The organism is Pseudomonas sp. GW821-FHT09E04 (assembly GCF_059416185.1).
Genome location: NZ_JBWKOR010000001.1, coordinates 1,317,395 through 1,366,842, shown reverse-complemented (window position 1 = coordinate 1,366,842; position 49,448 = coordinate 1,317,395). Strand labels below are relative to the sequence as shown.

At 57.3% G+C, this 49,448-nt stretch carries 46 protein-coding genes and 2 tRNA genes (1 of these 48 cut by a window edge); 30 read left to right on the top strand and 18 right to left on the bottom strand.

Annotated elements, in window-relative coordinates:
* The 10 genes from AC07N4_RS06230 to AC07N4_RS06185 all read left to right on the top strand — a co-directional run.
* On the top strand, nucleotides 1-771 hold a 771-nt coding region (locus tag AC07N4_RS06230), incomplete at its 5' end, for a DUF2345 domain-containing protein (RefSeq protein ID WP_493065186.1).
* Nucleotides 768-5,453 (top strand): RHS repeat-associated core domain-containing protein, encoded by a 4,686-nt coding sequence (locus tag AC07N4_RS06225; protein ID WP_493065185.1) that lies wholly within the window; start codon nucleotides 768-770, stop codon nucleotides 5,451-5,453. The genes AC07N4_RS06230 and AC07N4_RS06225, both read left to right, overlap by 4 nt.
* Nucleotides 5,450-6,187, top strand: coding sequence for a hypothetical protein (locus AC07N4_RS06220; RefSeq protein ID WP_493065184.1), 738 nt, complete (start codon nucleotides 5,450-5,452; stop codon nucleotides 6,185-6,187). The genes AC07N4_RS06225 and AC07N4_RS06220 overlap by 4 nt, the downstream gene beginning before the upstream one ends.
* A gap of 37 nt (nucleotides 6,188-6,224) precedes the next feature.
* A complete protein-coding gene (locus AC07N4_RS06215) occupies nucleotides 6,225-6,557 on the top strand; it encodes a hypothetical protein (RefSeq protein ID WP_493065183.1) in 333 nt (110 codons plus the stop codon).
* Nucleotides 6,558-6,624: 67 nt separating this feature from the next.
* The gene (locus tag AC07N4_RS06210) at nucleotides 6,625-6,888 is read left to right on the top strand and encodes a PAAR domain-containing protein (RefSeq protein WP_249487091.1); all 264 of its coding nucleotides are present in this window, start codon (nucleotides 6,625-6,627) and stop codon (nucleotides 6,886-6,888) included.
* Nucleotides 6,889-7,070: 182 nt separating this feature from the next.
* Nucleotides 7,071-7,457, top strand: coding sequence for a hypothetical protein (locus AC07N4_RS06205; protein WP_493065182.1), 387 nt, complete (start codon nucleotides 7,071-7,073; stop codon nucleotides 7,455-7,457).
* A 128-nt stretch (nucleotides 7,458-7,585) separates the two neighbouring features.
* Nucleotides 7,586-8,119, top strand: coding sequence for an Imm15 family immunity protein (locus AC07N4_RS06200; RefSeq protein WP_102621698.1), 534 nt, complete (start codon nucleotides 7,586-7,588; stop codon nucleotides 8,117-8,119).
* Between the two features lie 244 nt (nucleotides 8,120-8,363).
* Entirely contained in the window at nucleotides 8,364-8,828 is a 465-nt protein-coding gene (locus AC07N4_RS06195) for a hypothetical protein (protein ID WP_493065181.1), read from the top strand.
* A 73-nt stretch (nucleotides 8,829-8,901) separates the two neighbouring features.
* Entirely contained in the window at nucleotides 8,902-9,372 is a 471-nt protein-coding gene (locus AC07N4_RS06190) for a hypothetical protein (RefSeq protein WP_146013099.1), read from the top strand.
* Nucleotides 9,373-9,443: 71 nt separating this feature from the next.
* Nucleotides 9,444-9,881, top strand: coding sequence for an SUKH-3 domain-containing protein (locus tag AC07N4_RS06185; RefSeq protein ID WP_102621754.1), 438 nt, complete (start codon nucleotides 9,444-9,446; stop codon nucleotides 9,879-9,881).
* Between the two features lie 184 nt (nucleotides 9,882-10,065).
* On the opposite strand, the gene AC07N4_RS06180 is transcribed toward AC07N4_RS06185, so the two are convergent.
* On the bottom strand, nucleotides 10,066-11,214 hold the full coding sequence (locus AC07N4_RS06180; protein ID WP_493065180.1) for an aldose epimerase family protein: 1,149 nt from the start codon (nucleotides 11,212-11,214) through the stop codon (nucleotides 10,066-10,068).
* 246 nt (nucleotides 11,215-11,460) lie between these two features.
* On the opposite strand from AC07N4_RS06180, the gene AC07N4_RS06175 reads away from it, so the two are divergent.
* From AC07N4_RS06175 to AC07N4_RS06160, 4 genes are all read left to right on the top strand, one after another.
* The gene (locus AC07N4_RS06175) at nucleotides 11,461-12,210 is read left to right on the top strand and encodes a hypothetical protein (protein ID WP_102621755.1); all 750 of its coding nucleotides are present in this window, start codon (nucleotides 11,461-11,463) and stop codon (nucleotides 12,208-12,210) included.
* Nucleotides 12,211-12,291: 81 nt separating this feature from the next.
* Entirely contained in the window at nucleotides 12,292-13,506 is a 1,215-nt protein-coding gene (locus AC07N4_RS06170; RefSeq protein ID WP_493065179.1) for an MFS transporter, read from the top strand.
* Between the two features lie 104 nt (nucleotides 13,507-13,610).
* Nucleotides 13,611-14,396 (top strand): sulfite exporter TauE/SafE family protein, encoded by a 786-nt coding sequence (locus AC07N4_RS06165; protein WP_192558470.1) that lies wholly within the window; start codon nucleotides 13,611-13,613, stop codon nucleotides 14,394-14,396.
* Nucleotides 14,397-14,410: 14 nt separating this feature from the next.
* Nucleotides 14,411-14,740, top strand: a complete 330-nt coding sequence (locus AC07N4_RS06160; RefSeq protein WP_493065178.1) for a hypothetical protein — start codon at nucleotides 14,411-14,413, stop codon at nucleotides 14,738-14,740.
* Here the strand turns inward: AC07N4_RS06160 and AC07N4_RS06155 are convergent.
* Nucleotides 14,730-15,194, bottom strand: a complete 465-nt coding sequence (locus AC07N4_RS06155; RefSeq protein ID WP_102621704.1) for a GNAT family N-acetyltransferase — start codon at nucleotides 15,192-15,194, stop codon at nucleotides 14,730-14,732. The genes AC07N4_RS06160 and AC07N4_RS06155 overlap by 11 nt on opposite strands.
* Before the next feature lie 209 nt (nucleotides 15,195-15,403).
* Here AC07N4_RS06155 and AC07N4_RS06150 point away from each other — a divergent pair, with 209 nt between their 5' ends.
* A complete protein-coding gene (locus AC07N4_RS06150; RefSeq protein ID WP_493065177.1) occupies nucleotides 15,404-15,967 on the top strand; it encodes a DUF4174 domain-containing protein in 564 nt (187 codons plus the stop codon).
* A 71-nt stretch (nucleotides 15,968-16,038) separates the two neighbouring features.
* Here AC07N4_RS06150 and ampC read toward each other — a convergent pair whose 3' ends face one another.
* Entirely contained in the window at nucleotides 16,039-17,205 is a 1,167-nt protein-coding gene (gene ampC, locus AC07N4_RS06145; protein ID WP_493065176.1) for a class C beta-lactamase, read from the bottom strand.
* 160 nt (nucleotides 17,206-17,365) lie between these two features.
* Between ampC and AC07N4_RS06140 the strand changes: the two genes are divergently transcribed.
* On the top strand, nucleotides 17,366-18,241 hold the full coding sequence (locus tag AC07N4_RS06140; protein ID WP_493065175.1) for a LysR family transcriptional regulator: 876 nt from the start codon (nucleotides 17,366-17,368) through the stop codon (nucleotides 18,239-18,241).
* Here AC07N4_RS06140 and gudD read toward each other — a convergent pair.
* Both gudD and AC07N4_RS06130 read right to left on the bottom strand, forming a co-directional pair.
* Nucleotides 18,238-19,581, bottom strand: coding sequence for a glucarate dehydratase (gudD, locus tag AC07N4_RS06135; protein ID WP_493065174.1), 1,344 nt, complete (start codon nucleotides 19,579-19,581; stop codon nucleotides 18,238-18,240). The two genes, AC07N4_RS06140 and gudD, sit on opposite strands and share 4 nt — an antisense overlap.
* Nucleotides 19,582-19,595: 14 nt before the next feature.
* Nucleotides 19,596-20,942, bottom strand: coding sequence for an MFS transporter (locus tag AC07N4_RS06130; RefSeq protein ID WP_102621707.1), 1,347 nt, complete (start codon nucleotides 20,940-20,942; stop codon nucleotides 19,596-19,598).
* A 365-nt stretch (nucleotides 20,943-21,307) separates the two neighbouring features.
* Between AC07N4_RS06130 and AC07N4_RS06125 the strand changes: the two genes are divergently transcribed.
* Nucleotides 21,308-22,024: a FadR/GntR family transcriptional regulator gene (locus AC07N4_RS06125; RefSeq protein WP_493065173.1), complete on the top strand. Its 717-nt coding sequence runs from the start codon at nucleotides 21,308-21,310 to the stop codon at nucleotides 22,022-22,024.
* A 12-nt stretch (nucleotides 22,025-22,036) separates the two neighbouring features.
* Here the strand turns inward: AC07N4_RS06125 and AC07N4_RS06120 are convergent, their stop codons facing one another.
* Complete coding sequence (locus AC07N4_RS06120) at nucleotides 22,037-22,930, bottom strand: DMT family transporter (RefSeq protein ID WP_493065172.1); 894 nt, start codon at nucleotides 22,928-22,930, stop codon at nucleotides 22,037-22,039.
* 102 nt (nucleotides 22,931-23,032) lie between these two features.
* Between AC07N4_RS06120 and AC07N4_RS06115 the strand changes: the two genes are divergently transcribed.
* On the top strand, nucleotides 23,033-23,896 hold the full coding sequence (locus AC07N4_RS06115) for a LysR family transcriptional regulator (RefSeq protein ID WP_096822355.1): 864 nt from the start codon (nucleotides 23,033-23,035) through the stop codon (nucleotides 23,894-23,896).
* A gap of 6 nt (nucleotides 23,897-23,902) precedes the next feature.
* On the opposite strand, the gene trhP is transcribed toward AC07N4_RS06115, so the two are convergent.
* The 3 genes from trhP to AC07N4_RS06100 form a co-directional block, all read right to left on the bottom strand.
* Nucleotides 23,903-25,231 carry a prephenate-dependent tRNA uridine(34) hydroxylase TrhP gene (trhP, locus tag AC07N4_RS06110; protein ID WP_493065171.1) on the bottom strand — a complete coding sequence of 443 codons (1,329 nt, stop codon included), beginning with the start codon at nucleotides 25,229-25,231 and terminating at the stop codon, nucleotides 23,903-23,905.
* A gap of 391 nt (nucleotides 25,232-25,622) precedes the next feature.
* On the bottom strand, nucleotides 25,623-26,114 hold the full coding sequence (locus AC07N4_RS06105; RefSeq protein ID WP_493065170.1) for a hypothetical protein: 492 nt from the start codon (nucleotides 26,112-26,114) through the stop codon (nucleotides 25,623-25,625).
* Nucleotides 26,115-26,193: 79 nt separating this feature from the next.
* The gene (locus tag AC07N4_RS06100; RefSeq protein WP_493065169.1) at nucleotides 26,194-30,777 is read right to left on the bottom strand and encodes an RHS repeat-associated core domain-containing protein; all 4,584 of its coding nucleotides are present in this window, start codon (nucleotides 30,775-30,777) and stop codon (nucleotides 26,194-26,196) included.
* A 521-nt stretch (nucleotides 30,778-31,298) separates the two neighbouring features.
* On the opposite strand from AC07N4_RS06100, the gene AC07N4_RS06095 reads away from it, so the two are divergent.
* Complete coding sequence (locus tag AC07N4_RS06095) at nucleotides 31,299-32,360, top strand: AI-2E family transporter (RefSeq protein ID WP_273535513.1); 1,062 nt, start codon at nucleotides 31,299-31,301, stop codon at nucleotides 32,358-32,360.
* On the opposite strand, the gene AC07N4_RS06090 is transcribed toward AC07N4_RS06095, so the two are convergent.
* The 3 genes from AC07N4_RS06090 to AC07N4_RS06080 form a co-directional block, all read right to left on the bottom strand.
* Entirely contained in the window at nucleotides 32,357-32,539 is a 183-nt protein-coding gene (locus AC07N4_RS06090; RefSeq protein ID WP_096822349.1) for a hypothetical protein, read from the bottom strand. The genes AC07N4_RS06095 and AC07N4_RS06090 overlap by 4 nt on opposite strands.
* 102 nt (nucleotides 32,540-32,641) lie before the next feature.
* Nucleotides 32,642-32,836 (bottom strand): hypothetical protein, encoded by a 195-nt coding sequence (locus AC07N4_RS06085; protein ID WP_085712486.1) that lies wholly within the window; start codon nucleotides 32,834-32,836, stop codon nucleotides 32,642-32,644.
* 245 nt (nucleotides 32,837-33,081) lie between these two features.
* A complete protein-coding gene (locus AC07N4_RS06080; protein ID WP_096822348.1) occupies nucleotides 33,082-33,432 on the bottom strand; it encodes a hypothetical protein in 351 nt (116 codons plus the stop codon).
* 254 nt (nucleotides 33,433-33,686) lie between these two features.
* Between AC07N4_RS06080 and AC07N4_RS06075 the strand changes: the two genes are divergently transcribed.
* The 3 genes from AC07N4_RS06075 to AC07N4_RS06065 all read left to right on the top strand — a co-directional run bounded on the left by AC07N4_RS06075 (nucleotide 33,687) and on the right by AC07N4_RS06065 (nucleotide 38,997).
* Nucleotides 33,687-34,505 (top strand): shikimate 5-dehydrogenase, encoded by an 819-nt coding sequence (locus tag AC07N4_RS06075; RefSeq protein ID WP_493065168.1) that lies wholly within the window; start codon nucleotides 33,687-33,689, stop codon nucleotides 34,503-34,505.
* Between the two features lie 189 nt (nucleotides 34,506-34,694).
* Nucleotides 34,695-35,213 (top strand): cupin domain-containing protein, encoded by a 519-nt coding sequence (locus AC07N4_RS06070; RefSeq protein ID WP_493065167.1) that lies wholly within the window; start codon nucleotides 34,695-34,697, stop codon nucleotides 35,211-35,213.
* 220 nt (nucleotides 35,214-35,433) lie between these two features.
* Complete coding sequence (locus AC07N4_RS06065; RefSeq protein WP_493065166.1) at nucleotides 35,434-38,997, top strand: NACHT domain-containing protein; 3,564 nt, start codon at nucleotides 35,434-35,436, stop codon at nucleotides 38,995-38,997.
* A 379-nt stretch (nucleotides 38,998-39,376) separates the two neighbouring features.
* Here AC07N4_RS06065 and AC07N4_RS06060 read toward each other — a convergent pair whose 3' ends face one another.
* Complete coding sequence (locus AC07N4_RS06060) at nucleotides 39,377-40,024, bottom strand: YceH family protein (protein WP_493065165.1); 648 nt, start codon at nucleotides 40,022-40,024, stop codon at nucleotides 39,377-39,379.
* Between the two features lie 124 nt (nucleotides 40,025-40,148).
* On the opposite strand from AC07N4_RS06060, the gene AC07N4_RS06055 reads away from it, so the two are divergent.
* Nucleotides 40,149-40,658: a DUF1993 domain-containing protein gene (locus AC07N4_RS06055; RefSeq protein ID WP_096822344.1), complete on the top strand. Its 510-nt coding sequence runs from the start codon at nucleotides 40,149-40,151 to the stop codon at nucleotides 40,656-40,658.
* Nucleotides 40,659-40,724: 66 nt separating this feature from the next.
* On the opposite strand, the gene sstT is transcribed toward AC07N4_RS06055, so the two are convergent.
* Nucleotides 40,725-41,957, bottom strand: a complete 1,233-nt coding sequence (gene sstT / locus AC07N4_RS06050; RefSeq protein WP_493065164.1) for a serine/threonine transporter SstT — start codon at nucleotides 41,955-41,957, stop codon at nucleotides 40,725-40,727.
* Nucleotides 41,958-42,294: 337 nt separating this feature from the next.
* Between sstT and AC07N4_RS06045 the strand changes: the two genes are divergently transcribed.
* On the top strand, nucleotides 42,295-43,455 hold the full coding sequence (locus AC07N4_RS06045) for an MFS transporter (RefSeq protein ID WP_102621716.1): 1,161 nt from the start codon (nucleotides 42,295-42,297) through the stop codon (nucleotides 43,453-43,455).
* Here AC07N4_RS06045 and nhaR read toward each other — a convergent pair.
* Nucleotides 43,452-44,351: a transcriptional activator NhaR gene (nhaR, locus tag AC07N4_RS06040; protein WP_096822341.1), complete on the bottom strand. Its 900-nt coding sequence runs from the start codon at nucleotides 44,349-44,351 to the stop codon at nucleotides 43,452-43,454. The genes AC07N4_RS06045 and nhaR overlap by 4 nt on opposite strands.
* 144 nt (nucleotides 44,352-44,495) lie before the next feature.
* Between nhaR and AC07N4_RS06035 the strand changes: the two genes are divergently transcribed.
* Together AC07N4_RS06035 and AC07N4_RS06030 are read left to right on the top strand one after the other, a co-directional pair.
* Complete coding sequence (locus AC07N4_RS06035; protein WP_114884147.1) at nucleotides 44,496-44,738, top strand: hypothetical protein; 243 nt, start codon at nucleotides 44,496-44,498, stop codon at nucleotides 44,736-44,738.
* A 28-nt stretch (nucleotides 44,739-44,766) separates the two neighbouring features.
* The gene (locus tag AC07N4_RS06030) at nucleotides 44,767-45,516 is read left to right on the top strand and encodes a TerC family protein (RefSeq protein ID WP_096822339.1); all 750 of its coding nucleotides are present in this window, start codon (nucleotides 44,767-44,769) and stop codon (nucleotides 45,514-45,516) included.
* A 74-nt stretch (nucleotides 45,517-45,590) separates the two neighbouring features.
* Here the strand turns inward: AC07N4_RS06030 and AC07N4_RS06025 are convergent, their stop codons facing one another.
* Nucleotides 45,591-45,761 (bottom strand): hypothetical protein, encoded by a 171-nt coding sequence (locus AC07N4_RS06025; protein ID WP_176504897.1) that lies wholly within the window; start codon nucleotides 45,759-45,761, stop codon nucleotides 45,591-45,593.
* Nucleotides 45,762-45,992: 231 nt separating this feature from the next.
* Here AC07N4_RS06025 and AC07N4_RS06020 point away from each other — a divergent pair, with 231 nt between their 5' ends.
* The gene (locus tag AC07N4_RS06020) at nucleotides 45,993-46,664 is read left to right on the top strand and encodes a peptidase C39 family protein (RefSeq protein ID WP_102621717.1); all 672 of its coding nucleotides are present in this window, start codon (nucleotides 45,993-45,995) and stop codon (nucleotides 46,662-46,664) included.
* A 96-nt stretch (nucleotides 46,665-46,760) separates the two neighbouring features.
* Nucleotides 46,761-46,967: a hypothetical protein gene (locus AC07N4_RS06015; RefSeq protein ID WP_493065163.1), complete on the top strand. Its 207-nt coding sequence runs from the start codon at nucleotides 46,761-46,763 to the stop codon at nucleotides 46,965-46,967.
* Between the two features lie 54 nt (nucleotides 46,968-47,021).
* Here AC07N4_RS06015 and pbpG read toward each other — a convergent pair whose 3' ends face one another.
* Together pbpG and folD are read right to left on the bottom strand one after the other, a co-directional pair.
* Entirely contained in the window at nucleotides 47,022-47,960 is a 939-nt protein-coding gene (gene pbpG / locus AC07N4_RS06010) for a D-alanyl-D-alanine endopeptidase (protein ID WP_096822336.1), read from the bottom strand.
* A 228-nt stretch (nucleotides 47,961-48,188) separates the two neighbouring features.
* On the bottom strand, nucleotides 48,189-49,043 hold the full coding sequence (folD, locus tag AC07N4_RS06005; RefSeq protein WP_085712473.1) for a bifunctional methylenetetrahydrofolate dehydrogenase/methenyltetrahydrofolate cyclohydrolase FolD: 855 nt from the start codon (nucleotides 49,041-49,043) through the stop codon (nucleotides 48,189-48,191).
* Between the two features lie 274 nt (nucleotides 49,044-49,317).
* On the opposite strand from folD, the gene AC07N4_RS06000 reads away from it, so the two are divergent.
* Nucleotides 49,318-49,394: transfer RNA gene (locus AC07N4_RS06000), tRNA-Arg, on the top strand.
* 32 nt (nucleotides 49,395-49,426) lie between these two features.
* Nucleotides 49,427-49,448, top strand: a tRNA-His gene (locus AC07N4_RS05995) (it continues 154 nt past the right edge of the window).

Genomic DNA, 49,448 nt, shown 5'->3' with positions numbered 1-49,448 from the left:
CTGCTGGCCAAACTCAACATCACCGCCAACGCCGACCGCATCACCATCACCGCCAAGACCGAACTGGTGATCCAGGGTGGTGGCAGCGCCACAACCTACAACGCCGGCGGCATCACCCACGCCACCAGCGGCCCGTACACCGCGCATGCGGCGAACTTCGCCTACACCGGGGCGAAATCCTTGGCGGGCGTGTTCCCGGAACCGCCGAAACCGGGCAAGGGCAATCTGGAGCTGTTCAACCAGTACGCCGGGCGTCAGGGCATCAAGGAAGGCGATTACGAAGTCATCGATGCGCTGGGCAAAAGCATCAAGGGCAAGCTCGACGGCAAGGGCTTCGCCAGCGTCGCCGGCGCCGCACCGGGGCCGGCGCGGGTGCTGTTCGGCAAGGATCCGGCGGACACCTGGAGTGAAGGCAGCTACATCGGCAAACCGGAATGGCCGTTGAATCCACCGGGCGCTGAGGACGTGCCGAGTCAGGTGCAGGCGATGGTCGCGCAGGCGCTGCCGAGCAAGAACTGGGATCTGTTGGAGAAGGGCAAGGAATTGGCACAGACCGGGATGGGCGCGGTGCAAACGGCGCAGCAGGTGAAGGGCGTGATGCAGGGCGGAGCGGCCGGGCTGCCGAAACTGGCGAGTGCGGCAATGCCGAGTGCTTCCGGACTTCTCGGGGCGGCGAGCAAGGCGGGCAAGTTGCCAACGCTTCCGGCTCCAGCCCTGCCAAAAACTTCTATTAAAACCCCGGGCCTGCTGGCGGGTGAGATGCTGTCATGACCACTGAAACTGCTGTAGTAAAACGGGAACCTCAGGTTGCCATTGTTCCCCTGAATGCCATCGATATTCAGGATGTCGCCAGCGGTGCGGCGACTTTCGACGCTTGGCTTCAATCCGCCAGCGGCGGGGTGGTCACCCTCGACCGGATCAAGAACGTTGCCGGTGCTTTACCCGTGGTGGGCAACATCATGGCGCTGGTCGATGCGCTGGGTGACATCGTCACGCTGTCGAACGCGCAGAAACGCGACCTGCTGGCCTGGGCGAGTCTGGGCATCAACCTGATCGGTGTTTTGCCGCTACCACCGGCGATGGCGGCAGCCCGAATGACCCTGCGTCCGACACTGTTCCTGGTGCGTCAGGAAATGAAGGCCAGCAGCAAGATGCTGCTCAGTTCGTCGGTTATCGAAATCCTGATCGGGCATTTGAACGAGTCCATCATCGGCACGCTCGACGATTTCGTTGAGCAGGCCAAAGGCAAGCTGCCGGGTATTCTGGCGGACGCTGGCAAGCTGGGCGAGGACGTCATCAACGAGATTGCCAAAGGCATTGAAGCGGTCGCCTTCGGAAATCTTGATGCCAAAGGCGATTTGAATGCTGCCAGCGCTAAAGTGAGCGCTGCAAGTGGTCAGTTGCTCAATGATCCTCTGGCGACAATCGACAATATCTTCGGGGCCGCCAACAGTGCCATGAAAGCGGCTGGCAAAGGTCTGGCTAACAGCGTGGCCCAGAATTTATTGCCGGATGACATCAAAAGCACCGTCGCCACCGAAACCAGGAAGCTGCGTGCGATGGGCCCGGAGCTGCGCACCCAGTTGAGTAAGCTGGACGATGAGTCCGTCCAGAACTCCATCGGTTGGTTACTGCTGATACTGTCCAGTGCCGTGACCCTGTGGCGCAAGCGCAATGCCCATGGCCAGAGCGCCGCGGTCCATACGGAGAAGACCAGTCAGGCCAAGCACATGGCTTCAGAGGGCCAGTTGGGTGTTAACCAAAAGCAAGCTCCAGCGAAAGGCGCGCCCAATCCAAAGAAAGGCCCCTGTGAATGTGCCACGAACTTCAGCATCAATTTCGCCTTGGGTTCGGAAAGCCTCAGCCATACCGATTTCAGCTTGCCCGGCCCCTTCCCGATCGAGTGGACCCGAACTTACAACTCACGCCTCGACGCCTACGATCAGAGCGAACTCGGTGCCCGTTGGATCAGCGAGTTCACCACGCGTTTCGACTGCGTGGACGATGGCCTGACGTTCTACGACGCCGATGGCCGCGACCATAGCTATCCGTTGCCCAAAGTCGGTCTGTTTCATTACGACGCCATCGAAAACATCACCTTGGTTCGTGCCAGCGAAGATCAGCTATTGCTGTGCCGTGGTTTCGAACGCAAGGAAACCTACGTCCGCCGTGGCCAGCGTTTTGTGCTGACCAACATTTCGCTGCGCAACGGCGCCGGGATCATGTTGCATTACGAGCATCGGCACGGCGAACACTCGGTGCTCTCCGACCTGATCACCTATCAGGAAAACGACACCAGCAAGGTCCACCTTCACCTCGGCACAATGATCGACGACCACGGCCGGTTCATCGGCCTCTGGCAGATCGTTGACGGCGAACCGTTGCGACAACTTTGCGCCTACCAATACGACGCTTATGGCGACCTGATTCAAGCGCAGGACGAGAACGGCGCAGTCTGGTCGTATCAGTTCCAGCATCACCTGATCACCCGTTACACCGACCGCACCGGGCGCGGCATGAACCTGCAGTGGGACGGCCCCGGCGCCAAGGCCAAAGCCATCCGCGAATGGGCGGACGACGGCAGCTTCGACTCGCGCCTGGAGTGGGACGAAAACATCCGTCTGACCTATGTCACCGATGCGCTCGGCAACGAGACCTGGCACTACTACGACATCCTTGGCTACACCTACCGCATCCGTTATGCGGATGAGCGTTCGGAATGGTTCTTCCGCGACGAGGCCAAGAACATCGTGCGCCGCGTCAATGCCGACGGCAGCACCGATCGCTACAGCTACGATGAACGCAGCAACTTGCTCGAACACATCCGAGCCGATCACACGGTGATGCATTACGCCTACGACGACCAAGACATGCTGATCAAAATCAGTGATGCCGAGGGTGGTCAGTGGCAACGCGCCTATGACGACCAAGGCAACCTGGTCGAAGCGCTCGATCCGCTGGGCAACAAAACCGAATACGCCTACAACAAATCCGGTCAGCCCACCGCGATCAAGGACGCCAACGGCAACGAAAAGACGTTGGATTACAACGATGCCGGGCAACTGGTCGAGTACGTCGACTGCTCAGGCAAGACCAGCGCCTGGGAATACAACGAACTGGGGCAGATGATCTGCTTCACTGACGCCGCCGGTAACGCCACCGAATACGAATACAAGGCTGGCCAACTGGTACTGATCAAGCACCCGGATAAAACCGAAGAGCGCTTTGATCGTGACGCAGAGGGCCGGTTGTTGACGCATGTCGACGGTCTCGATCGCTGTACCACCTGGAGCTACAGCGCGGCCGGTTTTATCGCCGAACGTGTCGATGCCGCCGAGCAAACCCTGCGCTATCGCTGGGACCGCCTCGGACGGTTAACCGCCCTGGAAAACGAAAACGAACAACGCGCACACTTCCACTACGACCCGGTCGGACGCCTGTTGGAGGAACGCGGCTTCGACGGCCGCAGCACACGCTATCAGTACGACCCTCTCACCGGTCGCCTCGCCCAATCGGTCACCGGTAAACGCGTCATCTCGCTGAGCTTCGACCCGATGGGCCGCTTGACCGAGCGTCGCGCCACCCAGGGCGAGCAGTCGCAAAGCGAAACCTTTGCCTATGACGGTAACGGCAACATGGTGCTGGCCGACAACGCCGACAGCCGCCTGCAATGGTTCCACGACCCGGCCGGCAATCTGCTGCGCGAACACCAACATTACCTCGGACTGGAAAAGCCCACCGTCGCGATCTGGCAGCACGAGTACGACGTACTTAACCAACGAGTTGCCACCGTTCGCCCCGACGGCCACCGCGTCAGTTGGCTCACTTACGGCAGCGGCCACCTGCTGGGTATGCGTCTGGATGAGCATGAACTGATCGGCTACGAGCGCGACGACCTGCACCGCGAAGTTGCCCGTCATCAAGGCAATCACCTGCTGCAAACCCAAAGCTGGGACCCGGCCGGTCGTTTGCAGGAGCAACTGCTGGGGCGCGGCGATGACAAAAGCATCCTGCTCAAGCGCGAATACAAATACGACGCTGCCGGCCAACTGACTGATATCAACGACAGTCGTCGCGGCCCGCTCGCCTATCGTTACGATCCCGTCGGCCGACTGCTCAGCGCCGTGACGCGTCAAAGCGTTGAAACGTTCGCCTTCGACCCGGCCGGTAACCTGCTGGATGACAAGACTGCCGAAATCCGCCGTCCACTGGATCTGACGCCACCGCGCAGCAAACTGGTCGACAACCTGCTGCGCGAATACGCCGGCACCCACTACGACTACGACGAACGCGGTAATCAGATCCAGCGCTGGCACAACGGTCAGCGTAGCGATATGCGTTGGGACCTGTTTGATCGACTGGTGCATTTCGAAGATCCGCGCCTGAGCGTAGATTTCGCTTACGACGCACTGGGACGCCGCCTGCACAAAAACTCCCGCGCGCACTATAAACAGCGTCCGGAAGCCGGTTCCCTCTGGAATAGAAGCGAGCACGCCCGCAAACAGCGTGAACTGGGCTGCGGTTTTACGCTTTACGGATGGGATGGCGACAATCTTGCGTGGGAAAGCAGTCTGACGCAGGGCGATGGCGAACCGGGTCGCACGGTGCACTACGTCTTCGAGCCGGGGACTTTTGTACCTGTTGCACAGGCTGTACGGCATGCGCCGATCAAACTGATGGGGCTGCCGGATTACAGTGGTGAATACAGCCTCGATGAAGACCCGGTGTGGAATCACAAGGCAACGGCATTGCCGTTTGATGCGCTGTCTTGGTACCAGTGCGATCACCTGGGAACACCGCAGGAACTGACGGATTCACAAGGCAAAATGGCCTGGACCGCGCAGTACAAGGCGTGGGGGCAGGTGACGGAACAGCGTTCAGAATGGGCGCGGCAGCATGGTGTGACGAACCCGATCAGGTTCCAGGGGCAGTATCACGATCATGAGACGGGGCTACATTACAACCGGTATCGGTACTATGATCCGGGGGTTGGGCGGTTTATTAGTAAGGACCCGATTAGCTACGCGGGGGGACTCAATCTTTATGCTTATGCTCCTAACCCGACAGGCTGGATCGATCCGTTCGGGTTAACTCCATCGTGCTCTCGACGTACTCAGTTACCAGGAGACCAAACATTTCCTTCAAAGAGAGCGGCACGAAGGGCTGCGATGCGTTCGAAAAATATTCCTACGTCTCAAAGTTATAACTCTAGAACTATCAAGGATCCAGAGGACACACGTAAAGGCATTCACCCTAGTGAGAGATATAAAGTTGAAACCCTCACCACTGGCGGTCAGAAAGCGGGGGGTGAAACACCAATAGGTTCCGTAAAAATACACGACGCCGGGCACGAGTTTAAGGATAATGACACCTATGAACTCCCCCACTACCACGGTGTCAACGGAGAGCATTATTCATATGAGAATCAAAAGTCTAAAGGATGCCCACAATGAAAGCTGTAGTTGATGCCGGGTCCGTTCTTGCTTCGAAATCTGCAGGATTTCGCTTTGATAATTCATGCGACTCGATATGGTATCTGGCTACAGGCTATGATTATGGATTGATTTTTGATTGCTTGGCTCCCATTTTTTTTCGGCATAATATATATGCGGTACTTGCTGCCGAGCTCGATTCCAGTAGCAGTATCGCGAAGAAGTTAGGCCAGCATAAAAGAGCATTTGGGAAGCTTGGCTTGGCCGCAGCGAACAAAAGAAGACACTTGGAATTAGACTTAGACATTGAGGGGAAACATCATTTCTGTGACCTCTCTGCCCTCTCTAGCGGCGAAGAAATAAAAACACTTTTGACTGCCATATACAAAGGATGGAATGCATTAATATTTTTATCAGAGATAGAGCTGAATGAAAGTGATAAAAAAGAAATCCTCGGTGTAATCTCTGAGATGTATAGAGCCTCAGGAACAGATTTCTCTGAGGTCTCCTCATTAAAGTTATTTCATAAAATAATGGCAATGCTATTTTCAAAAAAGTGTACTGTCGTCATGCTAGGTGAAGATCTCTCTGATACTCGAGCAATACTAATCTCAGGCCATCCGGAACAGATAATCGATTTTTCAGAGCTCGCAAACACTTTGGCTCGAACCGACTCCAATCGGACTCCAACACCGTTAACACGGAATTTCACAATAAAAACCCCTTTCGCGAGAAGGCGTATGTTTGAGATGTAAATAACAATCGAATAAAGGGGGCGGATTTATTTTTGCAATGAGTTATGAATGCAAGCTGGTGTTCGACGACACCACATCAGCCAGCAACGTAATGAAGAAAGTAGAGGGCAGCGGCGCATGCGTTCGCGTGCAACAGCCTGGTGACCTCTACCTGAAAGATCAGTCGCTCAACAGCAGCGCTGATTATGACGCTCGATTAATCTATGAAAGTGAGAGCGTTCTGTGGCTTCAGGTCAATTTCAAGTCATTGAGCGTTTACCAAACCATGCTCTCGGCGTTGGGCGGCAGCGACTATAGATGTCTTGAGGATGGTGATGACGATAAAAAGGTGCCGCTCAAGGAAGCATTTTGCATCAAGGGCAATGTTTGAAGAGCGGTTGAAGGTCTGCATCGTGCGTCAGTGCAAATAGACAGGCCATGGTCAAAGGAGTGACAACATGAAAGACGCCATTCGCTTGGGCGACTCCACCACTCACGGTGGCAAGGTCCTCGAAGCGTTCTCCCGGACCGACCTCAACGGCAAGCCGATTGCCGGAGTCGGTCACAAGGTCAGTTGCCCGTTGTGCAAAGGGGTTTTCCCGATTGTCGAGGGCAGCAGCACCTACACCGTCGATGGCGTGCCCATCGCGCTCGACGGTATGAAAACCGCCTGCGGAGCGGCGCTGATTGCCAGTGGCCCGAAAGGCGCCGTAATCAGCTGAGTCTTTGAATTTCGTTTAGGTTCACTTCAACGTCGCGTGTTTTACGTTTGAGATTTTTAACCAGGCTCACACCAACGAACAGGCTTTCTGAGTACGAGTCCCTGCCCAATGATTAAAAGTAGTCTGTCCCCTTTGAAATCAATGAAAAACATGACGTGCCGAAAGGCTTGAGGTTTTAGCTGATGATTAGCAGTGCTGATGATTTTAAGTGTTATGCGGAAAGTAAAGATGAGGTAGAAAATGCAAAGATAAATGAGACTGCGGCAGAGGAAGTTTGGCTAGAGGTTATCTCAAAGTATCCTGATCTTTCACGGTTGGTTGTTGCGAATGGGTCGGTATCTATTGATGTGCTCGAGAGGCTGTCACTAAGCGACGACGTTGATGTTCGTTGGGATGTTGCAATGAAGAGACGTATCAATAGAAGCACTTTCGAGAGACTGGCTACTGACAAGTCTGTAATGGTTAGACATAGAATTGCATGCAATCCGAAGGTGCCGAGAGATCTATTGGTTCTACTTGCTGAAGATGAAGATGAAATGGTCGCCGAGGCAGCAAGAAAAAGACTATAAGTCGAGTTTTTTTGTTGTGTTTCCAACTGGCGAAGATGAGTATTTCAAGAGAGCTTCTCTGTGGAATAGTTGGAGTGTTTTGCATGGTTTTGTATTTCATAAGGCTGTAATCGTTAGCGGCGTTAAGAATGAAATTTAGAGATCTTTATAATAAAATAATTAGCAAAGAGCCGTATGATGATATGGGTGTTTTCTTTGCGAACTATGAGAGCTTTGAAGAGATTCCGCTTGTATCAAGATATAGCCGCTTAAAATGCTTGAAAGAGGAGATGGGCTGCAACGAGGTTTCTGATTTTCTGACTGGGTTTGCTGCGTTTCTTTTGAGTGCTTTGAGATTGTTAGATGCGTCGAGAGGCAGTGACATTTTTTTTGCAGTTACTTTTACAGATTTTGAAGGGTACGGGGAGCAGGGTGTTCTCGTGCCTAATATATTTATTTATCCAAAACCAGCCGCAGTAGGTTTTTTGGAAAAGATAAGAAAAAACCATAGCGGACTTGCTTCGCAGGAGATTAAAGAAGTTAAAAGACATTTTTCTAACTGCGGATTGGAAGCTGCTTTTGATTTTTATGAGAGTAGGTTTCATGACGCGGCTTGCGGTGAGGCTGTTGTAAGGGTCTTTGCTGTTTTTAAAGACTCGTTGATAGTTAAAGAGTCATTTTAATGCTTTGCTGGTGGCGCGTGTTTTTTAATGCATTGCCTCATAAGTGTATAAGTGTGTTAGCTTTGATGCGTGGTATTGGTGTGTTGTTGTTGTTGTTGTTGTTGTTGTTGTTGTTGTTGTTGTTGTTGTTGTTGTTGGGTGGAAGAATAAAAACCTCCCCTTTGAAATCAAGAATGAGTAAGCGTAGTCGCCCCCAGTTGTGCAACGGTAAAGGAAAGGACTTTTACACAAAAGGGTGCTGTAAATGAATATAGATCATTATAAAAGAGAAATTCTTTATAGAAAGTCTCAAGGAAAAAGAAAGCTGAGCCAATATCAAATAAAGATTGAGTCTCTTTTAAGGCGGTCTTTTGATGAGTTGTTGCTTTTAAGTTTGGCGGAAACAGATAATATAATTGCAGGGCTGATGGCGATGCATGAAGTCTCTTGCGTGCGCAAAGAGTATTCGTTGTCTGCTGATGCATTTAATTTTGTCCTGTCGGTAGTCGAAGATAAAAAATACTACTTACTGATAGATGAAGATTGGAAATGCTGCGGGGCATATATGGCCGAAAGCGCTGCTTCTCTATGCGCGAGTTTCGATTTTGACGAAACCACAAGCGACGAGATTAGATTGATTAGTACTGATCTTTCCACGCAAATCTCTATTGATTACAGTGAGACTTGCGGCGAGAAAGTTTTTGAATGCTGTGTAAAAGTATATCAGTAATTTTAAAGAGCTAGTCGGCTGGCGAATCAAGAGGGTCGTGGAATTAATGATTTCGAAACACTTGGAGTCCACCATGATTAGTCATGAGCAAATGATTAATTTTTCAGATCTGTTGAGTAAAGGTAAAGCTGAGGCCGATGCAACTCGGAACATAATGAAGTTTATGTGCGCGGGCGTCGGTATGGTTCTTCAGGACGAAGAAGTGTCCCCTGTTGTCAATGGCGCGTTTACAGCTGCGCACATATACTGGTTTGAGGGGGGAGAAAATGAAAAAGAGTTGAATGCTGCCAGGGTCAAATGTTGGGATTTTCTGGAGGCGAAAGGGCGCGATGTCGACATTGAAGATAACGAAGATGCTGCCATAAGAGCCTTATTTTGTGTCATGTATCCTGACAGAGTTTCCGATGAAGATTTCGTGCAGGAGTCTTTTCAATGGTTTTTCGAGATGATCAACAGGATTGGCCATTTCAGTCGGGCGTTCGAACAGCTAGCCACAAAAGCAGCTCTTGATGGAGAGTCGAACTCAAGAGGGCCGAAGCGCTGAAATAGCCAAACGGGCGTCTTTTTAAAACGCACGTTGTTGTTACCAACACTGATTGTGACCGGATGCTGAACATGCCCCCGCTGATCGAACTCCCCGAAAGCCTGCGTCCACTGTTTCTCGCCGCAGGCTGGCCCACTACCAGCACCGAACCGCTGCCGGTTTTCGTCCCACCTGAACACCCGGCCGCGGCCTTGCTCGGGCAACTTGCCGGACTGCGGGTGGGCACCTGCGGCGCAGGTGAGGAATGCGCTACCAGTGATGTCGAATTCGGCACCTTTGAACATCTGCATGGGAGCGAAGAGTTCCTTGAGTGGCAGCAACGCCTGGGCAGTACCTTGGTGAGCATCGCCGAAGTCCAGCACGGCCACGGCGCGCTGTTGATGGACGAGCGGGGTCGCTGCTACGTCTTGAGCCTTATCCATGACGAACTTTGGATGCAGGGACGTGACTTCATTCAGGCCTTGGAAACCCTGATTTTCGGGCGCAAGGCCGGTGAGTGGAGCGAGTGATTCCTGACCCCCCCGGACTTGTTGAGTGTAAAGAGTTCGTCTGTCTGTTCGTGCTGATACGATTTTGAGTGGGCAGCAGGCTAGCCCAGGGGTTCAAAAAGCAAAAAGATCGCAGCCTGCAACAGCTCTACATCCGGATTAATTTTCCCCTGTAGACGCTGCTGCAGCCTGCGATCTTTTGCTTTTACTTCGCAGAAAACTTCAACACCACGCTCTGCGTGTAGGTCCGTCCCGGATCCAGACGGGTGCTCGGAAAGTTCGGCTGGTTCGGCGAGTCCGGATAGTGCTGGGTCTCCAGAGTGAACGCGCCCCAGTGCGGATAGACCTTGCCACTCTTGCCCTTAACCGTGCCGTCGAGGAAGTTGCTGGTGTAGAACTGCACGCCCGGTTCGTTGGTGAACAGCTGCAAGTGGCGACCGGATTGCGGGTCGCTGACTTCGGCGGCGAGTTTGCTTGCGTCCCCTTTGGTGTCCAGCGCCCAGTTGAAGTCGAAGCCGCCGTGTTTTGGTTCGGCGAATTTCAGTTGCGGGTGATCGGCCTTGATGTGCTGGCCGATGGCGGTGGGTTTGGTGAAGTCCATCGGCGTGCCGGCCACGGGCGCCACTTCGCCGGTCGGGATCAGTTTGGCGGTGACCGGGGTGTAATGGCTGGCGTGCAGGGTGGCGACTTGCTTGAGGATGTCGCCATTGCCGGCGCCGGCGAGGTTGAAATAGCTGTGGTTGGTCAGGTTGAGCACTGTCGGTTTGTCGGTGCTGGCCTTGTAGTCGATGCGCAGTTCGTTGGTGTCGGTGAGGCGGTAGGTGACTTCGGTGGTGAGGTTGCCGGGGAAGCCCATTTCTCCGTCCTCCGACAGGTAGGTCAGGGTCACGCCGACCGAATCCTGGTCCTTGGTTTCCTTCGCCTTCCAGACTTTTTTGTCGAAGCCCTGAGTGCCGCCGTGCAAGGCATTGGTCTTGTCGTTCTGCGGCACCTGGTAGCGTTTGCCATCGAGCTCGAACGCGCCATCGGCCAGACGATTGCCGAAGCGGCCGATGGTCGCGCCGAAGTACGCGGTGCCTTTCTGGTAACCCTGCACATCGTCGAAGCCTAAGACGATGTCGTCGAGCTTGCCGTGTTTGTCCGGCACCAGCAGCGCCTGCAAGGTTGCGCCGTAGGTGATGACCGTGGCTTGCATGCCGTGGCTGTTGCGCAGGATGTATTGCTCGACGGGCGTGCCGTCATTGGTTTTGCCGAAGGCTTTGTGTTCGCTGGACAGGCCGGCGGCCTGGGCGGAGAGGGTGGCGATCATCAGGGACAGTCCGAGGCCGCAGAGTTGATGTCGGGATTGAAGCATGGTTGACCTTCCATTTTGTTGTTGTTTTGAAAATCGCTAAATAGTCATGCTAATTATCGTGTGAATGAAAATTTATAGCGGATTAAACGTTTAATGCAAAAATAAAGTCGGACTAAATTGAGTGGGCGTCCTGCGCCGAAGGTCGGGAAATCGCTGCGGCACTGCACTTTTGCGAAATCCCCGGCTCTATCCATGGCCAGGTTGCGGTGACTCCCGCCGCACAGGAATGTGTCCTTCAAAGAATTCATGCCGAGAGTTTTTCGCCCAATCGCTGCATTCATTCATCGCCCGTGCCTGTTACTGGCCTGCCTGTCGACGCTGTTGCTCGGCGGTTGCAGCCATCAGGACGGCAACAATTTCATCAACCAGATGCGCGAGGGCAGGCCTCAGGAATTTCTCCAGACCAGCGTCGACCGCATGGCCACGCTGGCGATGCGTGACAACCTCGACAGCCTTTATCGTTTGATGGGCAAGTTGTACCTGCGCAACCCGGACGAGCTGCGCAAATCCGGCTTCCTCGACATTCGCACCGCGGTCAAGCAGGTGCGGCTGGCGATCGAACAGCAGCAACCGTTGCCGACGCTGGGCGGCAAGAAGGATCTGGCAGCGCTGAGCTACGCCATGAGCCCGGAGTTTCTCGGTGACCGGGTTGGTGCGTTTATCTATGCGATCGGCAGCATGCTGGTCACCGCCCACGGCAACCGCACCGAGTTCTACATGACCGATGAGATCAACCCGACCTTCGTCAACAACGCCGCGCGCAACATCGAGAAAGCCACGTGGATCCTCGCCCAGCGGCAGAACAAGGAAGGTCAGCCGCTGCTGTTCTCCAACGAGATTTCCGAGGAGGGCAGCAATCTGAGCTTCGCCACGGAGTTCGGCAAAGTCGTGGCGCGTCTGGACTTGCTGACCCAGATGCTCGACGAGCGCTACCGGCGCATCGGGCTGAATTACGCCCAGAGCCTGCTGTTTTTGAATTTTTTGCCGGTGCAGTGAGCCAAGTCGGTTAGAGTGACGGACGATCGTGTTTGTATACAATCTGTCGTTCGATTTGACTCAAAGGGAGCTGCACCCGTCATGACCGACCCCGCAAGCGCCGAATTCACGACCCTGGAACGTGCCACCCGCACGGACAAACTGCCTTACGCCGCGCTGCTGGCGTTTGCCATGACCGGCTTCATCGCGATCCTCACCGAAACCCTGCCGGCCGGTCTGTTGCCGCAGATCGGCGCCGGCCTCAACGTCAGCGAAGTGCTGGCCGGTCAACTGGTGACGCTGTATGCGCTGGGCTCGATTGTCGCGGCAATACCGCTGACGGTCGCCACCCGTGGCTGGGGGCGCAAGCGGGTGCTGTTGATGACGGTCGGTGGATTTCTGCTGTTCAACACCGTCACCACGTTTTCCACTCATTACGGCGTGACCCTGGCGTCGCGGTTCCTGGCCGGGATGGCGGCAGGGCTGTCGTGGGGGATCATGGCCGGTTACGCGCGGGGGATCGTGCCGGTGCATCAGCAGGGCCGGGCGCTGGCGATTGCCATGCTCGGCACTCCGGTGGCGTTGTCGCTGGGTACACCGGCCGGCACCTGGCTGGGCAATGTGATCGGCTGGCGCGCCTCGTTCGGGATCATGTCGGCGCTGGCTTTGGTGTTAGCGGCGTGGATCGTCATCGCGGTGCCGGATCGGCCGGGCCAGGCCCGCGCCGAACGTTTGCCGTTGATGCAGTCGCTGCGCTTGCCCGGCGTGCGCCCGGTGCTGTTCGTGGTGCTGACCTGGATGCTCGGCCACAACATTCTCTACACCTACATCGCGCCGTTCCTGATGCAGGCCGGTCTTGGCGAGCGGGTCGACCTAGTGCTGCTGGTCTTCGGTCTGTGCTCGCTGCTGGGGATCTGGATCATCGGCCTGTTGGTGGATCGCTGGTTGCGCGGGTTGGCGCTGATCAGCCTCGCGGTGTTTGCCGTGACTGCGTTGGTGCTGGCACTGGTCGCGCCGTCGCCCTGGCTGATTTATGCCTGCATGGCGGTGTGGGGCCTGTCGTTCGGCGGCTCGGCGACGTTACTGCTTACCGCCGCAGCGGACTCCGCCGGGGAGCACGTCGATGTGGTGCAGGCGATGCTCACCACTTCATGGAACGTGGCAATTGCCGGCGGCGGATTGCTTGGCGGATTGCTACTGGACCGTGCAGGGGCGATGTCGTTTCCGTGGGCGTTGCTGATTCTTTCGCTGATCGCGTTGGCCACGGTCTGGATCAACAGCACCCACAGTTTTAAACCGGGACGGCGGCAGCACTGATGTTCAAGAAATGGCATAACGATAGATCCTATCGATATAGGGCGTTATAAGAAAACTGGTTATGCTGCGGGCCGGATTTTCCTGTGGTTCGTCTGGACGTCTTAATGGAATTGGCAAATTTCGGCCTGGTGATTGCCGGGCTGGTCGTGGGGTTCATCGTCGGCATGACCGGTGTCGGCGGCGGTTCGTTGATGACGCCGATCCTGCTGTGGTTCGGCATCAATCCGGCCACGGCGGTGGGCACGGATCTGCTGTACGCCGCCATCACCAAATCCAGCGGCGTGCTGGTCCACAGGAAGAACAAGAACATCGACTGGGCCATCACCGGCTGGCTGACCCTGGGCAGTGTCCCGGCGGTGGCGATGACCTTGTGGTTCCTCAGCACATTGCACACCGCGCCGGACGCGATGAACGCAATCATCAAGCAGGCGCTGGGCTTCGTGCTGTTCGCCACGGCGCTGGCAATTCTGTTCAAGAAACGCCTGCTGGAGTTCGCCCACAAACGTGCCGGCGGCAACTACAACCCGAGCGGTGCGCGCCTGAATCTCATGACCGTGATCACCGGTCTGATCCTCGGCACCATGGTCGCCCTGACTTCCATCGGCGCCGGCGCCCTCGGCACCGTCGCACTGTTCATCCTCTATCCGCTGCTGCCGACCCGCCGTCTGGTCGGCACCGAAATCGCCCACGCTGTACCGCTGACACTGGTCGCGGGCCTCGGCCACGCGAGCATGGGCAACATGGATTGGGGCGTGCTGGGCTTTCTGCTGGTGGGGTCGCTGCCGGGCATCTGGCTCGGCAGCCACCTGACCGGTCGCGTCTCCGATGAACTGCTGCGCCCGTGCCTGGCGACCATGCTGGTGCTGATCGGCTACAAACTGGCGTTCTGATCGGCAGGCAAGCCATGAGCGAAACCACATTCCATTGCAATGGCCGCCTCGCCATCACGGTCGAGCCCCGGGAAATGCGCATGAGCCACTGGCTCTACGCGCCGCTCGTTGTCGATCAGCAGCGCCAACAGACGCTGCTGGACTTGAGCGACAGCCAGTGGGATCTGATCTCCACCAGCGAGGAAAGCGACAACGGCATCAAACTGTTGCTGCGCAGGTATCCGGGTGACAAACCTGCGGTGTCCCTGAGCGTCAACCTCGATGACGGAATGCTTCGGCTTGACGGCCGATGTGTCGATTCATCCGGGCTGGAAGTGGCGCTGAGCCAAGCGATCACTGGCTGATAGAACGTTTCATCACCGTCACCGGCAAGCCGTCATACTCCATCTCTTCCACCACCTCCCAACCCAGTCGCGCATACAGCGACTGCGCCGCATCGGTGTACAGGTACAACTGCGGCAGGCCCAGCGCGGCGGCTTCCTCGACGATGCGGTTGACCAGCTGCGAAGCGATGCCACGTCCGCGTTGTTCGGCCTTCACGTAGACCCCGGCCAGCCACGGCGTCAGTTGCGGACGGGCGTCCATGTCACTGTCGATCAGCAGCGCACCGCCGAGCAACCGGCCGTCTTCGAGCGCCACCACCACGCTGGGAATCGCGCCTTTGCCGCAGGCGGCGCGCATGCGTTCGGTGCGGGCGGCGAGGGTGTCTTCGGGGTTGTACTGGCCCCATTCCTTGAAGTTGAGCTCGGCCAGTTCTTCAATCAGTTCGGGGTGATCGCACAGGTAGTCGATGTGCATGGGGCTTGAACTCCGTTTCATCAGCAGAACAACCACCCTAATGCGGTCATGAAAGGTAATCAAATGCGCGACATGATCGAGCGCATCCGGTTGCGCAAAATCGTTGCTGACCTACGCTTTGAACAAGGCGAAACATATTTGCCGGGTAACCCCGGAACAATCGCCACGATGCGCAATCATTAGAGCGTGGATATCAAAAGGAGATGCGCATGCTCATCAGGTCACTGACCCTGACACTCTTGCTGGCGATTGCCGGCCCCCTGTTCGCCGGCGACAACGATTCCCCGCTGGACGTCGACAAAGGCAACTACCGTCCCTTGATCGTGATCGCCAGCAGCACGGTCGACCCCGTCTGGGTCGGCCTGAAAAAGTCGCTGGAAGATCCGGCCAACAAGCAAGGCATCGCCGACCGCAAGCTCAAGGTCTACACCATCCTCAACATGTTCGGCCAACTCGACGGCAAGGACCTCGGCCAGCAGGACACCATGGGGCTGTTGCGCTCGTTGAAGCTGGGTGCCGGGGCTTATCCGAAAATTTTTCTGGTGGGCAAGGACGGCGAGACCAAACTTTCCGTTTCGGGTGATGAGGCCAAGACGGTCGACCTGAAGAAAGTCTTCGACACGATCGATGCACTGCCAGCCGCCGAGAAAGAACTCGTCGCGCCGCCTCCACCACCGGTGGCCGCTGAAGCGGCACCGACCAAAGGGACGAAGGGCGGCAAGCCAGCGAAACCCGCGAAGCCGGCCAAACCTGCGGAAATGCCGGATGACTGATGGCGTGATCGTGGAATGAGCTGAAACAAAAACGGGCGACCTTCACAGGTCGCCCATTTTTTATGGCGTGATTACCGGGTCAACTCACCCAGAATCTTGTGCGCAATCTTCACCCGCTCTCCATTCGGATAATTACGGTTCGCCAGAATCACGATCCCGACTTTCTTCGACGGCACGAACGCGACATACGCACCGAAGCCACCCGTGGCGCCGGTCTTGTTGAGCAGCACGTTCGCCGGTTCCGGCTGTGGCGGGTTGAGCCATTTGACCTTGTGCGCTTCCATCGCCATCGGCGTGGAGTTGCCGTCCAGCAGGCGCTCGAGGCTGATCGGGTAGGCGTAGCGTTCCCAGCCCAGGCCCTGGGTCATGTCGCCGACGGTGTAGTAGCCGGTGTGGGTGAGGGCGATGGCTTTTTGCAGCGGTGTTTCGAGTTTGGCGGTGTCGAGGTTGGCTTCGACGAATTGCAGCAGGTCCGCAGCGCTGGTTTTCACGCCGTAGGCTTCGGAATCCAGTGCGCCGGGGCTGACTCGCACCGGTTGGTTGTTCTTGTCATAGCCCTGGGCGTAGAGCTTCTCTTCAGACGCGGGCACCGACAGGAAGGTGTGCTTGAGCCCGAGTTTCGGCAGCAGGGTTTCGGTCATGATCTGATCGAACGGCTGGCCGAGGCTTTTTGCGGTCAGATAACCGAACAGGCCGATGCTCGGGTTGGAATACAGGCGATGGCTGCCAGCAGGATACGTCGGTTTCCACTGTTGGTAATAGCCGAGCATCTTGTCGGAAGAGTCCGCGGCGTCCGGGAATTGCAGTGGCAGGCCACCGGCGCTGTAGGTGCCCAGTTGCAGCAGGCTGATACGGTCGAACGCGCTGCCTTTCAGCTCGGGCCAGTGCTGGCTGGCCTTGTCGGAAAACGCCAGTTTGCCGCTGGCCTGGGCGTAGGCGCCGAGGGTCGCGGTGAAGGTTTTGCTGACCGAGCCGATTTCGAACAGGGTGTTTTCACTTACCGCTTGCCCGGTGCTTTTGTCGGCAACACCGTAGTTAAAGTAATGCGCCTTGCCATCGACGGTCACGGCTACAGCCAGACCCGCAATGTCCTGTTGCTGCATGACCGGTGTCACGGTGGCCTTGACCAGCGCCTGCAACTGATCGTCGGTTTGCGGGGCGGCCAGGCAGGTGGCGGCGCTGAAGAAAAGTCCGAAAGCGCACAGGGGCTTGAGTTTGTTCAGGTTGATCGAAAACATGCTTGAACCACTCTCCATGAGTGTTGATGGTGTTATCCCGCTACACTGCGAGCGTTTTCCGTCGGGCCGGCTGATCGGCGCCGCCAAATCTAGGCAGTCCGGCGTCTTTCGACAAACGATGAAAACTCGGATGAGCCATTAGAAAAATTTGGGACTTGGCATGATTCGACCTCAATTGCCCTTGAATGCATTACGCGCCTTTGAAGCTTCTGCACGTCATTTGAGCTTCACTCGCGCTGCCGTTGAGCTGTGCGTGACTCAAGCCGCGGTCAGCCATCAGGTCAAAAGCCTGGAGGCGCAACTCGGCGTGATCCTGTTCAAACGCCTGCCCCGTGGGCTGATGCTGACCGGCGAGGGTGAAACTTTGCTGCCGGTGCTGACCACGTCGTTCGATCATATCGCGCAGATGCTCGAGCGTCTGGCAGGCGGGCAATATCGGGAAATGCTGACGGTCGGCGCGGTGGGCACTTTCGCCGTGGGCTGGTTGTTGCCGAGGCTGGCGGACTTCCAGGCGAAACATCCGCTCATAGATTTGCGACTGTCGACCAACAACAATCGGGTGGACGTTGCCGCCGAGGGGCTGGATTACGCGATCCGGTTTGGCGCCGGGGCGTGGCACGGTATCGAGGCGACCCGTTTACTGGAGGCGCCCTTGTCGGTGCTTTGCGTGCCGGAAATCGCCCGGCAACTGCACACGCCGGGGGATCTTCTGCAGCAGCGTTTGCTGCGTTCCTATCGCACCGATGAGTGGCCGGAATGGTTCCATGCGGCCGGTCTGGCGACCCATGCCGCGCCGCCCCAGAGCATCGTGTTCGACTCGTCGCTGGCGATGATGGAAGCGGCGTTGCAGGGTGGCGGAGTGGCGTTGGCGCCGCCGTTGATGTTTGCCCGGCAACTGGCTGCGGACCTGATCCGCCAACCCTTTGCCATCGAAATCACCACCGGCAGCTATTGGCTGACGCGGTTGCAGTCACGGCCGGAGACGTCGGCGATGGCGGCGTTCAAGCACTGGCTGCTGGAGGCTGCGCAGGCTTAACGCACCAGACACGGCTTCTTGTTATCGAACGTCCAGCCCGGAATCAGAAACTGCATCGCCACGCTGTCATCCCGCGCACCCAGCCCCATGCCTTTATAGCGTTCGTGGGCCTTGGCCACCTGATCCATGTCCAGTTCCACGCCCAGCCCCGGTTTCTTCGGCACCTGCACGCAACCGTCGACGATTTGCAGCGGCGCCTTGGTCAGGCGCTGGCCGTCCTGCCAGATCCAGTGGGTGTCGATGGCGGTGATGTCGCCCGGCGCGGCGGCCGCGACGTGGGTGAACATCGCCAGGGAAATGTCGAAGTGGTTGTTGGAGTGCGAGCCCCAGGTCAGGCCCCATTCATTACACATCTGCGCCACCCGCACCGAACCCTGCATGGTCCAGAAATGCGGGTCGGCCAGCGGGATATCGACTGACTGCAACTGAATCGCGTGACCCATTTCGCGCCAGTCGGTGGCGATCATGTTGGTGGCGGTTTTCAGGCCGGTGGCGCGGCGGAATTCGGCCATCACTTCACGGCCCGAATAACCGTTTTCCGCACCGCACGGATCTTCGGCATAGGCCAGCACATGATGCTGGTCGCGGCACAAACGGATGGCTTCTTTCAATGACCACGCGCCGTTCGGATCGAGGGTGATGCGGGCGTCCGGGAAGCGCTCGGCCAGTGCCGTCACCGCTTCGATTTCGGCGTCGCCGCTGAGCACACCACCCTTGAGCTTGAAGTCCTTGAAGCCGTAACGCGCGTGGGCAGCCTCGGCCAGACGCACTACGGCGTCGGCAGTCATGGCTTTCTCGTGACGCACGCGGAACCAGTCGTTGTCGGCGTCCGGTTCGCTGCGGTAGGCGAGGTCGGTTTCCCGGCGATCCCCCACGTAGAACAGATAACCAAGCATCTTCACTTCATCACGCTGCTGGCCTTCGCCGAGCAATGCCGCCACCGGCACGTCGAGGTGCTGGCCGAGCAGGTCGAGCAGCGCCGCTTCCAGCCCGGTGACCGCGTGAATGGTGATGCGCAGGTCGAAGGTTTGCAGGCCACGGCCGCCGGCGTCGCGGTCGGCGAAGGTCTGGCGCACCTGGTTGAGGATCTTCTGATAAGTACCGATCGGGCTGCCGACCACCAGGCTGCGGGCGTCTTCGAGGGTCTGGCGAATGCGTTCGCCGCCGGGTACTTCACCGACGCCGGTGTGGCCGGCGTTGTCCTTGAGGATGACGATGTTGCGGGTGAAAAACGGCCCGTGGGCGCCGCTCAGGTTGAGCAGCATGCCGTCGTGGCCGGCCACCGGGATGACTTGCATCTCGGTGATGATCGGGGCTTTGGCGATGTCGTGTGCGGTCATTTGGCGTTGTCCTTTCAAGCGTGTTTCGGCGCGGCATCGGCCACGGCGACGTCAGGTGCGGATTTGGGTGTCATGCGGGCGGCGAACACGATGATCGCGGCGATGATCGAGGTCGCGGCCAGGCCATAGAGGCCGCCCTGGATCGAACCGGTGTGTTGTTCCAGCAGGCCGAAAGTGGTCGGGGCGACGAAGCCGCCGAGGTTGCCCACCGAGTTGATCAGCGCGATCACGGCAGCGGCGATCCGCGCATCGAGATAGGCCTGCGGGATCGGCCAGAACAGCGACGACGCGGATTTGAAACCCAGTGCGGCAAAGCAGATCGCGACGAAAGCGAAGATCGGTCCGCCGGTGGTGGACATGAACATCCCCGCTGCGGCGATTAACAGCGCCGTGGCTACCCACGCCTGCTGGTGTTTCCACTTCGCCGAGAACGAGGCGAACGCATACATGCCGATGATCGACAGCAACCACGGAATCGAGTTGAACAGGCCGACCTGGAAGTCGCTCATCTCGCCCATCTTCTTGATGATGCTCGGCAGCCAGAACGTTGCAGCGTAGATCGTCAGTTGAATGAAGAAGTAGATCAGGCAGAACAGGATGATCTGGCGATCCTTGAGCAGTTTGCCCAGCGAAGGCTTGATCGGGGTCGCGGCTTCGCGGGCCTTCTGTTCATCGTCGATGGCCTTGACCAGTGCATCCTGCTCGGCGCGGGTCAGCCACTTGGCATCGTGGGGTTTGGCGTCGAGCCAGAACCAGACGAATACGCACAGGCCGACCGAGAACATCCCTTCGATGAAATACATCCATTGCCAGCCGTGCAGGCCGAATCCTTCGATCTGCAACAGCAGGCCGGACAACGGGCCGGAAATCAGCGAGGCTACGGCCGAACCGCTGAGGAAAATCGCAATCGCCTTGCCGCGCTCGGCCCCCGGCAGCCAACGAGTGAAGTAGTAGATCACCCCGGGAAAGAATCCGGCCTCGGCCACGCCGAGCAGAAATCGCAGAATGTAGAAGTGGGTTTCGTTCTGGATGAACGCCATGCCGGCGGCCACCAGACCCCAGGTGAACATGATGCGGGTCAACCAGATTCGCGCGCCGACCTTTTGCAGCAGCATGTTTGAGGGGACTTCGAACAGCGCGTAACCGATGAAGAACAGGCCCGCACCGAAGCCATAGGCAGCGGCGCCGATACCGAGGTCATGTTCCATGTGAGTGCGGACGAAGCCGATGTTCACCCGGTCAATGTAATTGACGATGAACATGATCACGAACAGAGGCAGGACGTGGCGTTTGACTTTGGCAATGGCGGAGGACAGCACCGAATCGGCGCCCTCGTTCATCCCGGCAATGGATGATTTCACTTGGTTTTCTCCCACTCGTTATTTTTATGCGGGGTGTGGCTGGGTGCTGCGTTGTTGATAGACATCATACAACTAGATTTTTTTGTCCTACAAGCGGGAGTGCTCAATCAAATTTGTCTACGGGGAGAGGTTTTTATGCTTTTTCAGATTTAAAGTGCCGTATTTGTTGGGATTTTGAGAGATTTCATCAAGCGTGATACAGCGTTCTGTGCCAGTGATCGTTGGCTGATTGCCCGGCGAAATGGAAGATTTTTTAGCTAAAATCGATTGTTGTCATACAAGTTGAGGGCCTGAAATCATAGGAGCTCATACAAGTCATCCCCCGCAGTGCTACGATCGGTGTGCCCCGATCACCGGAACCGACCATGCAAGAAGACCTCGACGCTCCCGCCCGTAAACGCGCGCACAACCTGGCCCATGACCTGGTGGAAAAACTCACCCAGAGCATCCTGCTCGGCCAGATGTTGCCCGGTGACAAGCTGCCCTCGGAGAATTCGATCGTTCAGGAGCACGGCGTCAGCCGCACCGTGGTGCGCGAGGCGATTTCCAAGTTGCAGGCGTCGGGGCTGGTGGAGACGCGGCACGGTATCGGCACGTTCGTGATCGAGCGCGCACCGGAGCAGGGGCTGCGGCTGAATGTCGACACCGCGCTGGGGGTGCGCAGCATTCTCGAATTGCGCATGGGACTGGAGACGCAAGCGGCGGCACTGGCCGCGCAGCGCCGCACCGACCAACAACTGGTGCAGATGCGTCAGGCGCTGGACGACTATCAGCGTCTACTGGCCAACAACGACAGTTGCGTCGAGGCCGACCGGCGCTTTCACCTGTTGATTGCCGAAGCCACCGGCAATGTCTGCTTCACCGAGATCATGCAGCACCTGGGCAGTGCGATGATCCCGCGTACCCGGGTCAATGCGGCCGAGCGCGGGGCAGTGGATTTGAGCAAGCTCGGGCAACTGGCGAATCTTGAGCATGAGGCGATCCTCAACGCGATCAAACGTCAGGATCCGGACGCGGCGCGTGCTGCAATGTGGCTGCACCTGACCAACAGTCGTGACCGGTTTTCGGCGGGCGGCGCATAACGGTGTCGCAACTCAAGTCTCAATGGCCCGCACCGCCGCAGGCCGCTCCAGATTCAACGCCAGCACGCTGATCAACACCACCGCCGAACCCACCAGCACCAACAGCGTCGGTCGCTCACCCAATCCCACCGAGGCAATACCCATCGCGGTCGGCGGAATCAGATACAGCGTCATCGTCGCCCGGCTCAGATCGACATGCTTGAGCACGAACGCCCACGCCAGATAGGCGAGGGCGCTGGGAAACACACCCAGACCGAGCACCGCCCATTGCACCCGCAACGGTGCACGGGCCACGCTGTCGGCCAGCCCCGGCAAGTAGATCAACAGCAACAGCGTGCCGGACCACACCGTGTAGCAAACCAGCGTGAGCCCGTCGTAGCGCCGGGCGTGGTGTTTTTGCAGGGCGAAGTAAACGCTCCACGACACCGCCGCCAGCAGGATCAGCAAACCGTGGGCGTCGATGCTGCCAAGGCCGCGATCGCCGCTGACCACAATCACCACGCCGACGAATCCCAGCAACACACAACCCCAGCGCCAGACGCTGACCCGATCCTTGAACAGAAACCGCGCCAGCAGCGTGCTGAACAGCGGCGTCGATTGCGCCAGCACACTCGACGCGCCGGCGCTGACGCTTTGCTGGCCGATGTTCAGCACGACGTGATGCAGGCTGACGGCAAAAAAGCCCAGGGCAAACAACAGCGGCAAATCCTGCAGGCGCGGCAGGTGAATACCCTTGAAACCCGCAATCACCGCCATGAACAACGACGCCAGCAGAAACCGCAGCAACGCCAGATGACCGGGCTCGTAGGCTTGCAGGCCAATGTGGATACCGGTTGGCGAATAGGCCCAGCAGCCGACGACGAAGGCCATGGCCAGCAGGATTTTCAAAGGCGAAGTGGAAGGCATGAGCGAGGCACCAAGAGGGTTGATGCGCCGAGTATTCGGGCGGCCGACTATTCGCCACAACTGACTTATACTGCGTCAACCATTCACTATGAGTGACGAGTTATGGAGCTGGCGCAGATCCGCATGTTCAAGACCGTGGCCGAGGTCGGCAGCATCGCCAAAGCGGCTGAAAAGCTGTTTTGCGTGCCGTCGAATATCACGGCGCGGATCAAATCCCTGGAAGCGGAACTGGGGGTGGCGTTGTTTCTGCGCGAAGGGCGCGGGCTGCGGATCAGTCCTGCCGGGCAGACCTTTCTCGCTTATGCAGAGAAGATTCTGGCGCTGACAGCTGAAGCCAAAAGGGCGGTCGATCCTGCCGCCGAGCCTTCGGGGCCGCTGCGCATCGGTGCCATTGAATCTTCGGCGACCGGGCGTTTGCCGCGCTTGCTGGCGAAATTTCACAAGCGCTATCCGAACGTGGCGCTGGAGTTGACCACCGGCACCTGGGGGCAGCTGCTCGACGATACCGCCAGCCATCGTCTGGACGGCGCCATCGTCGCGGTGGATGTCGAGCGCTCCCAGCTCAAACGCACCCCGATGTATCGCGAAGAATTGCTGCTGATCGCGTCGACCTCGTTCGGGCCGGTGCGCGACCTTGATGATTTGCAGGACAAGACCGTGTTCATGTGGCCGCAAGGCTGTCCGTATCGCGCCGCGCTGGAGCACTGGCTGTTGCGTCAGGGCCTGGCGTTGCCGATTGTCAGCCTGGCCAGTTACGGGGCGATTGTCGGTTGCGTGAGTGCCGGCGCTGGCGTGGCGCTGGTGCCCAAGGGTGTGTTCGAGCAATACGCCAAAGGCGCGGGGTGTGCGGGTTACGAATTCCCCGAGCTGACGGCCATCGACAACTTGTTCTACTGGCATGAAAACGCCGGGGTGCACCCGGCGCGTGAGGCGTTTGTGGCGATGTTGCGCGAGGAGTTTGTCTGAGTTGGATCAGGCTCCGGTCACGTCGCGCATCAACAAGCCGAAGCGCAAATCCACGGCATCCGGAATCGGCAGGTACACCGTGTGCCCATCCCCCGGCGCCACGTCGATGGCGTCGCCCTTGAGGCTCTGCAATTCATGCAGATCAAAATGGAAGTTGCCCTTGGGTGTCATCAGTTCCAGATGATCGCCCAGTGCAAAGCGGTTCTTCACTTTCACCTCGGCCAGCCGGCCCCGGCGTTCGCCGGTCAGTTCACCTACAAACTGCTGACGTTCCGACACCGAGCTGCCGTTCTGGTAGTTCTGATATTCGTCATGCACGTGACGGCGCAGGAAACCTTCGGTGTACCCGCGCTGGGCGAGGGATTCCAGGTCGGTCATCAGGCTGCGGTCGAATTCGCGGCCGGCGACTGCATCGTCGATGGCGCGGCGATAGACCTGGGTGGTGCGTGCGCAATAGAAGTGCGATTTGGTCCGGCCTTCGATCTTCAGCGAGTGCACGCCCATGCGGGTCAGGCGCTCGACGTGCTGCACGGCGCGCAGATCCTTGGCGTTCATGATGTAGGTGCCGTGCTCGTCTTCGAATGCCGGCATCAGTTCGCCGGGACGATTGGCTTCCTGCAACAGAAACACCTGATCGGTGGGGGCACCGAGGCCGAGAGTCGGTTGCGGTTCGAAGGTCTGCACGATCTCGCCGAGCTGGTTTTCGGTGGCTTCCTGCGCCGAATATTTCCAGCGGCAGGCGTTGGTGCAGGTGCCCTGATTGGCGTCACGCTTGTTCATGTAACCCGAGAGCAGGCAGCGGCCGGAATAGGCCATGCACAGCGCGCCGTGAACGAACACTTCCAGTTCCATGCCCGGTACCTGTTCGCGGATTTCGCCGATTTCTTCCAGCGATAATTCACGGGACAGGATGATCCGGCTCAGACCCTGTTGCTGCCAGAACTCGACACTCGCCCAGTTCACCGTGTTGGCCTGCACCGACAAGTGAATCGGCATCTGCGGAAAGTGCCGGCGCACCAGCATGATCAGGCCGGGGTCGGACATGATCAGCGCGTCCGGTGCCATGTCAATCACTGGCGCCAGATCCTTGAGGAAGGTCTTGAGTTTGGCGTTGTGCGGCGCGATGTTGACCACCACATAGAAACGCTTGCCCTGGGCCTGGGCTTCGCGAATCCCGAGGGCGAGGTTGGCGTGGTCGAACTCGTTGTTGCGCACCCGCAGGCTGTAGCGCGGCTGGCCGGCGTAGACCGCATCGGCGCCGTAAGCGAAGGCGTAGCGCATGTTTTTCAGGGTGCCGGCGGGGGCGAGCAATTCCGGGGTGAAGGAGGGCGTCATGGCGGTGTCGGTCGCAAAAGCGCGGGAGGGTAAACGAGGTGCGGCGAGGGTTTGTTGATCTGGGTCTATGTTTTATGAACGGGGAGGAAGTTGCGTCAGTTGCCGGGGAATCAGCGATATTTTGCTCAGCGCTGATCTTGTGCGCTTCGGTTCTCAAACCGCTTTAATCGCGATGGCATATGATTCGGTCATTGCTTTCATGATCTCCAGCCCGAGTGCTACGCCTTTTTTTCTTTTTCTTGAGTATGAATTCTGGCCAGCGATGTAGTTGTAAGCCTCAATGATAACGTCTTCTGTTGTGCTTGGACTTTCAGTCGGTTTGTCGTCAAGGAAAACAATAAGATCAGAAATTTATCGAGTGCCTTGGTCCAGATAAACATCAGCGCTTTTTTCAGTTTTCACCTTTTAAGATGGTTTCTATTTTTTTCATGATTTTTGGATCGCGCTTTGAGTGTCTTGCGAGAATGTCAAGTCCAAGTGCAATGCCTTCTTTTCCCTGAGGTGTTGCAGAAACGAAATTATGCTGAAAGAAGTTCATGGCCAGGTTTGAATCGTAGCATCGGGCTATTAGGTCACCCAAATGCCAACACAGATCGGTTTGATTATACCGTTGATAATTTAGAGATACTGTATCCAGAAGCTTCTGTTTCTGATTGTCTGAAAGGATATCCATGTCGGTGTGTATTTTTACTATGAATACATGCATTCCAGGCTTGTTGAACAGGTCTTCCGTAGAGAGTATGTAGGTTATGAGCTCCAGGCATTCATCCGAAAAATATTCGTTGGCCAGAGTGGCATTCTCATAAATATCGGCTTGCGCTGCAATGACCTTGCGTGCACCTTTACCGGTCGCTGCATGAAGTGCGTCTTTTATTTCTTTCATAGATACCTGGTCATTGAACTCTTGTTGGTTGCTTTTTAATTGTAGGTAGTTTCATGTTTGTATTTGATTTTTCTGGGGTTCATGTTTTCTTTTTTGTACACGGGCAAGTGCCGGGCTTGTTTTCGCTTTTACATTCTTCATCATGTTGACGCTCTAGCTTTCGCAAGTTTCCGTCCGTGTGGTTAATGATGGTTCGGTGCCCACGACGGGTCTGATACAGACTTTCCCCAGGACCGATGTATTCTGGCAAGCCCTGCTCATCAGATTCGAGTTCATGCCAGCGTTTGTCCAGCGCCTCCTTGATGTTGGAGATTTTCTTCTCCAGACGCTGGCAGTGCACGCTATCCGGGCTGTGTTTTGCCAGACCTAGTGGATCCACCCATCCGACTGGGTTGGGAGCATATTGGTAAAGATTGATCCCACCGGCATAGCTGATCGGGTCCTTGGTTATAAATCGGCCAACAGCCGGATCATAGTAACGGTAGCGATTGTAATGCAGCCTCGTCTCATGGTCGTGGTACTGCCCTTGGAACCGAATCGGGTTCGTCAGCCCTTGCTGTTGCGCCCATTCCGAGCGCTGTTCGCGTATTTCCCCCCACGCCTTGTATTGCGCGCTCCACGCGGTATTACCTTGCTGGTCGGTCAGTTCCTGCGGAGTGCCAAGGTGATCACATTGATACCAGGCCAGCATCTCGAAGGGTAGAGCGGCCGGTTTGTGATTCCACAAAGGGTCGTCATCGAGGCTGTAGCTGTCGCTGTAGTCGGGTTGATCACTCAGGTGAATCGGTTGATGCCGCAGTGCCTGTGCCACCGGTACGAAACTGCCCGGTTCGAAAATGTAGTGCACGGTGCGACCGGTGCCACTTTCGTGTTGGGCCGGGCTGCTTTCCCACGCCAGTTGGTCACCGTCCCAGCCGTACAACGTGAAACCGCAACCCAGCTCGCGTTGTTTGCGCGCATGCTCATTGCGATTCCATTGGGAACCGGCTTCGGGACGATGTTTGTAGTGCGCCGTAGAGTTTTTGTGTAGGCGTCGTCCAAGTGCGTCGTAGGCAAAATCGACGGATAGTCGTGAGTCTTCGTATTGCACCAGCCGATCAAACAAGTCCCAGCGCAGGTCGCAGCGTTGGCCGTTGTGCCAGCGCTGAATCTGGTTGCCGCGTTCGTCGTAGTCATAGTGGGTGCCGGCGTATTCGCGCAGCAGGTTGTCGACCAGCTTGCTGCGTGGCGGGTCTTGATCCAGTGGTCTGCGAATCTGCCGGACGCTTTCGTCAAGCAAGTTACCGGCCGGGTCGAAGGCGAAGGTTTCCACGCCCTGGCGAGTGGTGGCGCTGAGCAGTCGGCCTACCGGGTCATATTGATAGGCGAGGGGGCCGCGGCGGCTGTCATTGATGTCAGTCAGTTGGCCGACGGCGTCGTACTGGTATTCGCGTTTCAACAGGGTGGATTTGTCGTCGGCACGGGTCAGCAACTGCTCTTGCAGACGCCCGGTGGGGCTCCATGTTTGCGTTTGCAGAAGGCGATTGCCTTGATGGCGGGCGACTTCCCGGTGCAGGTCGTCCCGTTCGTAGCCGATCAGATCATGCTCATCCAGGCGCATGCCGAGCAAGTGCCCGCTGCCATAGGTCAGCCAACTGACGCGATGGCCGTCCGGACGCACGGTGGCGATACGCTGGTTGAGCACGTCGTATTCGTGCTGCCAGACCGCAACCTGAGGTTTGTCAAGGCCCAGATAGTGCTGATGTTCGCGCACCAGGTTGCCGGCAGGATCATGGAACCACTGCAAACGGCTCTGCTCGTTGCAGGCCATGACCAGGTTGCCGTTGTTGTCGTAAGCGAAAGTTTCCTGTTGTGTTTGCTCGCCTAGACTGGCGTGGCGTTCGGTGAGACGGCCCAACGGGTCGAATTTGACCGAGATCACGCGTGCGCCATTGACCGTGCTCTGCAAGCGACCGGTGTTCGGATCATATTGGTAGCACGTGGTATGACCGTTGAAACCGCTTTCTTCCAGCAGTCGACCCATCGGGTCATAGTGGAAATGGGCGCGCCGCTCGTTTTCGTTTTCCAGGCTCTGCAAGCGCCCAAGGCGATCCCAGCGGTAGCGCAGGGTCTGTTCGGCGGCATCGACGCGCTCGGCGATCTGCCCGGCGACGGTATAACTCCAGGTGGTGCGGCGATCCATTGCATCGACATGCACCAACAAACGCCCCTCGGCATCACGCTCGAAGCGGTCTTCGGTGTTGTCCGGGTACTTGATCAGTACCATTTGACCAGCCAGGTACTGGTACTCGGTAGTCAAGCCGGCCGCGTCGGTGAAACCGACCATTTGGCCGCGATCATCGTACTCCCATGCGCTGGTCTTGCCCGAGCAGTCGACGTACTCAACCAACTGCCCGGCATCGTTGTAAGCCAGGGTTTTTTCATTGCCGTGGGCGTCTTTGATCGCGGTAGGCTGGCCCGCCGCGTTGTAGGTGTACTCGGTAATGTTGCCGAGAGGGTCGATGGATTCGATCGGATTGCCGCGGTCGTCATAAGTCCGTTGCCACTGGCCGCCTTCGCCATCGCTGATCTTGATCAGTTGGCTGTGATCATCGTAGGCGTAGTGCACGACACTGTGGTCGGCGCGAATGTGTTCCAAGAGATTGCCACGGTTATCGTAGCTGAAACGGTCGGTAGTGCCGTCGGCGTGAACGTGGCGCACCACGTTCTTGGCCTGATCGCGGAACAACCACTCGGAACTGCCATCGGCATGGCGAATGCGATAGGTGTAACCAAGAAGATCGTAGTAGTGCCAGGTTTCGTAGCCATGGGCATCGGTGACGTAGGTCAGGCGGATATTTTTGTCCCACTCCAGGCGAGTATCGAAACTGCCATCGTCGGCCCACTCGCGCACGGCTCTGGCGTCGGCGCCCAGCCCTTCCCATTGCAGATTCATCCCACGTCCGGTGCGATCGGTGTAGCGGGTAAGCAAGTGATGCTGATACTGATAATTCCACGTTGCACCGTGCTCATCCTGTGCCAGGACCAGATCGCCGCTGCTGTCGTAGTGATACCCGCAGAGCTGGCGCAGGGGAGTACCGTCACTGATTTCCCACAGGCCGCTCAAGCGACCCTGCTCGTCGAGCATCGTGCCCAGGTGCAGGTGTACCTGAGTTAAATCGTCCTGATAGGTCATCAGGTCGGACAGTATTGGCAGATCGTCATGCCGATGCTCGTGATGCAGCATCACCCCTGCACCGTTGCGCAGGACCACACCGCTCAGCAGGTAGCGGTGGCCATGGCGGACGTAGGTTTCCTTGCGGTCGTACCCGCGGCACAGCACCAGTTGCTGCTCGCTGGCACGTATCAGCGTGAAGTCTTCGATCGGGTCGTAATGGAAGAGGCCTACCTTGGGCAATGCATAGTCATGGCTGCGCCCATCGGCATCATGAAACACCAGACTGTCGTCGATGCAATCGAAGCGTGTGGTGAACTCGCTGACCCAGCGCGCGCCCAAGACATCCTGGTCGTAGGCGCTCAGCGCGGAGCTGTAAGTGCGTGTCCATGCCACCGGGAACGGTCCTGGCAAGCTGAAGTCGGTGTGCTCCATGGATTCTGAACCCATGGCAAAACTGATGCTTTTACATGTACCGGGGCAAACGCCGTTTTTCTGTTCTTTCGGCCGCTTTTTTCCACGCTTCTGGCGTCGGATTACTTCCAGCGCATTGGCACTCGCCAGGAACATTGCCTGGCTGACGGCATCGGGTTTGACGCTGGCACCCTGGCCATTTTCGTTGCGCAGCGTCCATTCTTTCACGCTGTCGGCCAGGGTTTGGCGCAGGCGTTCGAGGGAGTCCGGGTTCTGTGGGTCAGACAGCTTGTTGAGTTCGCGACGTAGCTTGGGTGCAAGAGCACGTAACTTGGGTGTGTTTTGCTGTATGAGCGCGCTGATCTCTGACGGAATAACCCACTGCGCTGCGGCGTTGGCAGCACTCTTGTAAGTGAGCTTGAGGATGCTTGCGGCAGCTCCGTAGGAGTTTTCGATTATCTCCCGAGGATTGTGCAGTAACGCGTCCGTATGTTTGGCGAGGGCGTCGATGTCCGCCCGGGTTTTGAAGGTGCCGGTTGCCAGTTCGTCCAGACCCCGGGCGAGATCGTTGACCATTTCTTCGCCGTACAAGCCGACGGCGTCCAGCAAATCCTTGAGTTTTGTCTTGGCCTTGTCGCCGACAAAGTCTTCGAGTGTACCGACGATATCGGTGTTCAAGTGCCCGATCAGGATATTGATCAGGGCATCGCCAAGCGCTTTTTTGCCCTCCTGACGCACCAGAAACAGCATCGGCCGCAGACTCATGCGTGCTGCAGCCATTGTCGGCGGAATCGGAATGACACCGATCAGGTTGATGCCCAGGCTGACCCAGACGAACGGATCAGGCTCGTCACTGGTGGCCAGTGTGACGATGTCTCCCAGGGCATCCATCAAGGCAATGACGTTGCCCACTGCCGGCAGGGCGCCCGCCACGGTTTTGATTCGCTCCAGGTTGATCCAGTCATCACTGATGTCTCGCAGCCAGGCATCGAAATGCTCGGCACCCAGCCCCACGTCTTCGAGATACACCTCGCTCAGCGGTGTTAGCGCAACTTGCGGTTCGCGTTGTGGCTTAACGGCTTTTTGCGCGCTCATGAAAGCACCCCGGCGGCCACTTGACCTGGAGACAGATGGGCTTTCACGGACAGGTATTCGAAGTCCGGTGAGCTTTCGTTGCTCCACTTGAGTGGTAACGAAACAGACGCGGCCAGCGCTTGAGGGCTATTAGCGGTCAGAGCCTGAAAGGCAGGCAGGCATGAGTGAATCGCCGGGCTATGGAAGGCCTGGATGGCTGGGGCAAACATTCCGTGTTATCCATCTATAAAATCCTTTTTTTATGATGAAAGGGAATTGAACAGACTGTCAATCTGAGTGGTGGCTATTTGATTCTCCGTTGCCAGAATCATCGGTACAGCTTCTGGGGACCCTGTTTGAAAACAGTCATGGATAAACGAGCCAAACTGACCGGCAACCCTATTCCAAATGGGCAATGTTTGCCCCCCATCGAGACCTGATCGATCTGGATCTATGCTCCATGAACAAAGATGGCACTCGCGCGGGCGTGGGCTGACTAAGTTGGGCGAGTGCGCGTGGCGCCTGACTGACATGGACCGGACATGAACCAAAAGAGTCTGCAATTCAAATCCCTCACCGTGCTGCTGTTTCTGGTGACCATCGCCTTCATCTGGATCCTGCTGCCGTTCTACGGCGCGGTGTTCTGGGCGGTGATCCTCGGCATTCTGTTTGCGCCGATGCAGCGCCGGATGCAGCAGAAATTCGGCTGGCAACGCAACCTGACGTCACTGTGCACCCTGAGTGTCTGCCTGGTGATCGCGATCCTGCCGGTGATCGTCATCAGCGTGTTGCTGGTGCAGGAAGGGGCGGTGCTCTACGACAACATCGAAAGCGGCAAGCTCGACATCGGCGCGTATCTGGCGCAGTTCAAGCACAGCCTGCCGCCGTACTTTCAGCACCTGCTCGACCGTTTTGGCGTGGGTGAACTCAATGCCTTGCGCGAGAAAATCGTCAAGGCTGCGATGCAGGGCAGTCAGGTGCTGGCGACCCAGGCGTTCAGTTTCGGCCAGGGCACGTTCGATTTCGTGGTGAGTTTTTTCATCATGTTGTACTTGCTGTTTTTCTTTCTGCGCGATGGCGCCGAACTGGCGCGCAAGGTGCGCACGGCGGTGCCGCTGGAGGAGCATCACAAGCGTCGGCTGCAACTGAAGTTCAACCGGGTGGTGCGCGCCACGGTCAAAGGCAACCTGCTGGTGGCCATTACTCAGGGCGCATTGGGCGGGGCGATTTTCTGGTTTCTCGACATTCCCAGCGCGTTGCTCTGGGCGGTGTTGATGGCGTTTCTATCGCTGTTGCCGGCGGTGGGTGCGGGGATTGTCTGGGCGCCGGTGGCGGTTTATTTCCTGCTCAGCGGGATGATCTGGCAGGGCGTGGTGCTGGGGTTGTTCGGGATATTCGTGATCGGCCTGGTGGACAACGTGCTGCGTCCGGTGCTGGTCGGCAAGGACACCCGCATGCCCGACTATATGATTTTGATTTCGACGCTGGGCGGGATGGCCGTGTTCGGCCTCAATGGTTTCGTGATCGGGCCTTTGATCGCTGCATTGTTCATGTCGAGTTGGGCGCTGTTCATCGAAACCAGGCCGAAGGTGCAGCTGCCTTAAGCCTTGAACGGGCCGTTGATCAGCCGTTGCGACAATGCCTGGGCGGCTGGCAGTGAAGTGAGCGGGCCGCTGACCGGCTCGCCGTCGCGCACCAGATACCAGCAGGCGAGCAGTCCCATTTCTCTGAGCGATGCGGGAACCGCGCTGCCGATAACGGACATGATTTGAACCTGAGCCATGAGAAGTACCTCCATCAATCTATGGAGCTACCTTAAGGACTCGTCCGTTTCAGGGACAATCAACGCTTTCGATAGTGGACATTGATGCCAGTGAGGACTGGCTCAATCCACCACTTGATCGAGCATGTGCACGATCTCGTGCTCATTGAGCAAGCCCTTGCGCACCAGGTTTTCCGCCAGCAGCGACACAAACTTCGCCGTGCGATGGCCTTCCAGGTGCTTGAGCTCGGTCAGTGCGTTGTACACCTTGCTCGAGGTGCATAAACCGACGATGCGGTGCGGATTCTGTGTAGGCATTCAAGTCGTCCTTGTTGTTATCAACCTGTTGTATGCGGACGGATTCAGATTGCGGTTCCGTCATGACAAATAGATGACCGTTTTGTGTTTTGCCCCCGACGGTCGAGTCCATCATGCCGACTTTAACGGTTCAAACTGTCCCCACAGCGACCTTGGCGAGATTTTTTCAGACTTTGTCCGACAGACGGCGTCCTTAATCCAGGGCAAGAAAAAGCCCCGCTAAACAGCGGGGCTTTGTGTTTTGGCTACCAGCGCGGGCCGCCGTAGTAGTGCGGACGACCGTAATAGCCGTGCGGAGGGCCGTAATACACCGGGGCCGGTTGCACGTAGACCGGTTGCTGTACGTAAACCGGGGCCGGCTGGTAGTAGACCGGTGGTGGCGGTTGTTGCACGTACACCGGTGCCGGTTGAGCGTAAACAGGCTGTTGAACATACACCGGACGATCCTGGTTGATGAGCGCCGAGCCGATGATGGCCGAGCCGACGATCGCACCAAATACCGCCGGGCCCTGCCAGCCACCGCCATGGGCTTCTGCCTGACCTGTGATAGCGCATGCACCGATCAACAAGGCCACGATGGGGAGTTTACGAATCATGATAAATCCTCGGTTCTTCGACCCGGCGTCGAGGCCTGCAACAGGCTCGGGATGGCGCGGGGATACTTCTAAGACAGCAACATTTGGAAAAACAGCACGGCGGCTGGGTAAATTTTGTGTAAGGTCTGTACCGGCTTGCTTACCGGGTTTCATGTAATGGCTGTGATGCCCGGAACAGACCGCCTTATGATCGTTCAGAAGCCGATGGTCTGGCTAATCCCGTCCATCCGAAAGTGCATTAGAAGGAGACTCCCATGCAGATGAACCCCAACAAAGACACCCAACTGTGCATGTCCCTGTCTGGGCGTCCCGGGAATTTCGGTCTGCGTTTTCATAACCATCTGTACGAGCAACTGGGCCTGAATTTCTACTACAAGGCCTTCAGCAGCCAGGATCTGCCGGGTGCCGTCGGCGGGATTCGTGCGCTGGGCATTCGTGGATGCGGAGTGTCGATGCCGTTCAAGGAGGCCAGCATTGCCCTGGTCGATGAGCTGGATGCCTCGGCAGCGGCGATCCAGTCGATCAACACCATCGTCAACACCCACGGCCATCTCAAGGCCTACAACACCGATTACATCGCCATCGCCCAATTGCTGGAAACCCACGCGGTGCCGAAGGACTCGACCTTCGCCCTGCGCGGCAGCGGCGGCATGGCCAAGGCGGTGGCCAGTGCCTTGCGCGATGGCGGTTACAAGAATGGTTTGATCGTGGCCCGTAACGAGCGCGCTGGCCGTGCGCTGGCGGACTCCCTGGGCTATCGCTGGCAGGCGGATTTGGGCGATGAACGCCCGCAGATGCTGATCAACGTCACCCCGGTGGGGATGGACGGCGGCCCGGAAGCGGGTCAGCTTTCTTTTGATGTGGATGTGATCAAGTCTGCCGAGACTGTGTTCGATGTGGTGGCGATCCCCTCGGAAACCCCGCTGATCGTGCGTGGCCGCGCCGAAGGTAAAAAAGTGATCACCGGGCTGGAAGTGATCGCGATCCAGGCGCTGGAGCAGTTCGTGCTGTACACCGGAGTGCGGCCGACGGTCGAGCAGTTCAAGGCAGCGGTAGCGTTTGCCCGTAGCTAAAGAGCTTGGGGAGTGCGGTGCCTGACCGGGCCTTTTCGCGAGCAAGCCCGCTCCCACATTGAAATGTATTTCCCCTGTGGGAGCGGGCTTGCTCGCGAAGGCCGCGACATGTTTTTTGATCAGAAGGGTTTGCCTATACTGCCGGATCAGCAGGCACAGACTTGCCCCACGACAAAAACCGAGGTTTGCATGCACCCGCCCATTCTCAACCTGAATGACGTCGAACTCGAACCGTTGCCCGAAGCCCTGGCCCCCGAAGGCGAAACCGCCGGGCGTTATCAGCAACGATTTGCCCGGGTCGGCCAGCAATTGGGCGCGCAAAAGCTCGGTTATCGGTTGTATGCGCTGCCACCGGGTATGCGCGGCAGCCCGTTTCACAGTCATCGGGTCAATGAGGAAATGTTTTATGTGGTGGCCGGGGAAGGGGAGGTGCGCCTTGGTGCCGAGCGTTTCCCGATCCGCGCCGGCGACGTGATCGCCTGCCCGCCGGGCGGCCCGGAAAAGGCGCATCAAATCATCAACACCAGCGCCGAAGAACTGCGTTATCTGGCGGTCAGCACTCAGCAGCAACCGGAAATCTGCGAGTACCCGGACTCGAACAAATACTCGGTGATGGATAACTTCAGCATCGATGCCGAGGGCAATGCCTCGGGGTTCGTCGCAGTGGCGCGGCAGTCGGATGGGGTGGATTACTGGGACGGCGAGTAGCCTGGGCCTCCTATTAGTAGAACCGCTGTGGGAATATCCATTTCATTATGAGTTTATCAGCGACGTAAAAACGCCTTTTTACCACTGTAAGTAATCCGGTGACATTTTTTTGGGGAGTTATCAACTTAGAAAGGCACCCTCGTAGGCACTCCATGAATACTTTAAGTTGCTCCGCCGCTGATGGCGCCGTGCGTCGGACACTTTAGGCAGAAGGTCAGCGATGACAATCAAAAACAGAAAAGCAACTAACTCGAAGACTCCTCGCGCTCCTCGTCCCAAAAAAAACGGCGGAGGCACTGCTGTTGGTGGTGGTGTTCATTTTCAGGCCTTGGTAACCGCCATCGTGGGCGCGCATATCCTTCGGGGTACTGCATTGGGTTGGCTCGACGGTGTATGCCACGATAGACCGATTGCAGTGTGGGCCGAAAGCGAGGGGCCCGGAGATGATCTTCGTATTGAGCTAGAAAGTGATCAAGCAGTTGAAGTTCAAGTGAAAAAAGGTCTTGTGCGTGGAAATAATCTATGGATAGCACTGTTGGCAATCGCAGAGGCGATAAATAACGGCGCCTTTCCCTACGGTCTCTTGGTCGTGGCATCTGATACAAGCAAGACTATTACTGAGGACCTCGCAGTTGATATCGAGCGATTGGGGCAGGGGCGGACAGATTCTCTTACATCTATAGGTAAAGACTGGAACAAACGATTGAGGGCGGCAAATATACCTGTACAGAAGGTATGCCAGGCGATGCGGATCAGAGTTGTTCATGGCCTAAGTTTTGAAGACACGAGCGTTATTGCTGCGAAGGAGGTTCTTCGTCATGTGTGCGCCAAAAAGGACGCAGCCGAAGCTGCGTGGAATACGCTTTACCATCGTGCAGTACAGTCCATCGCAAAACGAGGTCGATGGACTTTGCAGGATCTTGTGTACTTGCTGAGAAGTGAAGTGATCGCCATACGTGACGATGATTTCCCTGCATCGTTACTCAATCGCCATACCGAATGGGTTGCCAAGACCAGTGACCATTTCTCGATTACTGGCATACGACGCCGCATTCCAATAGCACATCTCCTTCCGATGCATCTTGGGGAAATTACCTTTGAGCGCCAGGAGGCTGCTGATGTTTCGACGGCTTTAGAACTCTATCACTCAAGTACAAAGCGCGAGCACAGCGGTGGCGGATACGACTCTGTGTGGGCTGGTCGCTTCAGGAATAGAGTTGTCGTTGTAGCAGGCCCAGGGATGGGAAAATCAACGATGATCAAGGATTTAGCTCATCAGTATGCGCTGGATGGCTTCATTGTTCTCAGTACTTCACTCAAGCCCATCGCTGCGGCTATGGTAGGGGGAGGAGCCTTTTTTGATGTTCTATTGAGTCATTCTCTGAGTGGATCTGGAATTTCGCCAGAGCAAATCATTGGTCCGAAGGGATTGAATTGGGTTGTACTTTTGGATGGGCTTGACGAGTGTGGCGCGGAGCATCATGAAGTAGCGAAACAAATCTATCGTTTTGCAGAAGGGCATCCCAACGCGCGGGTCATAGTAACCACTCGGCCGATTGGCTACGCAACTGCGGCGTTATCGGACTGGACTCATTACCGTCTTCTACCTCCCGTCACGTCTGAGGGCTCAGCTAATCTTGCAGTGCTGATGAGGGCTGTCGAGGAACCTGTGAGCGAGTTTCCTCAGCCATGCGATGCTAATGTTTTGCCCGAAAAACCAGAGAAAATTTCACCAAGTGAAGCTGTCGCAATCAGCCCTCAGCTGTTAGGAATGTCTGCCGCTCTGATTTACCGTCACCGGGCACTGCCCCGTACACGGTTTGGGCTCTACTCCGAGCTCATCAAACTTTTTACCGAACATGCATTTGATGGCGCACCAGAGCAGGCCGATATTGCTATCTATGTTCTCGATATCATTGGATGGCACCTGATGTGTGATCCGTTGATGAATTTCAACGCGTTGATTGAGCGATCAGCGGACACGCTGGCTCCACTGGTCGCTAAGCCAGCGTTGATTTGCCGTAGTGAAGTTCGAAAGGCAGTGGCTCACTGGGAGCGGGTGGGGCTAGTTGAAAAAGTCTTTCACAGCGGTACGGAGCTGCTGACCTTTATCCATAAGACATTCTGCGAGTTCGTAGCTGCACGCTACACGGTCCGCCACTCCCCTCAGGTAGTGACGTATATCGTTGAGCAGCCGAATATGCGAGAGGTTGTTGAGTTTGCGGTAGCAATGGGTTTGGCTGGTGACCTAGTGCAGTTGTACCTAGACCGCCATGCTGCGGGGACTTCTGGACAACTGCAAGAAGCTCTGACGTTGCTCCAAAATGAAGATATTTTGATTTCTGATAGCTGTGTAAAGAAGTTGATCCAAGAGTCCTTCGCCGCGGTGGAAAGGGGAACTGCAGATCGATTCAGAATAGGAATGTCGCTTTCTACTGTCGGAGCGAGAGCCTTCCGACTGATGGCGAACGAAGCTGAGTTGAGGCTAAGGGCTGCTGATACTGATGTCAAACTTGTGGCATGGGGAGCGATCGTCACTTGTGGGCCATCCTATTACGACGCTAGCTCAGTGCTCAACGCGCTGGTAGAGCTGTTGCCAACTTTCAAACCCTTCAGCCTCAGTGATCTTTTGGATAAAAAAGACGGTAGCAATCGTGATCTTCTGCAACATTTAGTGTTGGGGGCTCTTAATGCTCAGTCGAATGATCGCATTGAATCTTTCGTGAAAAGTGATCTGGGCGATAAAGGCCTCTTAAACGTAGGGTTCATAATTCAACTTAATGAAATTTTGCGATCTCGCGGGATTGAGCCTATTTCGATCGGCATTGCGAATACTAAGGCGTACGAGGCGTCAGCAACCTTAATAGGTAATGAAGCTCAATGGGTTCAGGCATCCCACGAACTGTGTCGCTCAATTGCATTGGCATTCGTTAACGACGGAGTTATCGAGAATCGAACTCAAAAAATATGGCGGGGATTTCCCCAGTTTTCTGCGTTCGTGAGGGCATCAGGGTTCATGAGAACACCCGTTAGTGATGTCTTTAGCTGGGTGCAACCACATGATGCAGTCGCCGCTCATTCTACAATGAGAGTCTTAGCGCAGTCATTGCCGCTCAATCTGTTCGCGCTGGGCGAAGAGGCTCGCGAGCTACTCTGTCGACTCGACGATGGTTCACCACCTTCGATATTCAAGATGCTGGCTGATGTTGATGTCCCGCCGCCGGACTGGGATAAGGTTGCGAACCTGCAGTTCAAGCATGAGGAGATAAAGCGAGCGCTTCTGCATGCCTCTGACTGGATCAGTAAAGCGGCTGTAGAAATTTGCAAACAGCTCCCTATGAGTCGCGATGAGCTCGAATTGCTTTTGAATGAGTCGACTGGCGTTCCCATGCGAAACATAATAATGCTAGCTAAGCATCATATCTCTGAAGGAATCGCCCAGGTGTTAGTGAGGCGGCTTGAGCAATACTCAACAGGTGATATCAGCGGTCTTCTTGAGGCTATTCGTAATTTAGAAATACCGGCATCGATGGAGCTCATCAGTTCGAGCTTGGCCTGTCTTCGCTCTGATAGTGAAATGACGGTGGAGTCAGCAATAAAGATTCTCCGTCACTGGCTTAGTCAAGGTGCGCGAATAGACAAAACGGTAGTTGCTGAGGCCTTGGATTGCTGGCGTGGGCGGGAGGAGCCTACATGCCGAATGATCAGGAACTCACCTGTCGACTCGCTGAAAGAGTTATTGTTATCGATGGATCTCGAAGACGGTGCAGTGCCCATAGCCTAACGACATACAGTCAAGGTGTCGTGGAATAGGGAAGAGGTTACAGCTATCTGTAGGTGCGTGATGAGCTCATCTTTCGCATATCAATCCATCGATTGATGCAGTTACTCTGTTCCTAGTTGAGGATGGCATGAGCGAGGCTGGAAGCGCTGCCCCATTTTCGCGGCATCAATTGGCGGCCATCGCGATGATACAAGTACGGCTTGTCAAAAAAGAAAGTCGTTTTCAATTGGTATATCGCTATACGCCATACGCGCTATCCGTATGGATGAGATTGATATAGACGGTGGGGTGCTCGCGAACGGATTTATCAGTCCCCGCATGCGTTGGATGACAACTTACTTTCGCGAGCAATCACGTTCCCACACTTCATTAGTGGTGGTTATTCGAGGCGGGCCAGACGCTCTTCCAGCGCCGCAATCCGCGCTTCCAGCTCTTCGATGCGCTCCACTGACACACCGCTGGAAGCGCCGCGATCACTCGGATTCTGTCGCGCCGCGATAATCGCCTCGATGTCTGCCGGATCACCCAGTGCGTGGGTGTAACGATCTTCGCGCTGGCCGGCCTGACGTGGAATCAGCACGGCCAGATCCCGAGCGATCAGGCGTTCCAGCTGATGCACCACTTGTTCGGCGTCTTCGAATTCATGCATGCGACCGCTGCGGGTCAGTAGTTCGTTGACGGTCTGCGGGCCTCGCAGGAACATCAGCCCGGTCAGAATCATCTGTGCCGGCACCAGTTCCAGCGCCTTGTCGACCTTGTGCTCCCAGCGGTCGGCGCGACTGCCCATGACCAGTTTGGCGAAACCGCGACCTTCGAGGGCGCGCAGGCTCTGGCCGACCTGGCCCTGGGTCAGGTTCATCACCGGTTCCCGGCTGGTTTTCTGATTGCAGGCCAGTACGAGGGCGTTGAGGGTCAGCGGATAGGTTTCCGGGCTGGTGGCCTGTTTCTCGATCAGCGAACCCAGAATACGGATTTCCGTGGCGTTGAGCCGTGGTTCGTTGGCGTTGGTATCAAGTTCTGTGGTCATCGCGCGTTCCCTCTGCAGTCGAAGGCGCCTAGCCTAATCCTTGCTGGATAAAAGACAAGCCGCGCGGCGCGCGAGCATGGCTATAATCGCCCCACGATTCACCCAGCCACCACGTGAGACTGCCATGACCATTTCCCTGTACGCTGCATCCGTCCCGGTTTTCCAACAAATGCTCAACGCCCTGAGCGATGTGTTGAAAAAGGCTGAAGCCCACGCCACCGAGAAAAACATCGACCCGAACGCCTTCCTGCAGGCGCGTCTGTACCCGGACATGTTCCCGCTGGTGCGTCAGGTACAGATCGCCGTGGACTTCGCCAAAGGCGTTTCTTCGCGTCTGGCTGAAGTCGAGATTCCGAAATACGACGACACAGAAACCACCTTCGCCGACCTGCAAGCGTTGATCGCCAAGGTTCTGGCCTTCATCGGCGAGATCAAGCCTGAGCAGATCAATGGCAAGGAAGGCATTGAAATCGTTACCCGTCCGGGCACGCCGAAAGAGAAGCGCTTCTCCGGCCAGGCTTACCTGCTGAGCTACGGTCTACCGCAGTTCTTCTTCCACGTCACCACCACCTACGCACTGCTGCGTCACAACGGTGTGGAAGTGGGCAAGCGCGATTACATGGGCGCGTTCTAAACCGCCCTGCAACGAAAAAGCCCGCCAAGGTGCAAGCCTTGGCGGGCTTTTTATTGCGCTCGGTTTTTACGCCGGACGCTGGGTTTTCTGCTCTTCGCCCAGGCACGCGGCGGCGGTGAACAGCACGTCGGTGGAGGAGTTGAGCGCCGTCTCGGCCGAATCCTGCAACACGCCGATGATGAAACCGACTGCGACCACTTGCATGGCAATCTCGCTCGGGATGCCGAACAGGCTGCACGCCAGCGGAATCAGCAGCAGCGAACCACCGGCCACACCCGATGCTCCGCACGCGCAGATCGCCGCGACGACGCTGAGCAGGATGGCGGTCGGGATGTCCACGGCGATACCCAAGGTGTGCACGGCCGCGAGGGTCAGCACGGTGATGGTGATCGACGCGCCGGCCATGTTGATGGTGGCGCCGAGCGGAATCGATACCGAGTAGGTGTCTTCGTGCAGGCCCAGACGCTTGCTCAATTCCAGGTTGACCGGAATGTTCGCCGCCGAGCTGCGGGTGAAGAACGCGGTGATGCCGCTTTCACGCAGGCATTTCAGCGTCAGCGGGTACGGGTTGCGACGCAGCTTCCAGAACACGATCAGCGGGTTCATCACCAGCGCCACGAACAGCATGCAACCCAGCAGCACCGCCAGCAGGTGTGCGTAACCGACCAGTGCACCAAAACCCGAAGTGGCCAGGGTCGACGCCACCAGGCCGAAAATCCCCAGTGGCGCGAAGCGGATCACCACGCGCACGATCAGGGTCACGCCGTTGGACAGGTCGCTGACCACTTCCCGGGTGGTGTCGCCCGCATGGCGGATGGCTACGCCCATGCCGATGGCCCAGGCCAGAATGCCGATGAAGTTGGCGTTCATCAGCGCGGTGATCGGGTTTTCCACCACGCTCAGCAGCAGGCTTTGCAGCACTTCACCGATGCCGCCCGGCGCACTCACGGTAATGTTGTCGGTGGACAGCACCAGATGCGACGGGAACATTGTGCTGGCGATTACCGCGACCACGGCAGCGGCGAAAGTGCCCAGCAGATAAAGGAACAGAATCGGCCGGATGTGGGTTTCCTGGCCGTGCTTGTGGTTGGCGATCGAGGCCATGACCAGCACGAACACCAGGATCGGCGCCACGGCTTTCAGCGCCGAGACGAACACCTTGCCGATGAATGCGGTGCCTTTGGCCGCATCCGGCGCGAGCAGCGCCAGGGCGATGCCGGCAATCAGGCCGATCAGGATCTGTGTGACCAGGCTGAGGCTTTTAAGGCGTTGCAATAGAGAAGGGGATGAAGCGGTCATAACGGCATCTCTGCTTTTTTATAGGGTGCAAGGTTGCGTGATCCGGGCGATGAATCGGGGGCAGGCCACAGACACGAACCGAAAGGAATGACGCGACAGCCACGCCGTTAAACGGGCGGCTGAACAGGGTGTACGTTTTGCAGGGCGCGGACTTTATCACAGGGGCGTCCGGATCCTTCAGACCTGTGACGATCTGCCACCGGATTGTTCGGCAACTTAGACAGGTTTGTGCAAGTCACTCTGGAAACACTCTGTTAAGATTGCGCATCCTTATTTTCAAGTTCTGCCAGCGGGCCTTCGGGTCAGCGCTGGTGTCGTCGTTTTGCTGGAGTTCCTCATGCTGTTGCCCATCCTTCTGTTGTCTGCCGCCGGGTTCACGGTGCTGACCACGGAGTTCGTCATCGTCGGCCTGTTGCCGGCGATTGCCCGCGACCTGGCCGTCACCATCCCGCAAGCCGGGTTGCTGGTGACTCTATTCGCTTTCACCGTGGCCATGTTCGGCCCATTCTTGACGGCATATTTCGCCCGTTTCGAACGGCGCAAACTGTTCATCACCATCCTGATCATGTTCGGACTGGCCAATACCGTGGCGGCATTCGCACCGAACATCTGGGTCATGGCCATTGCACGGTTGATTCCGGCGCTGGGGCTGCCGGTGTTCTGGGCGCTGGCCAGTGAAACCGCCGTGGATATCGTCGGCCCGGACTTCGCCGGTCGTGCCATCGCCAAGATCGGCTTCGGCATCGTCTGCGCCACGGTATTCGGCATTCCGGTCGGCACGCTGATTTCCGACGCGTTCGGCTGGCGCAGTGCGTTCGGCATTCTGGCGGTGATCGCGTTTGCCAAGGCGTTGCTGCTGTTTGTCTATCTGCCGAAAACCAGCCTGCACCAGCATCAGGTCAGCTTCGCTTCACAGTTCAAGATCCTGCGCAGCCCGCTGATGCTCGGTCATGTGTTGCTGTCGATCCTGGTGTTCAGCGGCATGTTCACCGCTTACACCTATCTGGCGGACATTCTTGAACGCCTGGCCGGCTTCAATGGCACCGTGGTCGGCTGGTGCCTGATGGGCTTTGGCGCGGTCGGCCTGATCGGCAACTCGCTGGGCGGTCGTGCGGTGGATCGTCATCCGTTGATGGCGTCGGTGATGTTCTGTGCGTTCATGATCCCCGGGATGGTGGCGCTGGTGCCGAACATCAATTCGTCGCTGGGTCTGGCGGCGGCGATGGGGATCTGGGGCGTGACGCAGGCGGCGCTGTTTCTGGTCAGCCACGTGCGCTTGATGAAAGCGGCTCCTGAAGCGCCGGCCTTTGCGGCGTCGCTGAACATTGCCGGGGCCAACCTCGGGATTGGTCTGGGCGCGATCATTGGCGGTCGGGTAATCGACAGCGCCGGCCTCGGCTTCGTGGGTTTCGCCGCAGCCGGGTTCATTCTGCTGTCGATTTTCCTCGCCATGGTGCTGATGGTGCTCAAGCCGCGCGACGTCTGCGCGCCGGCTTAAAACTCTGTAAACAGCTCGCGTCGGGCACCTTCGGTAATCGCTTTGATGCCGGGGTGCTTGACCTTGCGCTCCACCGAAATCGCGTAGAACGATTCGCTCACCGCATCGGTCTGTCCGATCAATTCGACGCCGTACTGGCGCTTCACTTCCTCGGCAATCACGCTCGGGCCGATGAAGATCCCGCTGCCGGACTGGCCGAACGCCTGCATCAAGGCGCTGTCATCGAACTCCCCGACAATTCTTGGCTGAATCTGTTGCTCGGCGAACCAGCGCTGTAAACGGCTGCGCACTACGGTTTCTGCGCCGGGGATCAACAGCGGCGCACCGTGCAGGCTGCGTGGGAAATCCTGACCGTACTGCGCCGCCAGTTCGGCGGTGGCGAAGAAGCTGATCCCGCATTCCCCGAGTTTCTGGCTGTAGCCCTTGATGTCCAGGTGCGAGGGCATCGGGCTGTCGGAGATCACCAGGTCCAGGCGCTGGATCGCCAGATCCGCCAGTAATCGCTCGAGTTTGTCCTCGCGGCAGGTGATGCGCAGAGGCTCGCTCAGTTCCATGGTCGGCGCGATCAGGCGATAGACGATGGATTTGGGCACGACGTCCGCCACGCCAACCCGGAACAGGATCTGCTGTTCATTGGGCTGGGCGCGCAGCATCAGTTCCAGTTCGCCACCGAGCTGAAACATCTGTTCGGCATAGGGCAGGGCCTGGCGCCCGGCTTCGGTGAGCTCCAATTGCCGGCCGACTCGTTGAAACAATTCGATGCCGTAGGTCTGTTCGAGCAGGGAAATCTGTCCGCTGATGGTTTGTGGCGTGAGGTTCAGTTGCTCGCACGCGCGCACGATGCTGCCGGTCTTGGCGACCACCCAGAAGTAGTGCAGTTGTCGGTAATTGAGCATGGCGATCCGTCCATGAAATACAGTTCGTATAAATCGAAGTATAGCCGCTGAAAATACGAATTTTCCTGAAGTGTTTGTCTCCCTAGAATGCCCAGCCATCGACGAGTGGTCTGTGACCCTGTCTGTTCATTCGAAGGAAACCTCATGAAATACACGATCCCGGCACTGATGTTTACGTCTTTACTGCTTATGGCGGGTTGCGACCAGGCTGAAAAAAGCGCCCAGCAGTTGATGGGCAAGGCGGCCGAGAGCGCCAAGCAGGCGATCGACGACACGCACAAAGCCGCTGAGCAAGCGCTCAGCGAGGCCACTGGCGGCTTGATCGAGAAAAAAGAAGCCCCGGAAAAAGACGCGGAAAAATCCGAATCTTCCTCCAAGACCATCTAAATCGTCTTACAAGAGTCAGGACTGACCCATGGAATATCTGTTAGAACTCGCTTCCAGCCCGACCGCCTGGATTGCCTTGGCCACACTGGTGGTGATGGAAATCGTGCTGGGCATCGATAACCTGATCTTCATCTCGATCCTGACCAACAAACTGCCCGAGCAGTACCGGCAGAAGGCCCGTCGCCTGGGCATCGGCATGGCGCTGATCATGCGTCTGGCCTTGCTGAGCACCATCGCGTTCATCGTTCAGTTGACCGCGCCGGTCATCGAGATCCTCGGCCAGGCGTTCTCCTGGAAGGACATGATCCTGATCGCCGGTGGCTTGTTCCTGGTGTGGAAAGCGACGACCGAGATCCATCACAGCATGGACCCGGCGCCGGAAGATCCGAAGTCCGCCACGTCGACAGTGACCCTGGGCTTTGCTGCCGCCATCGGGCAGATTCTGATGCTGGACATGGTGTTCTCGATCGACAGCATCATTACCGCGGTCGGCATGACCGAACACTTGCCGATCATGGTGATCGCGGTGGTGGTTTCGGTGCTGGTGATGCTGTTTGCGGCTGATCCGCTGGCCAAGTTCATCAACGACAACCCGACGGTGGTGATGTTGGCCCTGGGCTTCCTGATCATGATCGGCATGACGCTGATCGCCGAAGGCTTCGGCGCCCACGTACCGAAAGGTTATGTGTATGCCGCCATGGCGTTCTCGGCTTCGATTGAAGTGCTGAACATGATGTCGCGCCGCGCCAAACAGAAGAAACTGACTGCCGAAGCGTAATCGCTGAAAAACCAAAGGCCGCCTGAACTCGCGAGAGTCCAGGCGGCCTTTTTGTTTGAGTCGGTTGCAGGAGGTCAGTGCGCGGTGGCGTGACGGGTGCTGTGTTTCTCGACTTTCTTGATCGGTGCGGGTTGTGCAGGGTGGTGATGGTGGCGCCGGGAAATCCGCAGCACGCCCCACAGCATGGCGGCGGCGACGGCCAGCCAGCCGGCAATCAGCATTACGATGGTCATGGTCAGGCTCATCTGTGCCTCCTCTTTGCCCTGCGTCGGGCGCTCGCTCTTTTGCGCTTGTCTGGATGACAGTCTAGTCGCTGGCGTGTTTCAGGCTATTGACCAAAGGTCGGTGGTGACCAATCACTTCGCTCTATGCAGACGATGCATCTGCCCCTTTGGGCTATACCGCAGCGTTGCGCCGTCCTATGATCCTCGACCAAGCCGGAACACGATGACCGGTAACTGATCAAGAGAGTGACGATGGTGCAGCTATTTTCCCGGATTCGCATGGCGTTGCTGGTAGCCGGTTGCGTGACAGCATTGGTGGGTTGTGCGGGCAGTGTGGCACCCGAGGTCCAGCGCCTGCCGGAGCGCGTCGAGCTCAGTGGCACCTTCTATCGTGGCGAAGCCAATCAGAGCGGGCCGCAGGTGCTGGCCAGTCTGCTGTCGCAACAGGGCGTCATGATCACGCCGGGCCTGTTGGAAAAACCGCTGCATTTGCCGGGCGCCGAAGACAAGTTGCAGCAGAATATGCAGAACCTGGCCCGCGAGTACGGCATGGTGGTCTATCCGTTGGACAGCCAGTTGCCCGCGCTGCTGACCCAGGTCGCGGCGGGTTACCCGGTGATGGTGCGTTTCAGCGAAGGATCGGCGTTCTGGGCCGAGCCGCGTTACGCGATCCTCTCTGGCTACGACCGCAAAAAGCAGAAGGTGCTGCTGCGCGCCGGGATGAACCGCCGCGAACTGATGAGTTTCAGCTCTTTTGAGTCGGCGCTCGAGAAGTCGGGTGGCTGGGCAGTATTGATTCAGAAGCCTTCGCAGATCCCGGCAGCGGTCGATCGCCAGCGTTGGTTGAAAGCGGCTGATGAACTGGCACAGGCCGGTCAGGAGCGCGAGGCGGCACAGGCCCGCAAGGCGCTGGAAGCGAAATGAGGTTCCGTCCGTCTTCTGACGGGCACGATGGCGCGGGGCTAAGCTCTTAAAGGTAACGCCCGATTTTTCGGGTGATGACCCGAATGAGAGGTGCGTATGAGTACCGATTCGAGCTTCGACGACCATAAACCGGACAGTGTGCCGACGACGCCGGAACCGGACGTTGATCCGGTGCTGGACCCGGACAGCCCGCTGCGTGATCCGCTGGCTCGTCCCGTCGTCGTGACGCCGGAGCATCGGCGCGATCCAAGTGCCGGTGACGGCATTCCCGATGATGACCAGATGCCGCTGCCCAACGACTGATCCAGCAGACGAAAAAAAGCCCCGAATGTTCGGGGCTTTTTCTTGTGTCGCGGATTACTTGGAGGCTTCGACGACGCCGCTGTGGCGACCCTTGAGGTTCTTCTCGGCCTTGTATTGCTGAGCCACCGCCGGAACGTTGGTGCTTCTGCCGGTTTCCATCCAGCTGCGGATGCGGCTCGCATCGGCAAAGTGGGTGTACTTGCCGAAGGCGTCGAGAATCACCAGGGCGACCGGACGGTTGCTCATCCTGGTCACAAGCACCAGGCAGTGGCCGGCCGGATTGGTGAAGCCGGTTTTGGTGATCTTGATGTCCCAGTCGGCTTTGTTGACCAAGTGGTCGGTGTTGCGGAAACCCAAGGTGTAGTTGGGTTTGCGGAACGACACGGTTTTTTCCTTGGTGGTGGTGAGCTCGCTGAGGATCGGATGTTTTTGCGCGGCCATCAGCAACTTGCTCAGATCGCGGGCGGTGGAAACGTTGCGTTCCGACAGGCCGGTCGGCTCGACGAAGTGGGTGCTGGTCATGCCCAGCGCCTTGGCCTTGGCGTTCATCGCCGCGATGAATGCCACATAGCCGCCTGGGTAGTGGTGGGCCAGGCTGGCCGCTGCGCGGTTTTCCGAGGACATCAGGGCAATCAGCAGCATCTCTCGGCGCGGCAATTCGCTACGCAGTTTGACCCGGGAAAACACGCCTTTCATTTCCGGGGTATGGCTGATGTCGACGTCAATCCATTCGTCCATGTTCTGGTGAGCTTCAACCACGACCAGACCGGTCATCAACTTGCTGACGGAGGCGATCGGTACGATCACGTCCGGATTGCTGGAGTAGATGACTTTATTGGTCTGCAGATCCATCAGCAGGGCGCTGCCAGAGGCGATTTTCAGTTGCGAAGCGTCTCGGGGGGCAGCGGTGGTTTCGGCGGCGTTGACCGTTGGCGTGAGGAGCGTGCCTGAAAATGCAAAAACCAGGCTCAGGATGGACAGACGAATATTCACGCGGGCGAACTCATGAAGGTTGGAAATGCCGTTATTTGTAACGGACTGTGTCGTAAAACGACGCATTTTAGGAGTATGGCTGAAGAACTGTCGATGGTTGTTTGCGAGGCATGAAAAAGTCGTGAAAAGCCCTGTAAAAATAGGGGTTTCCGGCGAACGGTAAAGGTTTTTTCGAGGACATGAAAAACCCCGCACGAGGCGGGGTTTCGGGAGAGCGGGAAAAGCGACTCAGGCGTGCAGGGTTTCTGCCGCGTACAGCGTGTTTTCCAGCAGGCAGGCACGGGTCATCGGGCCGACACCGCCCGGTACTGGAGTGATCCAGCCGGCGCGGGGCAGGGCGGTTTCGTACACGACGTCACCGACCAGTTTGCCGTCGTCCTGACGGTTGATGCCGACGTCGATCACGATCGCGCCTTCCTTGATCCACTCGCCCTTGACCAAGCCCGGCTTGCCGGCGGCCACCACCACCAGATCGGCGCGGCCGACGTGGCCTGCCAGGTCCTTGGTGAAGCGGTGGGTCACGGTCACGGTGCAGCCGGCCAGCAGCAGCTCCATGGCCATCGGGCGACCGACGATGTTGGAAGCGCCGACAACCACGGCGTCCATCCCGTACAGATCGACACCGGTGCTTTCCAGCAAGGTCATGATGCCTTTCGGGGTGCAGGGGCGCAGCAGCGGAATGCGCTGGGCCAGGCGGCCGACGTTATAAGGATGGAAACCATCGACGTCCTTGTCCGGGCGGATGCGTTCCAGCAGTTTGGAGGCGTCCAGGTGCTCAGGCAGCGGAAGTTGAAGCAGAACGCCGTCGATTGCCGGGTCGTCGTTCAGTCGATCGATCAGATCGGTCAGCGCTTCTTGAGTGGTTTCAGAAGGCAGGTCGTAGGCTTGAGAGAGGAAGCCGACCTCTTCACAGTCTTTACGCTTGTGCGAGACATAAACCTGAGAGGCAGGATCGCTGCCGACCAGGATCACCGCGAGGCCGGGAGTGCGCAAGCCTTGCTCGCGACGTTCGGCTACCCGTTGGGCGATCTGCTGGCGCAGGCTGGCGGCGATTGATTTGCCGTCGATTAGTTGTGCAGTCATTGCGCGTGATTAACCATCGAGAGGGGAAAAAAAGAGAACGCATTCTCGCATGTCAGACGGTGAGGGCAAAGGCGCTTGGTCAGCAAATTCCCCTAAGCCCTTTAATTAAATGAATTTTTTTTAAAAAGGATTTGACGACCTGCAGGTCGCTCTATACTATTCGTCGCACTTGTCGGGCACAGCCTAGCACTGGTTAAGAAGGTTGAGCGGAATCAAGGTTCTGCGAGACTGGAAAGCACTTAGTTTGTAGTCCTCCAAGGGTACAGCTAACAAGGCGCCCGTAGCTCAGCTGGATAGAGCATCCGCCTTCTAAGCGGATGGTCGCAGGTTCGAGTCCTGCCGGGTGCGCCATTAGGCAGCTTTGGCACAAGTAACGCGATATGGTGGGCGTAGCTCAGTTGGTAG

Excerpts from the sequence above, each read along its gene's own strand:
- AC07N4_RS06225 (WP_493065185.1), top strand. The coding sequence starts at position 768 with ATGACCACTGAAACTGCTGTAGTAAAACGGGAACCTCAGGTTGCCATT.
- AC07N4_RS06220 (WP_493065184.1), top strand. The coding sequence starts at position 5,450 with ATGAAAGCTGTAGTTGATGCCGGGTCCGTTCTTGCTTCGAAATCTGCA.
- AC07N4_RS06215 (WP_493065183.1), top strand. The coding sequence starts at position 6,225 with ATGAGTTATGAATGCAAGCTGGTGTTCGACGACACCACATCAGCCAGC.
- AC07N4_RS06210 (WP_249487091.1), top strand. The coding sequence starts at position 6,625 with ATGAAAGACGCCATTCGCTTGGGCGACTCCACCACTCACGGTGGCAAG.
- AC07N4_RS06205 (WP_493065182.1), top strand. The coding sequence starts at position 7,071 with ATGATTAGCAGTGCTGATGATTTTAAGTGTTATGCGGAAAGTAAAGAT.
- AC07N4_RS06200 (WP_102621698.1), top strand. The coding sequence starts at position 7,586 with ATGAAATTTAGAGATCTTTATAATAAAATAATTAGCAAAGAGCCGTAT.
- AC07N4_RS06195 (WP_493065181.1), top strand. The coding sequence starts at position 8,364 with ATGAATATAGATCATTATAAAAGAGAAATTCTTTATAGAAAGTCTCAA.
- AC07N4_RS06190 (WP_146013099.1), top strand. The coding sequence starts at position 8,902 with ATGATTAGTCATGAGCAAATGATTAATTTTTCAGATCTGTTGAGTAAA.
- AC07N4_RS06185 (WP_102621754.1), top strand. The coding sequence starts at position 9,444 with ATGCCCCCGCTGATCGAACTCCCCGAAAGCCTGCGTCCACTGTTTCTC.
- AC07N4_RS06180 (WP_493065180.1), bottom strand. The coding sequence starts at position 11,214 with ATGCTTCAATCCCGACATCAACTCTGCGGCCTCGGACTGTCCCTGATG.
- AC07N4_RS06175 (WP_102621755.1), top strand. The coding sequence starts at position 11,461 with ATGCCGAGAGTTTTTCGCCCAATCGCTGCATTCATTCATCGCCCGTGC.
- AC07N4_RS06170 (WP_493065179.1), top strand. The coding sequence starts at position 12,292 with ATGACCGACCCCGCAAGCGCCGAATTCACGACCCTGGAACGTGCCACC.
- AC07N4_RS06165 (WP_192558470.1), top strand. The coding sequence starts at position 13,611 with ATGGAATTGGCAAATTTCGGCCTGGTGATTGCCGGGCTGGTCGTGGGG.
- AC07N4_RS06160 (WP_493065178.1), top strand. The coding sequence starts at position 14,411 with ATGAGCGAAACCACATTCCATTGCAATGGCCGCCTCGCCATCACGGTC.
- AC07N4_RS06155 (WP_102621704.1), bottom strand. The coding sequence starts at position 15,194 with ATGCACATCGACTACCTGTGCGATCACCCCGAACTGATTGAAGAACTG.
- AC07N4_RS06150 (WP_493065177.1), top strand. The coding sequence starts at position 15,404 with ATGCTCATCAGGTCACTGACCCTGACACTCTTGCTGGCGATTGCCGGC.
- ampC (WP_493065176.1), bottom strand. The coding sequence starts at position 17,205 with ATGTTTTCGATCAACCTGAACAAACTCAAGCCCCTGTGCGCTTTCGGA.
- AC07N4_RS06140 (WP_493065175.1), top strand. The coding sequence starts at position 17,366 with ATGATTCGACCTCAATTGCCCTTGAATGCATTACGCGCCTTTGAAGCT.
- gudD (WP_493065174.1), bottom strand. The coding sequence starts at position 19,581 with ATGACCGCACACGACATCGCCAAAGCCCCGATCATCACCGAGATGCAA.
- AC07N4_RS06125 (WP_493065173.1), top strand. The coding sequence starts at position 21,308 with ATGCAAGAAGACCTCGACGCTCCCGCCCGTAAACGCGCGCACAACCTG.
- AC07N4_RS06120 (WP_493065172.1), bottom strand. The coding sequence starts at position 22,930 with ATGCCTTCCACTTCGCCTTTGAAAATCCTGCTGGCCATGGCCTTCGTC.
- AC07N4_RS06115 (WP_096822355.1), top strand. The coding sequence starts at position 23,033 with ATGGAGCTGGCGCAGATCCGCATGTTCAAGACCGTGGCCGAGGTCGGC.
- trhP (WP_493065171.1), bottom strand. The coding sequence starts at position 25,231 with ATGACGCCCTCCTTCACCCCGGAATTGCTCGCCCCCGCCGGCACCCTG.
- AC07N4_RS06105 (WP_493065170.1), bottom strand. The coding sequence starts at position 26,114 with ATGAAAGAAATAAAAGACGCACTTCATGCAGCGACCGGTAAAGGTGCA.
- AC07N4_RS06100 (WP_493065169.1), bottom strand. The coding sequence starts at position 30,777 with ATGAGCGCGCAAAAAGCCGTTAAGCCACAACGCGAACCGCAAGTTGCG.
- AC07N4_RS06095 (WP_273535513.1), top strand. The coding sequence starts at position 31,299 with ATGAACCAAAAGAGTCTGCAATTCAAATCCCTCACCGTGCTGCTGTTT.
- AC07N4_RS06090 (WP_096822349.1), bottom strand. The coding sequence starts at position 32,539 with ATGGCTCAGGTTCAAATCATGTCCGTTATCGGCAGCGCGGTTCCCGCA.
- AC07N4_RS06085 (WP_085712486.1), bottom strand. The coding sequence starts at position 32,836 with ATGCCTACACAGAATCCGCACCGCATCGTCGGTTTATGCACCTCGAGC.
- AC07N4_RS06080 (WP_096822348.1), bottom strand. The coding sequence starts at position 33,432 with ATGATTCGTAAACTCCCCATCGTGGCCTTGTTGATCGGTGCATGCGCT.
- AC07N4_RS06075 (WP_493065168.1), top strand. The coding sequence starts at position 33,687 with ATGCAGATGAACCCCAACAAAGACACCCAACTGTGCATGTCCCTGTCT.
- AC07N4_RS06070 (WP_493065167.1), top strand. The coding sequence starts at position 34,695 with ATGCACCCGCCCATTCTCAACCTGAATGACGTCGAACTCGAACCGTTG.
- AC07N4_RS06065 (WP_493065166.1), top strand. The coding sequence starts at position 35,434 with ATGACAATCAAAAACAGAAAAGCAACTAACTCGAAGACTCCTCGCGCT.
- AC07N4_RS06060 (WP_493065165.1), bottom strand. The coding sequence starts at position 40,024 with ATGACCACAGAACTTGATACCAACGCCAACGAACCACGGCTCAACGCC.
- AC07N4_RS06055 (WP_096822344.1), top strand. The coding sequence starts at position 40,149 with ATGACCATTTCCCTGTACGCTGCATCCGTCCCGGTTTTCCAACAAATG.
- sstT (WP_493065164.1), bottom strand. The coding sequence starts at position 41,957 with ATGACCGCTTCATCCCCTTCTCTATTGCAACGCCTTAAAAGCCTCAGC.
- AC07N4_RS06045 (WP_102621716.1), top strand. The coding sequence starts at position 42,295 with ATGCTGTTGCCCATCCTTCTGTTGTCTGCCGCCGGGTTCACGGTGCTG.
- nhaR (WP_096822341.1), bottom strand. The coding sequence starts at position 44,351 with ATGCTCAATTACCGACAACTGCACTACTTCTGGGTGGTCGCCAAGACC.
- AC07N4_RS06035 (WP_114884147.1), top strand. The coding sequence starts at position 44,496 with ATGAAATACACGATCCCGGCACTGATGTTTACGTCTTTACTGCTTATG.
- AC07N4_RS06030 (WP_096822339.1), top strand. The coding sequence starts at position 44,767 with ATGGAATATCTGTTAGAACTCGCTTCCAGCCCGACCGCCTGGATTGCC.
- AC07N4_RS06025 (WP_176504897.1), bottom strand. The coding sequence starts at position 45,761 with ATGAGCCTGACCATGACCATCGTAATGCTGATTGCCGGCTGGCTGGCC.
- AC07N4_RS06020 (WP_102621717.1), top strand. The coding sequence starts at position 45,993 with ATGGTGCAGCTATTTTCCCGGATTCGCATGGCGTTGCTGGTAGCCGGT.
- AC07N4_RS06015 (WP_493065163.1), top strand. The coding sequence starts at position 46,761 with ATGAGTACCGATTCGAGCTTCGACGACCATAAACCGGACAGTGTGCCG.
- folD (WP_085712473.1), bottom strand. The coding sequence starts at position 49,043 with ATGACTGCACAACTAATCGACGGCAAATCAATCGCCGCCAGCCTGCGC.